General features: G+C 58.9%; 60 protein-coding genes (1 of these 60 cut by a window edge). 13 read left to right on the forward strand and 47 right to left on the reverse strand.

The window, feature by feature from the left end; genetic code table 11:
• Positions 1–506: 506 nt before the first annotated feature.
• On the forward strand, positions 507–1,421 hold the full coding sequence (gene metA / locus EJL02_RS10320; RefSeq protein ID WP_125116332.1) for a homoserine O-acetyltransferase MetA: 915 nt from the start codon (positions 507–509) through the stop codon (positions 1,419–1,421).
• Positions 1,422–1,460: 39 nt separating this feature from the next.
• Here metA and EJL02_RS10325 read toward each other — a convergent pair whose 3' ends face one another.
• The 12 genes from EJL02_RS10325 to EJL02_RS10380 all read right to left on the reverse strand — a co-directional run bounded on the left by EJL02_RS10325 (position 1,461) and on the right by EJL02_RS10380 (position 13,894).
• On the reverse strand, positions 1,461–2,099 hold the full coding sequence (locus tag EJL02_RS10325) for a redox-sensing transcriptional repressor Rex (RefSeq protein WP_125116333.1): 639 nt from the start codon (positions 2,097–2,099) through the stop codon (positions 1,461–1,463).
• Positions 2,100–2,133: 34 nt separating this feature from the next.
• On the reverse strand, positions 2,134–3,291 hold the full coding sequence (locus EJL02_RS10330) for an isocitrate/isopropylmalate family dehydrogenase (protein ID WP_125116334.1): 1,158 nt from the start codon (positions 3,289–3,291) through the stop codon (positions 2,134–2,136).
• Positions 3,292–3,395: 104 nt separating this feature from the next.
• Positions 3,396–5,318, reverse strand: coding sequence for an aconitate hydratase (locus EJL02_RS10335; RefSeq protein WP_125116335.1), 1,923 nt, complete (start codon positions 5,316–5,318; stop codon positions 3,396–3,398).
• Positions 5,319–5,532: 214 nt separating this feature from the next.
• Positions 5,533–6,558, reverse strand: a complete 1,026-nt coding sequence (gene tsaD, locus EJL02_RS10340; protein WP_125116336.1) for a tRNA (adenosine(37)-N6)-threonylcarbamoyltransferase complex transferase subunit TsaD — start codon at positions 6,556–6,558, stop codon at positions 5,533–5,535.
• Positions 6,559–6,575: 17 nt separating this feature from the next.
• Positions 6,576–6,785: a hypothetical protein gene (locus EJL02_RS10345; protein WP_125116337.1), complete on the reverse strand. Its 210-nt coding sequence runs from the start codon at positions 6,783–6,785 to the stop codon at positions 6,576–6,578.
• Complete coding sequence (locus EJL02_RS10350) at positions 6,782–7,249, reverse strand: GNAT family N-acetyltransferase (protein WP_125116338.1); 468 nt, start codon at positions 7,247–7,249, stop codon at positions 6,782–6,784. Before EJL02_RS10350 ends, EJL02_RS10345 begins: the two co-directional genes overlap by 4 nt.
• 5 nt (positions 7,250–7,254) lie before the next feature.
• Positions 7,255–7,689: a ribosomal protein S18-alanine N-acetyltransferase gene (gene rimI, locus EJL02_RS10355; protein WP_125116339.1), complete on the reverse strand. Its 435-nt coding sequence runs from the start codon at positions 7,687–7,689 to the stop codon at positions 7,255–7,257.
• Positions 7,686–8,117, reverse strand: coding sequence for a low molecular weight protein arginine phosphatase (locus EJL02_RS10360; RefSeq protein ID WP_164510386.1), 432 nt, complete (start codon positions 8,115–8,117; stop codon positions 7,686–7,688). Before EJL02_RS10360 ends, rimI begins: the two co-directional genes overlap by 4 nt.
• Before the next feature lie 32 nt (positions 8,118–8,149).
• A complete protein-coding gene (gene polA, locus EJL02_RS10365) occupies positions 8,150–10,783 on the reverse strand; it encodes a DNA polymerase I (protein WP_125116341.1) in 2,634 nt (877 codons plus the stop codon).
• 119 nt (positions 10,784–10,902) lie between these two features.
• The gene (gene spo0A, locus EJL02_RS10370) at positions 10,903–11,664 is read right to left on the reverse strand and encodes a sporulation transcription factor Spo0A (RefSeq protein ID WP_125116342.1); all 762 of its coding nucleotides are present in this window, start codon (positions 11,662–11,664) and stop codon (positions 10,903–10,905) included.
• 155 nt (positions 11,665–11,819) lie between these two features.
• The gene (gene spoIVB, locus EJL02_RS10375) at positions 11,820–12,833 is read right to left on the reverse strand and encodes a SpoIVB peptidase (protein ID WP_164510387.1); all 1,014 of its coding nucleotides are present in this window, start codon (positions 12,831–12,833) and stop codon (positions 11,820–11,822) included.
• A 200-nt stretch (positions 12,834–13,033) separates the two neighbouring features.
• Positions 13,034–13,894 carry a LysR family transcriptional regulator gene (locus EJL02_RS10380; protein ID WP_125116344.1) on the reverse strand — a complete coding sequence of 287 codons (861 nt, stop codon included), beginning with the start codon at positions 13,892–13,894 and terminating at the stop codon, positions 13,034–13,036.
• 108 nt (positions 13,895–14,002) lie between these two features.
• Here EJL02_RS10380 and EJL02_RS10385 point away from each other — a divergent pair, with 108 nt between their 5' ends.
• Positions 14,003–15,034, forward strand: a complete 1,032-nt coding sequence (locus EJL02_RS10385; protein ID WP_125116345.1) for a YeiH family protein — start codon at positions 14,003–14,005, stop codon at positions 15,032–15,034.
• A 75-nt stretch (positions 15,035–15,109) separates the two neighbouring features.
• Here EJL02_RS10385 and EJL02_RS10390 read toward each other — a convergent pair whose 3' ends face one another.
• The 9 genes from EJL02_RS10390 to glyA all read right to left on the reverse strand — a co-directional run bounded on the left by EJL02_RS10390 (position 15,110) and on the right by glyA (position 23,212).
• Positions 15,110–16,093 (reverse strand): P1 family peptidase, encoded by a 984-nt coding sequence (locus tag EJL02_RS10390; protein ID WP_125116346.1) that lies wholly within the window; start codon positions 16,091–16,093, stop codon positions 15,110–15,112.
• A gap of 62 nt (positions 16,094–16,155) precedes the next feature.
• A complete protein-coding gene (locus tag EJL02_RS10395) occupies positions 16,156–16,815 on the reverse strand; it encodes an ECF transporter S component (RefSeq protein WP_125116347.1) in 660 nt (219 codons plus the stop codon).
• A 68-nt stretch (positions 16,816–16,883) separates the two neighbouring features.
• Positions 16,884–17,654, reverse strand: coding sequence for a type III pantothenate kinase (locus EJL02_RS10400; RefSeq protein WP_125116348.1), 771 nt, complete (start codon positions 17,652–17,654; stop codon positions 16,884–16,886).
• A 66-nt stretch (positions 17,655–17,720) separates the two neighbouring features.
• Positions 17,721–18,074 carry a putative ABC transporter permease gene (locus EJL02_RS10405; protein WP_125116349.1) on the reverse strand — a complete coding sequence of 118 codons (354 nt, stop codon included), beginning with the start codon at positions 18,072–18,074 and terminating at the stop codon, positions 17,721–17,723.
• Positions 18,075–18,114: 40 nt separating this feature from the next.
• Complete coding sequence (locus tag EJL02_RS10410) at positions 18,115–18,567, reverse strand: nucleoside 2-deoxyribosyltransferase (protein ID WP_125116350.1); 453 nt, start codon at positions 18,565–18,567, stop codon at positions 18,115–18,117.
• Between the two features lie 21 nt (positions 18,568–18,588).
• The gene (locus EJL02_RS10415; RefSeq protein ID WP_164510388.1) at positions 18,589–19,137 is read right to left on the reverse strand and encodes a putative ABC transporter permease; all 549 of its coding nucleotides are present in this window, start codon (positions 19,135–19,137) and stop codon (positions 18,589–18,591) included.
• Positions 19,138–19,254: 117 nt separating this feature from the next.
• Positions 19,255–20,391, reverse strand: coding sequence for an acyltransferase (locus EJL02_RS10420; protein WP_125116352.1), 1,137 nt, complete (start codon positions 20,389–20,391; stop codon positions 19,255–19,257).
• Positions 20,392–20,423: 32 nt separating this feature from the next.
• Positions 20,424–21,755 (reverse strand): glucose-6-phosphate isomerase, encoded by a 1,332-nt coding sequence (locus EJL02_RS10425; protein WP_125116353.1) that lies wholly within the window; start codon positions 21,753–21,755, stop codon positions 20,424–20,426.
• 212 nt (positions 21,756–21,967) lie between these two features.
• A complete protein-coding gene (gene glyA, locus EJL02_RS10430) occupies positions 21,968–23,212 on the reverse strand; it encodes a serine hydroxymethyltransferase (RefSeq protein WP_125116354.1) in 1,245 nt (414 codons plus the stop codon).
• 203 nt (positions 23,213–23,415) lie between these two features.
• Here glyA and nth point away from each other — a divergent pair, with 203 nt between their 5' ends.
• Positions 23,416–24,054, forward strand: a complete 639-nt coding sequence (gene nth, locus EJL02_RS10435) for an endonuclease III (protein ID WP_125116355.1) — start codon at positions 23,416–23,418, stop codon at positions 24,052–24,054.
• A 62-nt stretch (positions 24,055–24,116) separates the two neighbouring features.
• Here nth and EJL02_RS10440 read toward each other — a convergent pair whose 3' ends face one another.
• Positions 24,117–24,959 (reverse strand): type III pantothenate kinase, encoded by an 843-nt coding sequence (locus tag EJL02_RS10440; protein ID WP_125116356.1) that lies wholly within the window; start codon positions 24,957–24,959, stop codon positions 24,117–24,119.
• Between the two features lie 21 nt (positions 24,960–24,980).
• Positions 24,981–25,496 (reverse strand): metallophosphoesterase, encoded by a 516-nt coding sequence (locus EJL02_RS10445; protein WP_125116357.1) that lies wholly within the window; start codon positions 25,494–25,496, stop codon positions 24,981–24,983.
• Between the two features lie 132 nt (positions 25,497–25,628).
• On the opposite strand from EJL02_RS10445, the gene EJL02_RS10450 reads away from it, so the two are divergent.
• From EJL02_RS10450 to EJL02_RS10460, 3 genes are read left to right on the forward strand one after another with little or no spacing between them, the layout of a single operon-like run.
• A complete protein-coding gene (locus EJL02_RS10450; protein WP_125116358.1) occupies positions 25,629–25,898 on the forward strand; it encodes a hypothetical protein in 270 nt (89 codons plus the stop codon).
• 12 nt (positions 25,899–25,910) lie between these two features.
• Entirely contained in the window at positions 25,911–26,297 is a 387-nt protein-coding gene (locus EJL02_RS10455; RefSeq protein WP_125116359.1) for a hypothetical protein, read from the forward strand.
• 21 nt (positions 26,298–26,318) lie between these two features.
• Positions 26,319–26,582, forward strand: a complete 264-nt coding sequence (locus tag EJL02_RS10460) for a hypothetical protein (protein ID WP_125116360.1) — start codon at positions 26,319–26,321, stop codon at positions 26,580–26,582.
• A gap of 31 nt (positions 26,583–26,613) precedes the next feature.
• Here EJL02_RS10460 and rsmA read toward each other — a convergent pair whose 3' ends face one another.
• The 22 genes from rsmA to ychF form a co-directional block, all read right to left on the reverse strand.
• The gene (gene rsmA / locus EJL02_RS10465) at positions 26,614–27,495 is read right to left on the reverse strand and encodes a 16S rRNA (adenine(1518)-N(6)/adenine(1519)-N(6))-dimethyltransferase RsmA (RefSeq protein ID WP_125116361.1); all 882 of its coding nucleotides are present in this window, start codon (positions 27,493–27,495) and stop codon (positions 26,614–26,616) included.
• A 105-nt stretch (positions 27,496–27,600) separates the two neighbouring features.
• On the reverse strand, positions 27,601–28,128 hold the full coding sequence (gene hpf / locus EJL02_RS10470) for a ribosome hibernation-promoting factor, HPF/YfiA family (protein WP_125116362.1): 528 nt from the start codon (positions 28,126–28,128) through the stop codon (positions 27,601–27,603).
• A 170-nt stretch (positions 28,129–28,298) separates the two neighbouring features.
• On the reverse strand, positions 28,299–29,141 hold the full coding sequence (locus EJL02_RS10475) for a fumarate hydratase (RefSeq protein WP_125116363.1): 843 nt from the start codon (positions 29,139–29,141) through the stop codon (positions 28,299–28,301).
• Positions 29,138–30,310 carry an amidohydrolase gene (locus EJL02_RS10480; RefSeq protein ID WP_206426966.1) on the reverse strand — a complete coding sequence of 391 codons (1,173 nt, stop codon included), beginning with the start codon at positions 30,308–30,310 and terminating at the stop codon, positions 29,138–29,140. The genes EJL02_RS10475 and EJL02_RS10480 overlap by 4 nt, the downstream gene beginning before the upstream one ends.
• 208 nt (positions 30,311–30,518) lie before the next feature.
• Positions 30,519–30,974: a S1 RNA-binding domain-containing protein gene (locus EJL02_RS10485; RefSeq protein ID WP_125116364.1), complete on the reverse strand. Its 456-nt coding sequence runs from the start codon at positions 30,972–30,974 to the stop codon at positions 30,519–30,521.
• A gap of 34 nt (positions 30,975–31,008) precedes the next feature.
• Positions 31,009–31,290: an FtsB family cell division protein gene (locus tag EJL02_RS10490; RefSeq protein WP_125116365.1), complete on the reverse strand. Its 282-nt coding sequence runs from the start codon at positions 31,288–31,290 to the stop codon at positions 31,009–31,011.
• Between the two features lie 45 nt (positions 31,291–31,335).
• Positions 31,336–31,794: a spore cortex biosynthesis protein YabQ gene (gene yabQ, locus EJL02_RS10495; RefSeq protein ID WP_125116366.1), complete on the reverse strand. Its 459-nt coding sequence runs from the start codon at positions 31,792–31,794 to the stop codon at positions 31,336–31,338.
• Between the two features lie 6 nt (positions 31,795–31,800).
• Complete coding sequence (gene yabP, locus EJL02_RS10500) at positions 31,801–32,085, reverse strand: sporulation protein YabP (protein ID WP_125116367.1); 285 nt, start codon at positions 32,083–32,085, stop codon at positions 31,801–31,803.
• Between the two features lie 74 nt (positions 32,086–32,159).
• Positions 32,160–32,402, reverse strand: coding sequence for an RNA-binding S4 domain-containing protein (locus EJL02_RS10505; protein ID WP_125116368.1), 243 nt, complete (start codon positions 32,400–32,402; stop codon positions 32,160–32,162).
• A gap of 1 nt (position 32,403) precedes the next feature.
• A complete protein-coding gene (locus EJL02_RS10510; RefSeq protein ID WP_125116369.1) occupies positions 32,404–32,682 on the reverse strand; it encodes an HU family DNA-binding protein in 279 nt (92 codons plus the stop codon).
• Between the two features lie 14 nt (positions 32,683–32,696).
• Complete coding sequence (gene mazG / locus EJL02_RS10515; RefSeq protein ID WP_125116370.1) at positions 32,697–33,488, reverse strand: nucleoside triphosphate pyrophosphohydrolase; 792 nt, start codon at positions 33,486–33,488, stop codon at positions 32,697–32,699.
• A gap of 16 nt (positions 33,489–33,504) precedes the next feature.
• Positions 33,505–35,130, reverse strand: coding sequence for a putative polysaccharide biosynthesis protein (locus EJL02_RS10520; protein WP_125116371.1), 1,626 nt, complete (start codon positions 35,128–35,130; stop codon positions 33,505–33,507).
• Positions 35,131–35,192: 62 nt separating this feature from the next.
• The gene (locus EJL02_RS10525) at positions 35,193–35,585 is read right to left on the reverse strand and encodes a hypothetical protein (RefSeq protein ID WP_125116372.1); all 393 of its coding nucleotides are present in this window, start codon (positions 35,583–35,585) and stop codon (positions 35,193–35,195) included.
• A gap of 90 nt (positions 35,586–35,675) precedes the next feature.
• Positions 35,676–36,599, reverse strand: a complete 924-nt coding sequence (locus EJL02_RS10530; RefSeq protein WP_125116373.1) for a uridine kinase family protein — start codon at positions 36,597–36,599, stop codon at positions 35,676–35,678.
• 14 nt (positions 36,600–36,613) lie between these two features.
• Positions 36,614–38,086, reverse strand: coding sequence for a coproporphyrinogen dehydrogenase HemZ (hemZ, locus tag EJL02_RS10535; protein WP_125116374.1), 1,473 nt, complete (start codon positions 38,084–38,086; stop codon positions 36,614–36,616).
• Positions 38,083–38,718: an MBL fold metallo-hydrolase gene (locus EJL02_RS10540; protein WP_125116375.1), complete on the reverse strand. Its 636-nt coding sequence runs from the start codon at positions 38,716–38,718 to the stop codon at positions 38,083–38,085. The genes hemZ and EJL02_RS10540 overlap by 4 nt, the downstream gene beginning before the upstream one ends.
• Positions 38,719–38,738: 20 nt before the next feature.
• Positions 38,739–39,188, reverse strand: coding sequence for a D-aminoacyl-tRNA deacylase (gene dtd, locus EJL02_RS10545; RefSeq protein ID WP_125116376.1), 450 nt, complete (start codon positions 39,186–39,188; stop codon positions 38,739–38,741).
• 41 nt (positions 39,189–39,229) lie between these two features.
• Positions 39,230–39,424, reverse strand: coding sequence for a DUF4177 domain-containing protein (locus tag EJL02_RS10550; protein WP_125116377.1), 195 nt, complete (start codon positions 39,422–39,424; stop codon positions 39,230–39,232).
• A gap of 64 nt (positions 39,425–39,488) precedes the next feature.
• Complete coding sequence (metG, locus tag EJL02_RS10555) at positions 39,489–41,441, reverse strand: methionine--tRNA ligase (protein ID WP_279221213.1); 1,953 nt, start codon at positions 41,439–41,441, stop codon at positions 39,489–39,491.
• Positions 41,442–41,871: 430 nt separating this feature from the next.
• Positions 41,872–42,858 carry a DUF975 family protein gene (locus EJL02_RS10560; protein WP_125116379.1) on the reverse strand — a complete coding sequence of 329 codons (987 nt, stop codon included), beginning with the start codon at positions 42,856–42,858 and terminating at the stop codon, positions 41,872–41,874.
• Positions 42,859–42,890: 32 nt separating this feature from the next.
• Positions 42,891–44,546: a VanW family protein gene (locus tag EJL02_RS10565; RefSeq protein WP_125116380.1), complete on the reverse strand. Its 1,656-nt coding sequence runs from the start codon at positions 44,544–44,546 to the stop codon at positions 42,891–42,893.
• A gap of 283 nt (positions 44,547–44,829) precedes the next feature.
• Positions 44,830–45,933: a redox-regulated ATPase YchF gene (gene ychF / locus EJL02_RS10570; protein WP_206426967.1), complete on the reverse strand. Its 1,104-nt coding sequence runs from the start codon at positions 45,931–45,933 to the stop codon at positions 44,830–44,832.
• A 169-nt stretch (positions 45,934–46,102) separates the two neighbouring features.
• Here ychF and EJL02_RS10575 point away from each other — a divergent pair, with 169 nt between their 5' ends.
• Entirely contained in the window at positions 46,103–47,005 is a 903-nt protein-coding gene (locus EJL02_RS10575) for a hypothetical protein (protein ID WP_125116382.1), read from the forward strand.
• A gap of 135 nt (positions 47,006–47,140) precedes the next feature.
• A complete protein-coding gene (locus EJL02_RS10580) occupies positions 47,141–48,439 on the forward strand; it encodes a M23 family metallopeptidase (protein ID WP_125116383.1) in 1,299 nt (432 codons plus the stop codon).
• Positions 48,440–48,494: 55 nt separating this feature from the next.
• Here EJL02_RS10580 and EJL02_RS10585 read toward each other — a convergent pair whose 3' ends face one another.
• Positions 48,495–49,049: an ECF transporter S component gene (locus EJL02_RS10585; protein WP_125116384.1), complete on the reverse strand. Its 555-nt coding sequence runs from the start codon at positions 49,047–49,049 to the stop codon at positions 48,495–48,497.
• A gap of 164 nt (positions 49,050–49,213) precedes the next feature.
• The gene (locus tag EJL02_RS10590; RefSeq protein ID WP_125116385.1) at positions 49,214–50,554 is read right to left on the reverse strand and encodes a butyryl-CoA:acetate CoA-transferase; all 1,341 of its coding nucleotides are present in this window, start codon (positions 50,552–50,554) and stop codon (positions 49,214–49,216) included.
• Positions 50,555–50,762: 208 nt separating this feature from the next.
• On the opposite strand from EJL02_RS10590, the gene EJL02_RS10595 reads away from it, so the two are divergent.
• From EJL02_RS10595 to EJL02_RS10615, 5 genes are all read left to right on the forward strand, one after another.
• Positions 50,763–51,602, forward strand: coding sequence for a transporter substrate-binding domain-containing protein (locus EJL02_RS10595; protein WP_125116386.1), 840 nt, complete (start codon positions 50,763–50,765; stop codon positions 51,600–51,602).
• A 96-nt stretch (positions 51,603–51,698) separates the two neighbouring features.
• Positions 51,699–52,388 carry an amino acid ABC transporter permease gene (locus EJL02_RS10600; protein WP_125116387.1) on the forward strand — a complete coding sequence of 230 codons (690 nt, stop codon included), beginning with the start codon at positions 51,699–51,701 and terminating at the stop codon, positions 52,386–52,388.
• A gap of 12 nt (positions 52,389–52,400) precedes the next feature.
• Positions 52,401–53,189, forward strand: a complete 789-nt coding sequence (locus EJL02_RS10605; protein ID WP_125116388.1) for an amino acid ABC transporter ATP-binding protein — start codon at positions 52,401–52,403, stop codon at positions 53,187–53,189.
• 282 nt (positions 53,190–53,471) lie between these two features.
• Positions 53,472–54,653 (forward strand): 4-hydroxybutyrate dehydrogenase, encoded by a 1,182-nt coding sequence (locus tag EJL02_RS10610; protein ID WP_243114458.1) that lies wholly within the window; start codon positions 53,472–53,474, stop codon positions 54,651–54,653.
• Positions 54,654–54,786: 133 nt separating this feature from the next.
• Positions 54,787–56,170, forward strand: partial view of a 4-hydroxyphenylacetate 3-hydroxylase family protein gene (locus EJL02_RS10615; RefSeq protein WP_442858013.1) — the 5' portion only. Its footprint extends 62 nt past the window's final position; the window shows 1,384 of its 1,446 coding nt (coding positions 1–1,384); its start codon is at positions 54,787–54,789; its stop codon lies off the right edge, out of view.

The raw sequence follows: 56,170 nt of genomic DNA on the forward strand, positions 1-56,170 counted from the left end.
TTTTTACTGGAGTTCCGACTTCCAGCGATTTACCAAGAGTAAAAAACTCTTAGAATTTCAGGTTCGCACTACACTTGATATAAAACCAAGTTAAGCTTTCTCGTTGTTTAATTTACAAGGTACAATCTGCTGAAACAGAGAATTTTCAGAACTTTTCGAAGCTCTTTACCGTTCTCGGTGACAGCTTATTTAGTATATCAGATTCGAAGCAGTTTGTCAAGAAGTTTTTTCTTTTCTTTTCAAGCTTTTTCGACCCGCGCCGCCTCTTCTCAGAAGCAGCTTGATTAGTATATCAAACTCAGATGCATTTGTCAATAGGTTTTTTCAACTTTTTGATCCGTATCCGGTTTGACCATCTCTTTACGAGACTTATTCAGTATACCGCTCTTTTACCCTTTTGTCAACCGTTTTTTACCGTATCTATGTTTTTCTGACTTGTGGTTCCTTTTCCTTTCTGCTATAATAAAGTATTATAACGCTATTTTACATAAAAAGGAGGGGTCGGCTTGCCAATCAAGATAGCCGACAGTCTGCCTGCGCGCGCTGTGCTGGAAAGCGAAAACATATTCGTCATGACTGAGCACCGCGCGACCACACAGGATATACGACCGCTTCGCATCGCTTTGCTCAATCTGATGCCGCTTAAAATCGTAACGGAGACGCAGATTTTACGCTGCCTTTCCAACACCCCGATCCAGATTGAAGTGGATCTCATTCAAACTAAAACCTATCACTCCAAGAATACCCCCGAAGACCATCTGCTGACTTTCTACAAGACCTTCGACGATATCCGCGACCAAAAGTACGACGGCTTTATTATCACCGGCGCACCGGTAGAAAACATGCCGTTTGAAGAAGTGGAATATTGGGATGAGCTGGTTGAGATCATGGACTGGACCAAAACCCATGTTCACTCCACCCTGCACATCTGCTGGGGTGCGCAAGCTGGTCTATACCACCATTATGGCATCCCCAAATATCCGCTGCCGAAAAAGATGTCCGGCATCTTCCGGCATCATGTGCTGTTCCCCAAGGAGCCGCTTCTGCGCGGTTTTGACGATGTTTTCTGCGCGCCGCATTCGCGCCATACCGAAGTCCGCGCCGAGGACATCCGCAGGGATGACCGGCTGCGTCTGTTGGCTGAATCCAACGAAGCAGGTGTATACATCGTAGAAGCCATGAACGGGCGTCAGATCTTCGTGCTCGGCCACGGAGAATACGATTCGGATACGCTCAAGAAAGAATATGAACGCGATCTGGCGAAGGGCCTGAATCCGGATGTCCCCGTCCATTATTTTCACAACGACGATCCGGACGACGAGATCCTCGTCACTTGGAAGGCACATGCCCATCTGTTTTATACCAACTGGGTCAACTACTATGTATACCAGACCACGCCCTACTATCTGGACAAAATGTAACACGCAAAAAAAGAAACGGTCGAAAGACCGTTTCTTTTTTTATTCCTCTGTCGTGCTGACCAGATGGCACAGCGTCATCAAACTGTCAGACAAATGGACGTTCTCCACCGGTACGCCCAAGCCGCCCAGATGCAAATCCTCGCCCGTAAAATTCCACAGGCCTCGGATACCCTGATCGACCAGCTCCCGTGCAATTTCCGGCGCATGGCTGCGCGGAATGGTCAGCACCGCCACATCCGGCTTGTGCGCCGCAATGAACGACGGCAAATCATCGCTGCTGCGCACCGGATAACCGCCGAACTCTTTGCCCTTCAGTTCCGGATTGGCGTCAAACGCGCACAGCAGACGGAATCCGCTTGCAGCAAAGTCAAAGTTATTGAGCAGCGCGCGGCCCAAGTTGCCCGCGCCCAGCAGGATCGCCGTACGGCCCGCACGCAGACCGAGGATCGAGCCCAATTCCTCCATCAGTTTGTCGATATTATATCCATACCCCTGCTGGCCGAAACCGCCGAAACAGTTAAAGTCCTGTCGGATCTGCGAAGCCGTCAATCCCATGCGCTCCGCCAGTGAACGCGAAGAGATGCGCTGCACGCCTTCAGCCTTCAGTTCGCAGATATTCCGGTAATAGCGCGGCAGACGCTGAATGACCGCTTTGGAAACCTCTTGCTTTCGTTCCACAGGCTCTCTCCTTCTTCCTGATTAAGATAAACGATTACAGGCCGGCAATCGTATCCAGCACATAATCGGTAAATTCCTGCGCGGTAGCGCCGGTATCGCGGCCGGTGACGACCACTTTCTTTTCCTCGAACATGCAGATGTCAAGCGCGCGGTCGAGTTTTTTCGCCAGTTCGATCTCGCCGATATGCTCGAGCAGCATGACGGAAGCACGCAGCACGCTCGACGGATCGGCGTACTTGGCGCGGCCTTCCTGCACCATACGCGGCGCAGAGCCGTGGATCGCTTCGAACATCGCGTAGCGCTTGCCGATGTTGGCCGAGCCCGCGGTGCCGACGCCGCCCTGAATCTCAGCCGCCTCGTCGGTGATGATATCACCGTACAGGTTGGGCAGTACGACCACCTTGAAGTCGCGGCGACGCTTGTCGTCGAGCAGCTTCGCGGTCATGATATCGATGTACCAGTCGTCAAACTCAACTTCCGGGTATTCCTTCGCCACCTTCTGGCAGGTGTCGAGGAACTTGCCGTCAGTCGTCTTGATGATGTTCGCCTTAGTTACGCAGGAAACGCGGTTCTTGCCGGTCTTGCGCGCATAATCAAACGCCAGACGGGCGATACGCTCGCAGCCCTGCGAAGTGGCAACGGTAAAGTCGATGAACAGGTCGTCGTCAATCTGCACACCCTGCGAACCGACCGCGTAGCCGCCTTCGGTGTTCTCACGATAGAAGGTCCAGTCGATGCCGAGTTCAGGCACCTTGACCGGGCGCACGTTGGCAAACAGGTCGAGCGCCTTGCGCATCGCCACGTTCGCAGACTCCACGTTCGGCCACGGATCGCCCTTGCGCGGGGTCGTGGTCGGCCCCTTGAGGATGACATGGCACTGCTTGAGCTGCTCCATGACGTCGGGCGGGATCGCGCAGCCGAGCTCGGCGCGGCGCTCGATGGTCAGGCCGTCGATGACGCGGAACTCCACCTTGCCCGCCTTGACCTTGTCGGCCAACAGCACTTCGAGCGCATGCTGGGCCATACCGGTAATCATCGGACCAATGCCGTCGCCGCCGCACACGCCGATAATCAGCTTGTCGAGTTTAGAATAATCAATAAAGTCGTCCTGCGCCTTCATATCCGCAATGCGCTTGCGCTGGCTCTCGACGACTGCTTCAAACTTTTCCAGAATGGACTGATCGATAGACATGGGAACGTCCTCCTATTGAATTGATATTATTTTAACAAAACTTCTATGTTCTGTCAAGAAAAGCAGGTCAGAGAGAGCCTCCGGCTCCCTCTGACACAAGCAGTTTATTTTACATTCTGACGGGCGTAATTGAGCGTGCCGCCGGCCAGCAGCGCGCCGCGCTGACGGTCGGATACGTCGCAATCCGCCTTGAACGTCTTGCCGCCGCACACCACGGTGACCTGCTGGCCGTTCTTGATCTCTTCCAGCACATTCGGCAGAGAGATCTCGTCGAGCAGGTTGATCGCGTCATAATCCGCCGGATCGGCAAAGGTCAGCGGCAGAATACCGGAATTGACCAGGTTTGCCTTGTGGATACGTGCAAACGACTTGCACAGCACAGCCTTGACGCCCAGATACAGCGGGACAAGCGCCGCGTGCTCACGCGACGAGCCCTGACCATAGTTCGCGCCGCCGACGATGATGCCGCCGCCCTGCTCCTTGCAGCGCGCCGGGAACTCCGGATCGACGTTGATGAAGCAGTAGTTGGAGTAGTACGGCACATTCGAACGGTACGGCAGCAGCTTGGCGCCGGCGGGCAGGATGTGGTCGGTCGTGATGTTGTCCTCGGTCTTGAGAACGACCTTTCCGGTGTAGCTCGCTTCGAGCGCCTTGCCAAGCGGGAACGGCTTGATGTTCGGGCCGCGTACGACCTCGACCTCTTCCGGATGCTCCGCGGGCTTGACGATCATGTTGTCATTGATAACAAAGTGCTCGGGCATCTCGATTTCGGGCATCTCGCCCAGCGTACGCGGATCGGTCAGCACGCCCGCGAGCGCGGAAGCCGCGGCAACTTCGGGCGACACCAGATAAATCTGCGCGTCCTGCGTGCCGGAACGGCCTTCAAAGTTGCGGTTAAAGGTGCGCAGGGATACACCCGCAGACTCCGGCGACTGGCCCATGCCGATGCAGGGACCGCAGGCACATTCCAGAATGCGCGCGCCCGCCGAAATGATATCTGCCAGCGCGCCGTTCTGCGCGAGCATGTTGAACACCTGCTTGGAACCCGGGCTGATGGTCAGCGAAACGTCCGGATGCACAGTCTTGCCCTTGAGAATGGACGCAACCTTCATCATATCGTAGTAAGAAGAGTTGGTGCACGAACCGATGCAGCACTGGTTGATCTTGATGTTGCCGATCTCGGACACCTTTTTGACGTTGTCCGGCATGTGCGGCATTGCAGCCAGCGGCTCAAGCGCGGACAGGTCAACCGTATATTCCTCGTCGTAAGTCGCGTCCGGGTCGGAGGACAGCTCGACCCATACGTCGCCGCGGCCCTGCGCCTCGAGGAACTTTTTCGTCTCCTCGTCGGACGGGAAGATCGAAGTCGTCGCGCCCAGCTCTGCGCCCATGTTGGTGATGGTCGCGCGCTCAGGGACGGACAGGGTCTTTACGCCCTCGCCCGCGTACTCGACAATCTTGCCGACGCCGCCCTTGACGGTCATCTGGCGCAGCACCTCAAGGATGACGTCCTTGGCCGAAACCCACGGCGACAGCTTGCCCGTCAGGGTCACGCGCACCATCTTGGGCATCGGGATGTAATACGCGCCGCCACCCATCGCTACTGCAACGTCCAGACCGCCCGCGCCGAACGCCAGCATGCCGATGCCGCCGCCGGTCGGGGTGTGGCTGTCCGAGCCAATCAGGGTCTTGCCCGGCGCGCCGAAGCGCTCCAGATGCACCTGATGGCAGATGCCGTTGCCCGCCTTGGAATAGTAGATGCCGTGCTTTTTCGCGACCGAGCCGATATATTTGTGGTCGTCCGCATTTTCAAAGCCGGATTGCAGGGTATTATGATCGATATAGGCAACCGACCGCTCGGTCTTGACCTGATCGACGCCCATGGCCTCAAACTGCAGATAGGCCATCGTGCCGGTGGCATCCTGCGTCAGCGTCTGGTCGATCTTGAGGCCGATTTCCTGCCCCTGTACCATTTCACCGTCCACCAGATGCGCCTTCAGGATCTTTTGCGCAATTGTCATACCCATTTTGTGTTTCCTTCGCTCCTTTATGTCCCACACGCGGCGCCTTTTCGTGCGCACCGCGCCCCGCCCCATGCAAGGCGGGTGGTTACGGCTTCCACAGCCTTCTCCACGGCGCGCAAAACGCACCGTGCCCAAAAACAAAACAGAAGTGGCTTTTGCAGCGCAAAAACCACTTCTATTCTACATCATTTCCGTTCTTTTGAAAAGGCCTTTTCGCCTATCGCTTTTCACAAATATTCTCGCCGATCTCCGCAGTCGCGAATGCATTTTGCAGGGTCGTGCCTGTATTACCTGCAAGATACTCAAAATAGGCCTGGCTGCCGATCATCGCCGCGTTATCGCCACACAGACTCAGCGGCGGCAGATACAGCTGCGTATGCGTGCGCTTTGCCATGTCGGAAAGCGCGGCCCGCAGGAAGGAATTGGCTGCCACGCCGCCCGCGCACACCACGCGCCGCGCATGTGTCTGATGGACGGCCTGCTCGAGCCGCGGCACGAGCGTGCGCACCACCGCCTCACAGAACGAAGCGGCAAGGTCGTTTTTGTCGATCTCCTCGCCCTTCTGCTCGGCGTTGTGCGCCAGATTGATGACCGCCGTCTTGAGGCCGGAAAAGGAAAAGTCGAGCGGCGCATCCTTGATATGCGAATCCGGCAGCTTATACCGCGTCGGATCGCCCTCCTGCGCCATTTTGTCGATCTTGGGGCCGCCCGGATAGCCGACGCCCAAAACGCGCGCGACCTTATCAAACGCCTCGCCCGCCGCGTCGTCCCGCGTGCCGCCGAGGATCTCAAACTGCGTGTAATCGCGCACGATGACGATCTCGCTGTGCCCGCCCGACGCGATTAGCGTCAAAAACGGCGGTTTGAGTTCAGGATAGGCGAGATAGGTCGCCGCGATGTGTCCCCGGATGTGATGCACCGGGATAAACGGCTTGTCCAGTGCAAAGGCAAGCGACTTTCCGAAATTCGCGCCGACGAGCAGCGCGCCGATCAACCCCGGTGCACAGGTCGCTGCGACCGCGTCCACCGCGTGCTTGTCCATCTTCGCGTCCGCGAGCGCACACTCGGTCACGCGCACAACCGCTTCCATGTGCCGGCGCGAGGCGATCTCCGGCACCACGCCGCCATACAGCGCGTGCGTCGCGATCTGCGTATCCACCACGCTGGATAAAATTTTCCGTCCGTCCTCGATCACGGCTGCCGCCGTCTCGTCGCAGGAGGACTCGATAGCCAAAATTCTCATGCGTTGATACCCACCCGTTAAAAAGAATATGTCATAAAAATCAGCACCCGAATCACCGCCGCCACCGGCAGCAGCAGCGCGCCGCTCAAGCTGACCTGCATGCGGACCACCTGTGCCTTCGGGTCGCCGCCGCCCTGTACCGCGCGCAGCGCATCGCACAGCGCATGGGCGAACACGCAGGCGCACATCACCGTTCCGATCAGGCAAAGCGCCAAAAACACGATCATGTCCGACTCTCCTCCACCGCCAGCATTTTCTCGAAGCAGCGGCAGTTTTCCGCGCCCGCCGGGCTGCCGTAATACGCGATTTCCTGATACCCCAGCTTGTGATACAGCGCCGCGGAATCGTCGGTCGTGCGCGCAGTTTCGAGAATCGCGCGCGTGTAGCCGTGCGCTGCGACGTCCTGCTCAAGTGCGCGGATCAGTGCGCTGGCAACGCCCTGCCGTCGGCAATCCGGCGCGACAAAAATCCGCTTGATCTCGGCGGTCTGGTCGTCAATTTTCTTCCATGCACCGCAGCCAGCGGCTTTTCCGCCCTGATACGCTGCCATGCGGGCGTTCAGCAGATGCGGGTCGTTGTATTTGGCATACCGCCGATGTACCTCGCCCACGACCTGGAAATAATACTCGTCCAGCTGCTGCACCAGCGCCAGAAAGTCCGCGTTGTCCGCGTCCACAAACCGGATCTCCATGTGCTTCACTCCTTTAGAAACAGCGTCATCAGCACCGCGTCCTCGGTCGGCGCGGTATAAAAATTTTTGCGCACGCCGACGCGCCCAAAGCCCGCGCCTTCATACAGCGCAAGGGCAGGCGCATTGGACGCACGCGCCTCCAGCGTGACAAAAGCCAAGTCCTGCACCCGCGCGCGGGACACCAATTCTGCAATCAGCGCGCGGCCGATCCCCTGCCGCCGGCAATCCGGCGACACCGCGACATTGGTGATGTACCCTTCGTCCAGCACGGTCTGGCAGCCGACATAGCCGACCGCCTGTCCGTCCCGCTCGGCAACCAGAAAAAGCCCTTTGCCCAGCTCTTCGCGCAGCATGCTTTCGCTCCACGGCGCGTGAAAACACGCTTTTTCGATCTCCGCCAGCGCCGCCAAATGGCGCTCCGCCATCGGCACGACCGTCATGCGCCCAGTCTCCCAATGATGCTGCGCACGCCCTGATCGATCTCGGCCGCCGCGCGGCGATAGGTTTCCAGATCGCCGCCGAACGGGTCGGAAACGTCCGCAGGCAGCAGGGTGAACACCTTGTCCGCGCAGTCCGGGTACAACTCGCACAGGCGGTCATACAGCGCGCCGGTCATACAGACCAGATAGCGCGCGTTTTTGGCCATTTCAGGCGTCAGCATCCGCGAGCGGTGCGCCGAGATATCCGCGCCCAGCTCCCCTGCCGCCGCCACCGCGTTTTCGGAAGCCGGCAGGCCGTCCTGCGTGAACAAACCCGCCGACGCGGCCGCAAGGCCGGTCTGTTCCTCGCCGTCATGCGCGCGGAACAAGCCTTCCGCCATCGGAGAACGGCAGGTGTTGCCCGTGCAAATAAAAATGATACTATCCATAGAAAAACACTCCCAGTACGGTTCCATGCAAATTATTTTGTGTCATACCAGCTGTGTCCCGCCTTGGCTTCCGCCACCAGCGGCGCATCCATCGGGAACGCCGCTTCCATCTCCTCGCGCAGCAGCCGCATCGCGGTTTCCTGCTCGTTTTTGGGCGCCTCGAGGATCAGCTCGTCGTGCACCTGCAAAATCAGGCGGCTTTCCAGCCCTTCGCGCAGCAGGCGGTCGCGCACGCGCACCATCGCGATCTTGATGATGTCCGCCGCGGTGCCCTGAATGGGTGTATTCATCGCAACGCGCTCGCCGAACGAGCGGATATTGAAGTTGCGGCTCTTGAGTTCGGGCAGCGCACGACGGCGCCCGAACAAGGTCGTCACATAGCCATTTTCCTTCGCGCTTTCCTTGATGTCGTCCATATATTTGGCAACACCCGGATAGGTGGCAAGATAGGTACGGATAAACTCGCCCGCCTCCTTGCGCGTTACGCCGATATCCTGCGCAAGCGAAAAATCCGAAATGCCGTATACAATGCCGAAGTTCACCGCCTTGCACGAGGAGCGCATCTGCGGCGTGACCTCCTCCAGCGGCACATGGTAGACCTTGGCCGCGGTCGCGGCGTGAATGTCCTGCCCCGAACGGAAGGCTTCGATCATATGTGCGTCCTGCGAGATATGCGCGAGCACGCGCAGCTCGATCTGCGAATAGTCCGCGTCGATCAGCACATGGTCGTCATCCGGCGCGACAAACATACGGCGCAGCTCGCGACCCAGCTCGGTGCGCACCGGGATATTCTGCAAATTCGGATCGGTCGAGGACAGGCGGCCGGTCGCGGTGACCGTCTGCTGGAAGTGCGTATGGATACGGCCGTCCTTGGGGCTGATAACCTTCAGAAGCCCCTCGACATAGGTGCTCTTGAGCTTGCTCAGCTGGCGGTATTCCAGAATACGCGGCACGATCGGATGATCCTCCGCGATGCGCTCGAGCACCTCGGCGCTGGTGGAATAGCCGGTTTTGGTCTTTTTCGGCGCGGACAGATGCAGTTTTTCAAACAACACCTCGCCCAGCTGCTTGGGGCTGTTGATGTTGAACTCGCCGTCCGCATCGTGATAGATCTGCTGGGTCAGCTCGCGGATGCGCGCATCCAGCTTGTCGCCGAAGGCACGCAGCGCTTCCGGCTCGACCGCGCAGCCGAGCACTTCCATCTCGGCCAGCACGCGCAGGAGCGGCAGCTCGATCTCGTAATACAGCTTGCGCATGCCCAGCTGCTCGATCTGCTCGGCGGTTTCGGTATAGATCGCGCGGATGGCTGCGGCGTGCTGTGCGCAGGCCGCAGCGGTCGCGTCCTGCCCGCCGAGCGGAGAAACCGCCGCCGGATCGTCCAGATCGAGGGCGGGCAGCTCGGTGTTGCAGTACGCCAGCGCCACACGCGGCAGGTCATAGCCCGACTGTGTCGGATCGATGACGTACGCCGCGATGCAGGTGTCAAAGCGGATGCCATCGGGCGAAATCCCGCGCGCAAGCAGCGCCGCTGCGACCGGCTTGGCGTCGTGCAGTACAAGCTCGATCGAGCCGTCGAACAGGCGGCGCAGCAGGTCGTCCCACTCGTTTTCGGCGAAATCGTCCGCAAACAGCACGGATGCCGTTTCGCCGTCGAGCAGGCAAACCGCGCGCAGCGTTTCGGAAAGCACGGCAAACACGCGGTCGGACGCGGTCAGCGCGTCGAGGAGCGCAAAGGCTTCCGCCGCCTGCGTCACGCGCTGCACCTGCGTTTCGGGCAGGCGCGGCGCGGCCTGCTCGCCGCTTAAGTTCAGCCGCTTGATGTAGTTTTTGAATTCCAACCGCGTCAGCATGTCGTACAGCGCCTGCGCATCCATTTTGGCTTCGGGCAGGTTTTCCACATCCAGCTCGAGCGGCGCGTTCCGGTCGATCGTCGCCAACCAGTAGCTGTCCCTGGCCGACTGCTCGCCCGCTTCCAGCTTGGTGCGCGCGCCTTTTTTGATGCGCGGGTCGTCCAGATGCTGGTATACGCCGTCCAGCGAGCCAAAGTCGTGCAGCAGCTGCATCGCGGTCTTTTCCCCGATGCCCGGCACGCCCGGAATGTTGTCCGACGAGTCGCCCATCAGCGCCTTGAGATCGACCAGGTAAATCGGATCAAACCCGTATTTTTCACGGAATTTTTCCGTATCATAGCTTTCGTAGGTGGTCTGCCCCATCTTGGTCGTCACCAGCCGCACGGTCGTGCCGCCGCCGACCAGCTGCAAGCTGTCGCGGTCGCCCGTGACGACGACGCATTGGTCGCCATGCTCGTTTGCGCGGCGGCTGATCGTGCCGATCAGGTCGTCGGCCTCGTAGCCCGCCAGTTCGCAGCGCACCAGCCCCATTGCGTCCAGCACGTCCTTGACGACCGGCAGCTGCGCTGCCAGCTCGTCCGGCATGCCCTTGCGCGTGGCTTTATAGGAATCGAATTTCAGATGACGGAAGGTTTTCTCCCGCACGTCAAAGCAGACGACGGTGCGGTCGGGTTTTTCGTCGTCCTGCAATTTGAACAGGGTGGCAAGGAAACCGTAAACCGCGTTGGTCGGCAAGCCCTCGTGGTTGGAGAGCTGCCGCACGCCGTAAAACGCGCGGTTCAAAATGCTGTTGCCGTCAATGACCATGATTTTCATCAAAACAATCCTCATTTTTCTGCAAATTTCTGCTTGAGATTATTATATCCTATTGTCAGACATATTTCCAGACAAAATAAGGGACGGAGCATCCCGCCCCGTCCCCTGTTCGATTGTGTTTACGCCCCGAACCGCATTTGCAGCCGCAGCCGGTCGGCAATCATGGAAATAAACTCCGAGTTGGTCGGTTTGCCCTTGACGCCCGACACCGTATAGCCGAAATAGCTTTGCAGCGTTTCGATATCGCCGCGATCCCATGCGACCTCGATCGCGTGGCGGATCGCCCGCTCGACGCGCGAAGAGGTCGTTTTGAATTTCTTCGCAATCGACGGATACAATACTTTGGTAATCGCGCTCACCGCGTCCATATCATTGACCGCCATCATGATCGCCTCACGCAGATACTGATAGCCCTTGATATGCGCCGGTACGCCGACCTGATGGATGACCTCAGTCACGCGCACCTCGAGCGCTTTCCCTTCCCCCGACGGGGTTTCCTCCTGCTTTCCTGCGCGCCACAGGCGGATGCGTTCGCATACGCGCTCGGCCTCCATCGGCTTGCGCAGAAACATATCCACGCCCAGCGCCGTGCATTCCGCCCCGGCCTGAGGACTGGCAAACGCAGAAAGCACCACTACCGCAGGTTTGTGCTGTCCCTGCGACCGCAGGCGATCGAGCACCATGATACCGTCCATCACCGGCAGCACCAGATCGATGATGAGCAGATCAGGTTTGAGTTCCTGCACAGCCGCAAGGGCTTTTCCGCCGTCTTCCGCAATGCCGGCCAGTTCCATATCATCGGCTTGTTCCAGCGCCGCTGCCATGCGCGCGCAGAATTCGCTGTCGTCGTCCGCGATCAATACCCGGATTTTCTGTTCCATGTTGTCAATACCAGCTTTCCGAAAATTTGTCGTCTCTCTTTCTTGTCATTAATTTACCATATACTTCCAAATTATTCAAGGAAAATCTCGAATCTCTGAACTTTTTTCGCTCGACACAATTCGACAAATTTCGACAAACCGCGCCATCATCCGCCTTAATTTTCCATTTCCTCAATCATCCGTTCGATGCCGATGGCATAGCCGCAGGTCGGGTCATTGACCAGAACGTGCGTCACCGCACCAATCAGCTTGCCGTTTTGCAGCACCGGACTGCCGCTCATGCCCTGCACAATGCCGCCGGTTTTCTCGATCAGTTCCGGATCGGTCACGCGCAGCATCATGCCGCGGCCATACTCGTCATCCTCCGGATAAATTTTTTCCACCTGCACAGAATACCTTTCGACCGTGTCCCCTTCGACGTTGGTCAGGATTTCCGCCTCGCCCACCTGAATCTCATCGGCCGATGCCACCGGCACGGATTCCAGCGATTCATAGACCGAACTGTCGGTCAGTGTGCCGAAAATACCGCTCTCGGTGTTCTCATCCACCGTACCGATCGTGCCGTCCGTGGAAAACTCGCCTTGCAGCGCGCCCGGCTCGCCGGCTTCACCGCGCTGCACCGACCCGACCGAGGACTCGATCAGGCTGCCGTCTTTGAGCGGGATGAGCACGCCGGTTTCACTGTCGCAGATGCCGTGGCCGAGCGAACCGTACGCGCCGGTTTCCGGATCGACATAGGTCAGCGTGCCGATGCCCGCCATGCCGTCGCGCGCGAGCACGCCGATGCGGTACACACCGTCCTCATCCGCGCACGGCGTCACGGTCACCGTGCGTGTGCTGCCATCGTTTTCGAGCGTCAGCTCCACCGGTTGCCCGCCGGAAAGCGCGATCTGTTTTTGCAGATCATCGTTGGCGCTGACTTCCGCTCCGTTGACCCCGACGATCAGGTCGCCTTCCTGCACACCCGCATCCCGCGCCGGACAGACCGCGCCGTCCGCCGTCTGCACGTCATCCAGCCGCACGATCAGCACGCCATCCGCGCTCATCTGAATGCCGACCGTATGGCCGATCGGGATGAGGGAGGAGATCTCCGCCGCCTGCGCGGAAACCAGCATCGCAAGGGTCAAAATCAGGGAAACTGCGATTTTTTTTGCATGTCTTTGCTGCATTTTTTCCCCTCCGCGTTTACTATGCCACGCGATGCCCGCAAAAACGCCTGTGACCCTTTGCTTTTCGCGCAGCATTTTTGGCTGCATGAAAAGACTTTGGGATGGAAAGTTTTTCTTACGCACAAAAACGGCGGTTTCTCCGCAGCTTGTGGGAGAAAACCGCCGTTTTTTACAATATTTACAACATGATTTGCCGTGCGCTATTCCATCCAGTCCGTCCACGCGTCCGCAAACTGATTATCCTTGAGACAAACAAAATGAAACGCACCGCTGAGCGGTTCCCCTTCGAGCGTGAACTGCGCGAGCGTTCCCGCCGCAAGCTCGCGCTCGACCACCGCAGCATACAAAAAGGAAACGCCGACGCCGTCCCGGACCAGCGTCTTGATCATCGCGAAGTCGCTGATGCAGGCCAGACTGGGAAAACTGCGCAGCGTGCGGCTGCGGCGGCGCAGCGCCTGTTCAAACACCGCGCGCGTGCCCGATCCCGCCTCGCGCACCAGCAGGCGCTCGCGCACCAGCTCGTCAAAGGGCACCGCGCGCCCGGCAAAACGGTGCGTCGGTGCGCAGACCCCCAGAAATGCCTCCTGCCGGTACATTTTCGCAGCATATTTTTCCTGATCGAAAAAACCTTCGACCAGCGCAAAATCCAGCCGTCCGCCTTCCAATTCGCGCAGCAAAATCTGGGTGTTTTCCACCAGCAGGGAAAAACGGGCGGTGGGATGCGCCTGCAAAAATCGCTGCACCTGCGGAGCGATCACATATTCCCCGATGGTCTTGGTCGCGCCCACCCGCAGCGACACCGCCTCGGGCGCGGCCATGCGCTGCTCGACCTGATCGCAGTTATATGCCAGCGAACGCGCCAGCTCGCGCAGGCGCAATCCGGCATCGGTCAGACGCAGCGTCTTGCCTTCATAGGAAAACAGCCGACAGCCGTAATGATCTTCCAGAAAGTGTACATGATGGGTCACGGCCGGCTGTGTGATGCACAGCTGCTCCGCCGCACGGGTATAGTTCATGGTTTCACATAACACCAGAAAGGTATGCAGTCTTGTGTCCAGCATAAAATCACCTATAAGTACAATTTATGGAAGTATTAGTATTCTTCATTTTATTTTATCGTGAAGCTGTATTATAATCAAGAAAAAAAGAGAAAAAAGAAGGAAAACGACATGCAATTCATCAAACAAAACGGTCCCGGTCTGCTGCTCTGCCTGATCATCGCGCTTCCCTGCTGGTATCTCGGTCATCTGTTCCCCGTGATCGGCGGGCCGGTGTTCGCCATCCTTGCCGGTATGGTGATCACGCTGCTCTGGAAAAACCAGACGCGCTTTGCGGGCGGCATCACCTTCACCTCCAAGAAGATCCTGCAATACGCGGTCATCCTGCTCGGTTTCGGCCTGAACCTGTCTGAAATTGCCAAGGTTGGCGCGCTGTCGCTGCCCATCATCTGCTCGACCATCGCCACCTCGCTGATCATTTCCTTTGTCCTGTACCGCTGCATGAAGATCCCGGCCAATATTTCCACGCTGGTCGGTGTCGGCTCGTCCATCTGCGGCGGCTCTGCGATTGCGGCCACCGCACCGGTCATCGGCGCGGATGACGAAGAGATCGCGCAGGCGATTTCGGTCATCTTCCTGTTCAATGTGCTGGCCGCGCTGATTTTCCCCTCGTTCGGCGGCGCGATCGGCCTGACCAACGACGGCTTCGGCCTGTTCGCCGGCACAGCGATCAATGATACCTCTTCGGTCACGGCCGCCGCTTCCACTTGGGATACTCTGCATGGTACGCAGGGCGCGGTGCTGGCCTATGCCACCATCGTCAAACTGACCCGCACGCTGGCCATCATCCCGATCACGCTCGTGCTCGCCTTCTGGCAGGTACGGCAGGCCAAGCGCAGCAACGAGACGCGCCGCGGCAGCTTCTCCCTCCGCAAGATTTTCCCCTTCTTCATCCTGTTCTTTGTGCTCGCCTCGATCATCACTACGGTTGCCACGATGAACGGCGTGGATGCCGCGGTATTCGATCCCTTCAAATCGCTTTCCAAGTTCTTCATCATCATGGCCATGGCGGCCATCGGCCTGCACACCAACATTATCAAACTGATCCGCACCGGCGGCAAGCCGATCCTGATGGGCTTCTGCTGCTGGATCGGCATCACCGGCGTCAGCCTCGGCATGCAGCACCTGATGGGTCTGCTCTGAGCAGCAAAACGCCAAAACAAAACGGCGGCCCGTCCGAACCCAGTCGGACAGGCCGCCGCTTTTTCTTTTTTTCGCTCAAACCGTGCCCAGCGTCTGCGCACAGGGCAGGCCGAAGCCGTCGCGTGCGGCGCGCACGCCGCAGCCGATCGCTTTCGCCATGACGTAGGACGCGAGCGTCGCGACCGCGTTGAGGTCGGCCTTTTCGTGACCGACCGAGCACGCATAGATCGAATCGCCGTCCGCCGTGGTATGTACCGGCCGGATCGCGCGCGCAAAGCCGTTGTGCGCCATGGATGCCACGCGCGTCAGCTCCGCCTTGCTGAATGCCGCATTGGTCACAATCGCGCCGATCGTTGTGTTGGTCGCCGTTTTGTTCGCCGAAAACGGGTTGCGCGCGGTTTCAATACCCGCATACATCTGCTCCTCGGTCGAGCGCAGACCGTGTCCGTTCTCGGCACGCAGGCCGGCGATCTGACGGCCGGTGTCCACGTCGAAGATATCGCCCAAGGCGTTGACCACCACGATCGCGCCCACGCGGATCTCCCCCGCCTGCACCGCATACGCGCCGATGCCGCTCTTCATGGCATACGGCGCGCCGCAGAACTTGCCGACCGTTGCGCCCATGCCGCCGCCGACGCAGCCCAGCGCCAGCTCGGTGCGCGAAGCGTTCTCGCATGCGCGGTAAGCCATCGCGCCGTCCGGCCGCACGGATTTATCACCGATCGCCAGATCAAAAATGCACGACTGCGCGACCAGCGGCACGGGCGTGATGCCCGTATCAAAGCCAATACCTCGCTCCTCCAGAAAGCGCATCACGCCGCCCGCCGCGTCCAGCCCGAACGCCGATCCGCCCGAAAGCACAAGCGCGTGCAGTCCGGCCGCGTCCGCCACCGGCGCCAGCAGCGGCGTTTCGCGGCTAGCCGGACCGCCGCCGCGGATATCCACCCCCGCGGGCGCACACTCGTCAAACAGAAGCACGGTCACGCCCGTACCGGCTTTTTCGTCCTGCGCCTGGCCGACCTGAAACCCGCCGACCTGCATAAAATCAATCTGCTGCATATTGTTCCTCCTTTGAAAAAAAAGCTGCGGGATACGCAGCTTTTTTCGTTCTATGTGTTGGATCAGACCGTACCGTGCTGTGTTGCTTTCGCGCCGCGGCGACCGAAAATGCTGATCAGCACCTTGCCGACCGCCAGCGTCAGCACCGCAGCGATCAGTGCCTCCGGCACACCGTTGATCGCCACTACGCCCATAATGACCTTAAGCAGCAGGTCAAAGCTCTGGCCGCCCGCCGCCGCGTACTGCTCACCGAACAGCAGGTAAATCAGGCCCATTACGCCGATCGTGTTGACCATGGAGCCCACAAAACCCGCAACCGGCAGCGCCAGCGCCTGCTTGTCATGCGAAATGCGCATCACCAGCTGGAACACCAGACCCGCGATCACACCGATCAGCACGCGCGGCACGATCGCCACGATCAGGCTGGTCCAGTTGCCCGAAAACTCCGGGCTGAAGCTGTAAAACGGGGTGAACACGAACGAGGTCAGGTTCGGGGTGATCGTCGCACGGATGACGCTTGTGATGCCGAACTCCGCACCCAGCACGGCGCCCGCCTTGGGCCCCAGCAGGCACGCACCGAGAATGACCGGGATGTGCATGGTCGTTGCATTCATAAAGCCGAGCGGTATGTAGCCCAGCGGCGTGAACGCCAGCACCAGTTCCAGCGCCACCAGCAGCGCCATCTGCGCCAGCAGCTTTACGTCCGTCTTTTTCTGATTCATATTCTGTTTTCCTCCTGCTCCCGTCCCGCCCTTTTCGTCGGGTACAGGGCTTATTTGGTCAATACGCTTCAGGAGCGATTGCGCTTCCAGATCAGGTGCAGCCCGTCCAGCAGCAGATTCCTGTCGTACTCACACGCAGCGCGCAGATACGGCAGCACCAGCGGTGCACTGTCGCCCGTGACGATCATATGCGGCGTCTGTCCGAGCGCTTCCGCGAAACGCTCAACCATACCGTCCACCATCGCCGCTGCACCGAAAACCGCGCCCACGCGCATCGCGTCCACCGTGTTGCGCGCCAGAACGCCCTCGTTTTTGGCCTCCAGCGCCACAGAAGGCAGCTGTGCCGCCTGCTGACGCAGGGCTTCCACGCTCAAGCGCACGCCCGCGGTGATCGCAGAGCCGACCAACGCGCCCGCCTGATCGAGCACGGTAAACGTCGTCGCCGTGCCCAGGCACACCACCACACAGGGCAGCTTGCCCTTGGCGCGCGCGGCCACAGCGGCCGCCACGCGGTCGGAGCCGACCTGCCGCGGCTGTTCCGAGCGGATGTTCAGACCGGTTTTCACCCCGCTGGACACCTCGATCACGTCGGTCACACCCAGCAGGCGCAGCGCATTTTCCAGCACGGACACCATGCCCGGCACCACCGAGCTGAGCACCGCACCGCGGATGCATCCGGACGGCACGCCATACAGGTCAAAAACCTGCCGCAGCTTGCAGGCATAATCATCTCCGGTCTGCTTGGGTTCGGTCGCGATGGAAGCGGCAAAAACCTGCGCGTCTTCTTCATAACCGCCCAGCAAAACGTGGCTGTTTCCTGCATTGACTGCGATCAGCATGGCGTTTCTCCTTTCCGGCGTATTGCCACCGATATTATACGCCCGCGGCGCCCGCTTGGCAAGCACTTATTTGGGCAGCATGACCGGTGCGGCGAGCAGCGTCCAGAGTGCCGCATATTTGGGACAGATCTGCCCCTGAATATTCCCTTTTTCCCGCGAATAATCCCACACATCCATATGATAGACGCGGTTGACCGTGCAGCCGACCACATATTCCGCCGCTGTGATGCACGCCGCGCCGCACAGGCAGCGCGCAAGCGGCTTCTCCCCGCGCACACGGCCTCGCAGCCGGTGCAGCCCGACCAGCACCGCGCCGCCCGTCAGCGCCATCGTCCAGTGCGTATAGCCGCGCCAAAGGATTTCAATGAGCGAATATCCGCCCGCACCCAACAAAAAAAGTCCCGCTGTTTGTCCTTTCATCACAAATCACCGGAACTTATTCTGTCTGTTTTGCCGTTTTTTATGCCTGCTCTGCACGGCAAACCGCGAGCGCCGCCGCAAAATCACCCTCGACGATCCGCGCGCTGCACGACAGCATCAGATTGAGCGGCAAGCCGAAATCCTCGACCGAAAAACCGTTTTCGTCCCGCTCGCCCAGCTTTTCGCGCAGGCTGCGCGCATCCGATACATAGCCATATACGGTTTTGCCCTTGGCAAACGCATAACCGACCTCAAAGCAGGTGCCGCTGTCCGGCTCCGCCCCGCGGAAGGCGTTGAGGTTGGCGATCACGATATCCGCGCTGTCGATCAAACCGCAGTTGCCGGCAAAAATCGCCTGTGCGGTATCCGCCTCGTTGTCAAACGGATACAGGCCGATAAAACCCTTTTCCGCGCACATCATTTTCATTTTGGCGCCGCGCTGTACCGCGTCCGGCGCAAACACATCAAAACCTGCAAGATAAATCTTTTTCATTTTGTTCTCCCTTCTGACCTCTCAACGCAGCAGGCGGATCACCCAGTCCTGTACGAACAGCACAAACAACACCCAGAACACCGGTTTGCGCCGGTCGCCCAGCCGCGCCACACCTTTTTCCACCAGCGGCTGCAAGATGTACAGGATAATCATGCCGCCCACGCCAAAACGCAGGCTCGCCGACAGGCAGATGCGCCCCTGCCACTGGATGCTGTACCGCGTATAGTCCCACAGCCAGCCGCCGGTCGTCCATTCAAGCAGATAGCTGGTGATCAACTCGACCACGGTCGTCAGCAAAACGATCGCAGCAAACACCACAACGGGTGTCACGCTGACCTTTCCGATGCGCAATGGCTTACGCGACAGCGGCCGCAGGCAGGCAATAATCAGCAGCGCCCCAAAGCCGTACACCGGCAGATACGGCCCGAACAGAAAACCGCGGTTGGAAAACCCCCAGCGGTATACCACAACTTCCAGGAACACCTCATAGATCCAGCCGATGACCGCATATATCCAAAAATACAAAAACCATGTTTGAAAGCACGCCGCAGCCTTTTCTTTCCCTTTCATTGGCGTTTCTCCTTTCCCCCACAAAAGAACCCTATCCATCGGTATGAGCAGTATACCATACTTTGCCGCCGAGGGAAAGTATGGCACAAAAAAAGCGGCCGCAGCGCGACCGCTTTTTTATTTTACAGACGCCGGATGCCCAAAGATGCGCTTGCCGCAGCGCCGCAATGCGGCCGCAGCGCTGTCCACGCCCCACGCAATCAGCACCGCCCCCACGAGTGTGCACACTGTCAGCACCGCGTAAAACACATACCGGTTGATCTCCGGCTGCGCCTGCAGCAGCTCAAGCGAGCACGAGGTCAGCACCAGCACATGCGCCAGATACGCCTGATAGGAATGCCGCCCGACAAAGCCGCATAACTTGCAGATCGGCCGCACCTGTGCCAGCCATTCCGCCAGACCGTACAGGAACAAAATGGCCGCCAGCGTCATCACTGCGTAAACCGGGGACAAAAAGCTGACGCAGGAGAAATTGACCGCGCCGGTATTCTGTACCGCGCGCACGCTCAGATAGGCGGCATACCCGGCCGAACCGACGAACAGCAGACCGGTCAGCACGAGCAGGCGGCGCGCCCAAGCCGTGAACACGGCTGTAAACAAGCCGCACAACGCGCCCATCGCAAAATAGCCCAGCCACGGCACAAAAATCCGGGTGCGCCATGTGACGAGCAGCTGCTGTGCAATCCTGCCCGTCGGATGCCACGCCAACAGCACCAGCCACACCGCAAACAAACCAACTAGTACCAGCGCAGCCCGCTGTCGTGTGCCGCATCGGCGGCGCAGCGCATCCCGCACCAGAAAGAACAGCGGCATCACCAGCACAAACTGGAAGATCATCGGCACATACCAAAGGTGGTAGTCCGCGTCTCCGTACAGCACACTGCGCACCACCGTGCGCAGCGTGACCGGTTTTTCCGTATAGAGGAGATACACCACCGACCAAAGGACATATGGCAGCGCCAGCTGCCGCAGCCGCTTACCCAGATAAGGCAGATACCGCGGCCGGTCGGTATGTACATAAAACAACGCCGCGCCAAACAAAAAGACAAACATCGGTACGGCAAAACGAATTGGCTCAAACAAAACGGCAATCACCAGTTTTTCGTTCAAGCCAATTTCCGGTCGGCGCGCATAGGCGCCCAATATGTGTTGCGCCGCCACCGCCGCGAAAGCGGCGGTGCGGAGCACATCCCATGACGGCACATGCGGTTTCCGCTTGGCAGCGGGGGCCGTGCCGTCCATTTTTTGTGTCATAAACGTAACAGTCCTTTGCGGGTCGTCCCGGTTTACAGGCGCGCTTCCAGTTCCTTGCGGCGATCCTCATAGCCCGGCTTGCCGAGCAGCGCGAACATGTTCTTTTTGTACGCCTCCACGCCCGGCTGGTTGAACGGGTTGACGCCGAGCAGATAGCCCGAAATGCCGCAGGCCTTCTCGAAGAAGTAAACCAGATAGCCGAAGTGCCATGCATCGGTCTTGTCGATCTCGATGATGATGTTGGGCGTGCCGCCGTCCATATGCGCGATCAGCGTGCCCTGATACGCCTTGGAGTTGACAAACTGCACGCTCTTACCCGCCAGATAGTTCAGGCCGTCGATATCCTCGGCGGTTTCTTCGATATAGCTCTCCGAACGCGGCTGCTTAACCCAGACAACGGTTTCAAACATATTGCGGGTGCCGTCCTGAATGAACTGACCGATTGAGTGCAGGTCGGTCGAGAAGTTGGCCGAAGTAGCAAACAGGCCCTTGTGGTCCTTGCCTTCGGACTCGTCAAACAGCTGCTTGAACCACTCGCCGAGCATGACGAGCGCGGGCTCATAGTTGACCAGGATCTCCATAGCCTTTCCCTTCTGGTGCAGAATAGTGCGCAGCGCCGCATACTTGGCGCAGTCATGGTCCGTGCCTTCCGCGTACGCCTTGCGCGCTTCCGCCGCGCCTGCCATCGCCGCGTCGATATCCACACCGGCCGCCGCCATCGGCAGCAGGCCGACTGCGGTCAGCACGGAGAAGCGGCCGCCGACGTCGTCCGGTACGACAAAGGTCTCGTAGCCCTCGTCATCCGCGAGCTTTTTGAGCGCGCCGCGCGATTTGTCGGTCGTGGCAAAGATGCGGTCCTTCGCGCCTTCCTTGCCGTACTTTTCTTCGATCAGCTTTTTGAAAATGCGAAACGCGATGGCCGGCTCGGTCGTCGTGCCCGACTTGGAAATGACATTGATGCAGAAGTCACGGTCGCCGATGATCTTAATCACGTCATTGAGGTAGGACGACGAGATATTGCTGCCGACGAAGTATACTTCCGGAATGCCTTCCGGACGCACGCCGTTATACATCTGACCGCCCACGAACTCGATCGCGGCGCGGGCACCCAGATACGAACCGCCAATGCCGATGACGACCAGCACGTCGCAGGTCTGCTGAATCTTCTTGGCCGCCTGCTTGATGCGGGCGAATTCTTCCTTATCATACGCCTCCGGCAGGTCCACCCAGCCGAGGTAATCGTTGCCCGCACCGCTCTTGCCGTGCAGGGTGTCCTGCGCCGCCTTGACCAGCGGCGCCATGCAGGCCAGCTCTTGTTCCGCTACAAAGCCCTTCAATCCTGTCAGTTTCAATTCCATCGACATTACTGCATTTCCCCTTCATTCATATTGTGAAAAGCCACTTCATTGACTTACAGCAATTCTTTTATTAGTATACCATATCTGTGGCAAAGCGCAAGGATTTTGTTGACTTTCTACAAAACTTTTACTTTCACGACACGCAAATACGGCATTATTGCCCACCGCATTTCTATGCAATCTATAAAAAAGCCGCTCCCAAAGGGAGCGGCTGTGTTTTAGCGGTAAATCGGGAAATTCGAGCAGATATCACACACATTGTGACGGATTTCGTCCGCCTTGTTGTCGAAATCGGTCGCTGCCTGCCAGATGAACTCGGCGATGTGCAGCATTTCGGGTTCACCAAAGCCACGCGAGGTGACCGCCGGCGTGCCGACACGCTGGCCGGAAGTGACAAACGGGCTCTCCGGATCGTTCGGGATCGCGTTCTTGTTAGCGGTGATATAAACCTCGTCCAGACGACGCTGCAGTTCCTTGCCGGTGATGCCGGTCTTGCGCAGATCGATCAGCATGAGGTGGTTGTCCGTGCCGCCGGAAACCAGATCAAAGCCCTGATCGAGCAGTGCCTTCGCCAGCACGCGCGCATTGGTGATGACCTGCTGCTGGTACGCCTTGAACTCGGGCTTGAGCGCCTCGCCGAAGCAGACAGCCTTGGCTGCAATCACATGCTCGAGCGGGCCGCCCTGCGTGCCCGGGAAGATCGCCTTGTTGAACTTCTTGCCCAGCTCTTCGTTGTTGGACAGGATCACGCCGCCGCGGGGGCCGCGCAGCGTCTTGTGCGTGGTGGTGGTGACCACATCCGCATAGGGCAGCGGGCTCATGTGCAGGCCGGCCGCAACCAGACCCGCGATATGCGCCATATCCACAAACAGGTACGCGCCGACTTCGTGCGCGATCTCTGCAAACTTGGCAAAATCAATGGCGCGCGGATACGCAGATGCGCCGGCGATGATCATCTTGGGCTTTTCCTTCTTGGCCAGATCACGCACCGCGTCATAGTCGATATAGCCGTTGTCGTCCACACCGTAAGATACGATATGGTACAGCAGGCCGGACTGGTTGACCGGCGAGCCATGCGTCAGGTGACCGCCGTTGTCCAGGCTCATGCCCAGCACGGTGTCGCCCGGCTTGCACAGCGCCTGATAAACCGCCATGTTGGCCTGCGCACCCGAATGGGGCTGCACATTGGCATACTTCGCGCCAAATACTTCACACACACGTTTGATGGCCAGGTTTTCTACCTCATCGACACATTCGCAGCCGCCGTAGTAGCGCTTGCCCGGATAACCTTCTGCATATTTATTGGTCAGCACAGAACCCATTGCCGCCAAAACTGCTTCACTGACGATGTTTTCCGAAGCGATCAGCTCAATATTGCGGGCCTGACGGTCATACTCCGCCTGAATCATGCGGCCCAGCTCGGGATCATACGCCTTTACAAATTCCATTGCCTCGCGTACCATATTTCAACCTCCATCACACATGTGCTTTAGACTTCTATTTTATTAAACCACATTTTACCCTTTGATGCTATTGGCAAACAGATAGATTTTGCCCCTGCTTGCCTGCACATTATGTTGAAATTGTTAAATCTGGTATGACAGCTTGCTTTCTGCTCCAAATATGGTATCATAGTATCATATACGCTGTCAGGAGAGGATATTCCATGACCAAACAAGAACGCGCCCGCGCGGTCACTGAACTGCTGCGCGAAGTTTATCCCGAGGCGGTATGCGCGCTGCATTATACACATGACTATGAACTTTTGTTCGCCACGCGTTTGTCCGCGCAATGCACGGATGCGCGCGTCAACATCGTGACCGAAACGCTGTTCAAGCAATTCCCCACGCTGGAAAGTTTCGCTCAAGCGCCCGAGGAAGAGATCGCGGAAGCGATCAAGACCTGCGGCCTGTTCCGCACCAAGGCGCGCGACCTCAAGGCCTGCGCGATCATGCTGCTCGACCAGTACGGCGGCAAGGTGCCGGACACGATGGAAGAACTCCTGAAGCTTCCCGGCGTCGGCCGCAAAACGGCAAACCTCATCCTCGGGGACATTTTCGGCAAACCCGCGATCGTCACCGATACACACTGTATCCGTCTGTCCAACCGGCTTGGCTTTGTCAAAAACGAAAAGGACCCCGTCAAGGTGGAAAACGCGCTGCGCAAACTGATCGACCCGGCGGAGTCCTCGGATTTCTGCCACCGGCTGGTGCTGTTCGGCCGCGAACACTGCACCGCGCGCAATCCCAAATGTCAGGACTGCCCACTCGGCGCGGTTTGTCCGTCTTATCCGATCACAAAATAAACTGCTGTTACATACAAAACCGCCGCAGGCATGCCTGCGGCGGTTTTTTCATCCCTGTGTTGTTATTTTGCGTCCCAGCCGTTTTCCTCGGTCGCTTCGAGCAGACAGGTCTCGCTGTTCAGCCCGCGTCCCTCAAACACCGGACGGTTGTTTTCATAAATCAACCGCAGTCCCTCGAGCGTCAGGTTGGGATCGACCTCGTCGATCAGGTCGCAATATTCCGCCATCATGCGGCCCATGCCGCCCGTGGCGATCACGCGTGCGTTGCCGCCGAGTTCCTTGCGGATATCCGTGATGATGCCGCTCAGCGCGCCGACATAGCCGCGCACCGCGCCCGACTGCATGGACTGCACAGTGGTTTTGCCGATGGCGTGTTCCGGCCGCTCGATATCCACGCGCGGCAGCTTGGATGCCTTGAGAAACAGCGCCTCCATCGCAACCTTGATGCCCGGGAAGATCGCACCGCCCTGATACGCGCCGTTCTCGTCGATCGCATCAAACGTAGTGGCCGTGCCGATATCCACAATGACCAACGGCTTGCCATACTTGCGCACCGCGGACACCGCGTTGACCAGACGGTCCGTGCCGACCTCACGCGGATTGGCATAGCAATTTTCAATACCGATATCCACATCGCGTCCCGCGATGACCGGCCGCACCCGCAGATATTTGCGGATCGCATTGATCAGCGTATACATCACCGGCGGCACGACCGACGCGATGATCACCGCGCGCGTCTCGTTGCGGTCAATGCCGTGAAAATGGTAATACTGCGAAATCTGCATGCCCAGCTCATCCGAAGTGCGCTCCGCATTGGTCGAAATGCGGAACGAGCCGCGCAGTTTTTCCCCCTCATATAATCCGAACACCATGTTGGTGTTGCCTACATCGATTGCCAAAAGCATATCTATTCCCCTTAGTTTGTCTTATGAACTGATTTTCTCCTGCCGCAGCAGTCCGCCGTCCTCATCGAGCAGTTTGAGCTGCCGTGCCTGTCCGTTTTCCACCGTCAGGCGGCCGTAACTCGGCGGGCCGCCCCGCGGCAGGCTAATGCTGCCCGGATTGCAGACCAGCACGCCGTGCTCACGCTCCAGATACATGCGGTGCGTATGCCCAAAAAAGGCAAAGCCGCAGCCCTCCTCACGCGCACAGCGGGCAACCATATCGCCTTCGCGGGAATAGACCTGCTCGCGATGACCGTGCGTCAAAAAGATGCGCACGCCCCCGGCCGAAACCACCGCATGCTCCGGCACGTCGCGGTCGAAATAATCGTTGTTGCCGCGCACCGCGCAAACCGTCAGGTTAGGAAACACGGTTTGCATTTCGCGCGCATCGTCCGTATGGTCGCCCAAATGCAGCACCATATCGGGCGCTTCGCGCTCGATGGCGCAGGCCATACTCACGTTATAGCCATGCGAATCGGCAAAGATCAGGATTTTCACGTCTACGTCCCCCTTTCGGCGACACAGCAGTATTTTACAACGCGGGCGCGCGCTTGTAAACCCTCTCCCTCACATTTTTCCCTTTCGCCGCATATACTGGCAACAAACGATGCATGGAAAGGGATGGGAATCATGCCCAATCAAGATGAAATTCTCCGCCGTCTCGCCGAGCAGGCCGGCAAAGGCGATGCCCTCGCGCAGCTGCAAGCCGCGCTGCGCACACCGAACGGTCAGAAAGCCGCACGGATCATCTCCGACCGCCACGCGGCCGATCTGGAACGCGCGGCACAGGCCGCCCAGCGCGGCGACATGGGAGAAGCCGCCCGTCTGGCGCGGCAGCTGATGCAGACCGAGGAAGGCGCAAGCCTTGCCGCCCAGCTCAAGAAAATTTTCGGCAAGTAAGGAGGGGCCTGCATGGATAACGATATGCTGTCCTCCCTGCTCAGCGACCCCGAAGCGCTGCAAAACGCGATGAAAACCGTCTCCGGCATGCTGGGCGGCGCGGACACGTCTGCGTCCCCTGCCGCAAGCGACTACGACCCCACCACCGAATGGATGGAGCGCGCGCTGCCCGTATTCGGCGCGATCGTGCAGAGCGGACAGAGTGCGGTCAAACAGGAAAAGCGCGCCCTGCTGGGCGCGCTCAAGCCGTTCGTCACCGATGAAGTCGCCGGTCAGTTCGATCATGCCATGCGTTTGGTCAGCATGGCGCGCATGGCGCGCGCAGCGCTCGGCCAGTTCGGCCAACTGAGCCGCGCGGACAGGGAAACGCCGTCCGACGGCGGCACGCGTGCGCTCTGATGCGAAAGGAGGGCAACCGTTTTGTATAACCGCTATCTGACCGACGCCGCCGCCAGCGCACCGCTACATAACGAAAAGGTTCCGCCACCGCCGCAAAGCAGTCCAACCATTTCCGCGCTGGCGGAACTGTCCCGCGGGCTGTCCGGCCGGCTGCAAAACATCCGGCTGGACGCGGACACCATTATCGCGCTGGTCATCGTCTGGTTCCTGCTCTCGGACGACGGCGGCGAGGTAGACTGGGAGCAGCTCATCCTAATCGGGGTGCTGCTCGTGCTGGGGATCTGACATATGGGTCAGATCCCTTTTTTCGCAGCTGTTACTCCGCCGCCTGCTGTGCTTTCAGCCGTTCCGCCGCGGCGTCCGTCAGTTTGGCATATTCCGCAAGGCTCAGCCGCTCGCCGCGCACACGCGGGTCAAGCCCGACCGACTCGATCAGCGCCGTGATGCCGTCCTTGCCCAGCGCGCCGCCCAGCACCGGGCCAAGCGCGTTGACCAGCGTCTTGCGGCGCATATTGAACGCCGCACGCACGAGCGCAAAGAACAGCTTTTCGTCCTGCGTCTCGACCGCGGGCTGCGGCAGCGGGGTCAGCTGCAAAACCGCGGAATCCACCTTGGGCCGCGGCACAAAGCAATCCGCCGGCACATCGAACAGGATCTCCGCTGCGGCATGATACTGCACATAGATGGAAAACGCCGAGTAAGCTGCCGTGCCGGGCGCGGCGCAGATGCGCTCAGCGACCTCCTTCTGCACCATGACCGTGATCTTGTCAAACGCGCGGCTTTCGAGCAGCGCGGTGATCGCGGGCGTGGTGATATAATACGGCAGATTGGCGCACGCGACCGCGTGCCCGTCCCCGAACTTTTCCTGACACAGCGCGGCAAGGTCGATCGACAGCACGTCGCCCTGCACGACCTCGTAGTTGTCAAATTCCGCGAGCGTCTCGTCCAATACGGGCAGCAGCGCGCGGTCGAGTTCGACCGCAACCACCTGCCCCGCCAGCCGGCACAGTTCGGCCGTCAGGCAGCCCATGCCCGGGCCGACTTCGACGACGTTACCCGCCTCCGCCGCGCCGCTCATCGCGGCAATGCGCTGCGGCACCGAACTGTCAGTCAAAAAATTTTGGCCAAGCGATTTGGAAAAATGGAACCCGTGCTTGGCCAAAACCGTACGGATCACATCAATATCACAAAGATTCATCGTTTTCTTCCCTCAGAAAAGGCCGGCGGGAAAACGCCGCCGGCCTTTGTGTTGCACATCCCAAATACCTGTCCGGAAAAATCCGGCAGGATTTCTATCAATTGATTATTCTTCGCCTTCGATCAGGCCGTATCCGCCTGCCGCACGCTTGTAAACGACCGCATGGATGTTGTCGTCATCCGCGTTGCGGAAGAAGTAGAACTGATGATCGAGCAGGTTCATCTGCAAGATCGCCTCGTCCACGCTCATGGGCTTGACGTCAAACTTCTTGCGGCGCACGACGTCGAAATCGTCCTCCGCCAGCGCTGCCTGCTGCTCGGCCATCTTATCAAACGCGCCTTCGCGCAAACGCTTCTCCAGACGGGTCTTGTGCTTGCGGATCTGGCGCTCGATGCTGCTGATTGCGCCGTCCACGGATGCAAACATATCAGTCGTGGTTTCCTCCGCGCGCACGACCAGACCGGTCTGGCGCACCGTGATTTCCACGGTCTGTTTGCCGCGCAGTTCGCTGAAGGTCAGCGTGGTGTCGGAATCCTGATGGAAATACCGATCCAGCTTTTCGACCTTGCGCAGCGCGTATTGCCGCAGATCGTCGTCAATTTTCATTTTTCTCTCGACGATGGTAAACTTCATAACATCATCTCCTAACGGGCCGGAGGCCCAAGATACTTGTCGCCGCAGGCTGTTTTATACAGCAGCGGCATAGTGGGATTTGCTATCTTCAGTATACCACGTCTTCGGGCAAAATGTCCAATCTATTTTGCACAAGTTCACAAATTGTTCAGCATCTTGCCAAGACCGATTCAGATTTCCCCTTCAGCATGGCGCGTGACATGGCAGGAGATATTGACCACGCACGGCAGGCCCGCAATATGCGTGCCGAACGGCTCGATCGCACAGGACAGCGCGGTCACCGTGCCGCCCAGACCCTGCGGGCCGACGCCCGAAGCATTGACCTTGTCGAGAATGGCCTGCTCCATCTCCGCGTACAGCGGGTCGGCGCTGTGCTCGCCCACCGGGCGCAGCAGCGCGCGCTTGGCGAGGTAGGCCGCCTTGTCGCTCGTGCCGCCCAAGCCCACGCCGATGACGATCGGCGGGCAGGGATTGGAGCCCGCGTGGATGCAGGCGTCCGCAATAAAGTCCACGATCTGCTCGCGCGTTGCGGCGGGGGTGAACATCTTCATCGCGGTCATGTTTTCCGAGCCAAAGCCCTTGGGCGCGACCGTGATGCGCACCTTGTCGCCCGGCACGATCGAAGTGTAGAGGATGCAGGGCGTATTGTCGTTTGTGTTTTCGCGGCGCAGCGGATCGCCTACGACCGACAGACGCAGATAGCCGTCAATGTAGCCGCGGCGCACGCCTTCGGTGACCGCGTCCTCAAACGCGCCGCCGGTCAGGTGCACATCCTGTCCCACCTCGGCAAATACGATCGCCATGCCCGTGTCCTGGCAGACCGGCACATCGTTTGCACGCGCCAGATCACAGTTTGCGATCATCTCGCCGAAAATCTCCTTGCCCAGCGGCGACTGCTCGGCCTTCTGACCGTCCACAAATGCCTGCCGCAGGTCGGCGGGCAGATAATAGTTTGCGTCAATGCAAAGCTGACGCACGAGTTTTGTCACTTCCGAAACGTCGATCTCTCTCATGTTGTCCTCCTGTATTCCAGTGCGCCGTTTACCCAAACAGCCTGCACCTGTGTTGTAAACTCCAGCGGATCGCCGCTCCACAGCACGCAGTCCGCGTCCATACCGGCCTGCAAGCTGCCGATGCGGTTCGCCATGCCCGCGATCCGCGCCGGCACCGACGTGACCGCGCGCAGCGCGTCGGTTTTGTCCATCCCTGCGCGCACGGCAAGCATCAGCGCCATCGGCAGCAGCCGCAGCGGGATTTCCGGGTGATCGACCGTGATCGCAGTTGGGATGCCCGCGCGAGCCAAAATGCCCGGCGCTTCGTCAGTCAGGTTGCGCAGCTCGGGTTTGGAACGGTCGGTCATATACGGCCCGCTCACCACCGGCACGCCCTCTTCCGCCAGCAGGTCGGCCACCAGATGCGCTTCCGTGCCGTGAATGATGACCGGCTTGATGCCAAATTCCTTTGCGATGCGCAGCGCGGTGAAAATATCGTCCGCGCGGTGTGCATGGAAATGCGCTTCGATCTTGCCCCAAAGCAGCGGCAGCAGCGCTTCCAGCTTGGCGTCGTAGTCCGGCCCGTCCTCATCCGGATCGCTTTCCGCGCGTTCCCGCCGCGACAGATACTCCTTGGCCTTGTAAAGCTGCTCCCGGATGAGCGCGGCGGTTGCCATACGGGTGACCGGTGCTTCGTCCTTATCGTGATAGACCGACTTGGGGTTTTCGCCCAGCGCAAATTTGATTGCGAGCGGCGCCTTGAGCACCATATCGTCCACGCGGCGGCCCGCGGTTTTGATCAGCGCGATCTGCCCGCCGATCGGGTTGGCGCTGCCCGGGCTGACCGCGGTTGCAGTCACGCCGGCCTCGATGGCCTCGCGGAAACCGCGGTCCATCGGATTGATGCCGTCGATCGCGCGCAGATGCGGCGTGACGGGGTCGGTGTCCTCGTTGCCGTCCGCGCCCTCAAAGCCCAGCCCGTCCTCATACAGGCCGAGGTGCGAGTGAATGTCGATCAGGCCGGGGGTCAGGATCCCGCCCGCGCCGTCGAAAACCTGTTCGCAGTCCGGCGGGGTCTGCGTGCCCGTGGCGGTGATTTTCCCGTCCTCCAGCAGCACCCAGCCGAAAAACCGCGTGTCCGCCTCGTCCATCGTCCAGACGGTTACATTTTTGATCAGGATTTTATTCATGCAAAACCTCTTTGAAAAAAGCATTGACATAATTGGTAAAATATGGTATATTAACCATGGCAGTTGAAAAGCTGCCATGCACCGTTCATATCTTTATCCCCACAATCCTACTTTTGGCGCTCTTTCGCAAGGAAGAGCGCGTTTTTTGCGCCTTTTTGCAGAAATTGTCGAATAAAAACAAAACCGAGGTCACCCTCGGTTTTTGTGTTTATCTGCGCCGGCGCGAACCGTTTTTACGGTCGGCCGCATGGCGCACGTCGGCCTGACGGCTCTCGCTGTCCGACATGAACGCCTTCAGTTTATCCTCAAAGCTCATCGTTGCGGGATCCTTCGGCTGCTGTGCAGCACGGCCGCGCGGTGCGGCGGAGCGCTGCTGGAAACGCGGCTGACGGGGCGCATAACCGCCCGTCCGTTCCGACCGATGCTCCTGCGGCTGGGCCTTCTTGATGGAAAGGTTGATGCGGCCGGCCTGATCGATATTGATGATCTTGACCTTGACCATCTGCCCTTCCTGCAGAAAATCCTTGATATCGTTGACAAAGCTTGACGCAACCTCAGAGATATGCACCATGCCCGACTTGCCCTCCGGCAACGCAACGAACGCGCCGAACTTGGTAATGCCCGTTACCTTACCTTCTACAATCGTTCCCACTGCCAAATCCATATAAGCTTTTTTGCCTCCGTTACTCTTTTCCCTTTTACCGGCTGGAGGTGTCCACAAAAACACGTTCCCCGGGTTCCGCATAGCTCAGTTCGGTGCGTGCCAGCTCGCTGATATCCTCCTCGGTAATGCCGTTTTGCATTTCCTGCCGCAGCTGTTCGTTGGCTTCCTGATATTCCTGCACCTGCTGGGTCAGGGAGTCAAGCTCAGCCCGCTTATCCGCGATCTGCGACTGCAGTCGGACGATCGTGACCACTGCGTAAAGCAAAAACGCCAGCATCGCTATTTTTACCACAACCGGCATTTTCCGCTTCGACACGTTTCTCACCTCGTACTGTCTGTCCGCGTCAAACTGACTTGAGTTTTATTTTATACCTTTCCCGCGAAAAATGGAAGAGGGTTTTGCAAACTTTTTTGCAAAAAATGCAATTCTGCCCGCAAGAGAGCACTGCCGCAGGCGCTGTGCCATGCTTTGTCCCGCGCGGCACAGCAGCGCAACGCCCTGCGCGATGCCGCGCAGCACCCCTTCCAAAACCGCAAGCACCAAACCGCTGAGCAGCCCAAAATACAGGGCCGCGCCGCCCGCCGCGCCGGCAAGCACGAAATAACGGTCCTGCCCGGCAGCCAGCAGCAGGTTGAACTCAAACAACGCGGCAAGCAGGACCAGCCAGAATGCCAGATCGCACACCGCCGTGGCCGCCCATCCGAACCCAAACAGCCGCCGCGGGGCGCGCAGCAGGTCATACACCACGCCGATGCCTGCGCCCAGAAGCACGCTTTGCAGGAACAGGCGCAGCTGCTCCTGATTGGAAAAGAACTCCATCCCGCTTCACCCGCCAAACAACCGCTTGAACCAGCTGCCGCGCGGCTGCACGCTGTCGTCGTATTCGATCAGGCCGATTTCGCCTTCCACGATCAGCTCCCCGGCCTCCAGCTGCAGCCGCTCCACATGCAGCCCCTGCCCGCGCACGACCACCATGCCGCGCACGGTCTCCAGCAGCACCTGTTCCTCGTCAAAGCTCTGCACGTCCACAACGCCGGAAACCGACAGCTTCTCCCGCCCCTCCAGAATGATGTTATGCGGCATTTCCCTGTTGCGATCTTCGGATGCCATCAGCCATTCCCTCCCTGCAAAAAAACATCCCGCTCCCTTCATCCTATGAAGGGGCGGGATGTTTTAGCACTCGGTCAGGAGATTTCGCGGTACATAGCGGCGGCGTCCGCCTTGAGCGCATGCTCTGCAATGGCAAGCACTTCCACCTTCATGGTGCGCTGGCCAAAGGCAATTTCAATGATATCGCCTGTTTTCACCTGATACGACGCCTTTGCCGGCTTTCCGTTGACCGTGATACGCGCGGCGTCGCACGCATCGTTTGCCACGGTGCGGCGCTTGATCAGGCGCGAAACCTTGAGGTATTTATCCAGTCTCACGTTATTCTGCGTCCACCTTATCCTTGAGGGTTTTGCTGGGCTTGAACACCGGCATGGTTGCCGCCGCGATCGGGATTTCCTCACCCGTGCGCGGATTATGGCCCGTACGCGCCGCGCGCTGCTTGGTTTCAAACGAACCAAAGCCGCTGATCTGCACCTTATCGCCGGATGCCAGCGCATCGCCGATCGCCGTAAATACCGCATCGATCGTCTTTTCCGTATCCTTTTTGGAAAGGCCGGTTTTGTCCGCAACGAGCGTGACAAATTCGCTTTTCTTCATGCGTAGTTCCTCCGTTATTCCTGTTCCTTTGATTTATTCCAAAGCGCATCCAGTTCTGCCAGCGACAAATCGGACAACGCCTTGTTCTCCCCGCGCGCCTGCCGCTCCATCGAAGCAAAGCGGCTGATAAACTTGTTGCACGTCTTTTCGAGCGCGCGCTCCGGATCGATCTTCAAATGCCGCGCGACATTGACCACCGCAAACAGCAGATCGCCCAGCTCTTCCTCGGCGTCGCCGTTGCCGTCCATCGCCTGACGCAGCTCTTCGGTCTCCTCGCCGACCTTTTCAAACGCGCCCTGCGCATTTTCCCAGTCAAAGCCGACCTTCGCAGCCTTTTTCTGCAGCTTTTCCGCACGGATCAGGCTGGGCAGGCTGCGCGCCACGCTGTCAAGCGCGGAGGTATCGGTCTCCTGATGCTTTTCCACCCGCTTGAGCGCATCCCAGTTTTGCAGGATCTCCTCAGACGAGCTGACTTCCACCGAGCCGAAAATGTGCGGATGCCGGAAAATCAGCTTTTTGCACACACCGTCCGCCACGTCGCCAATGTCGAACACGCCTTTTTCCTTTTCCATCTGCGTGTGGAACACGACCTGCAGCAGCACGTCGCCCAGCTCTTCCTTCAGGTGCTCGGTGTCCTGCTCGTCGATCGCCTCGCAGACCTCATAGGTCTCCTCAATGAAATTGCGGCGGATGGACTGGTGGTCCTGTTCCCGATCCCACATGCAGCCGTCCGGCGCGCGCAGAATCTCCATGATCCGCAGCAGATCGTCAAAATTATACTTCTCTTTTTGCTGAAAATCAACCATTTTTCGCACTTCCTGCTCACTTTAAGTGTAATATATTTGCTAATTTCTCGCCCTTTGGCAAGAGCAGCACATCCTCGCGTTCCACGGCGTGCAGCAGCAGCAATAACACAACATAAACCACCACCGCCACCGCGATCGAAGCGAGCGTGACCAACTTATCCAGCACCGTACCGGGCGCCGCATCCAGCACCCGCAGCAGCACGGTATGGCACAGATAGGTCGCCGCGCCCATGCCCACCGTCGCCGCAAACGGCCGTCCCGCCGTTTTGCCCAGCGGCGGCAGCGCGTGCGACAGCCGTCCGATATGGAACAGGTTGATCAGGGCGATCAGCCAATAGCACACCGCTGTGCTGATCGGTGCGCCCGCAATATTGAGTTCCGGCATGCCGATCAGGACATAATCGCCGAAAATCTTCACCAGCGCGCCGAGGAACATCGAAATCAGGGGCAGATCAATCCGTCCAAACGCCTGCAACACCGCATTGGTGATCGCCACCAGCGCCACGGCCGGCACGGCAAAGCCCAGAATCGCCATCAGCTGCCCGCCGAGCACCGTGCCCTCGGAATAGAACATCCGCAGGATCGGCCCGGACAGCAGCAAAAAGCCCGCGCCTGCCGGCAAGGTTATGATCATGGTCAGCCGCATCGCGGTCGCCATGGTCTTGGATACCTTGGTAAAGTTCTGCGCCGCCCGCGCACTCGCGATCGTCGGCAGGACGCTGACGGCCAGCGCCGTAATCAGCGTCTGCGGCAGATTGAAAAAGTTGACCGCGTTGCCGGTGTAAATGCCGTAAGCGGTCGTGGCCGCCTCGGCCGTCATGCCGACCGCAGGGCTTTGCAGCCGCGCGGAGATCAGCGCCACGTCGATCAGGTCGGTCAGGCTCATGACCGCCGAGCTGATCGTGATCGGAATGGAAAGCGACAGCAGGGTTTTGGCCAGCTCCCGCGTCGGCCGCACCGCGTCGCTCAGCAGATGCACCGGTTCGGACCGCCGGCGCGTGATGCCCGCCTGCACGAGCATATAGCCCGCCGCGACGACCTCGCCCAGCGTAACGCCCAGCACGGTCAGCGCCGCGACCATCGGGTCGTCCAGCCCCAGCTGCTTGGCGTAATAGGCAAGGCCCAGACCGGCAAACAGCTTGCCCATCGCCTCGATCACCTGGGAGACCGCCGTTGGCACCATGTTGGCCCGGCCCTGATAATATCCGCGGAACACGGACAGGATGGCAACCATTGCAACGCTCGGCGCGATTGCCATGACCGCCAGCCGCGCATCCGGGTTTTTGATCCAGCCCGCGAACGTATCCGCGCCGAAGAACAGCACCACGGTCGCCAACACGCCTACCGGGACAAAAATGCCCGCCGCGACGCGCACGATCCGGCGCACCTCGCGCTCCCGCCCGCAGGCGGTCGCCTCGGCCACCATTTTGGACAGCGCCGCCGGCAGGCCGACCGTCGAAATAACCAGCATCGCCGTATAGATCCGGTAAGCTGCGCTGAACAGGCCGAACGCCGGCGAGCTCTCGCCGCCGATCATGTTCTGCAGCGGGATCTGGAAAAATGCGCCGATGACTTTGACCACCAGGCTTGCAATCATCAGAATGACCGCGCCCTGAATAAAATTCTGTTTTTTTCGCTGCAAACGTTACACGCCCTTTGCTTTTTCTTATATTACCGTATGGCAGGGCGCTCCGAAATATGCGCTCACAGCGCGCCGCCGCAGCCCGAGCAATATGCGTCCTCCCGGCTGCACGTCTTGCCGCAGTGCGGGCAGACCACGATGGTCTTCATGCCTGCCAATTCCTCGCGCAAAGCCGTGATTTTCTCCTGCTTTGCGTCTACCGCGGCGATCTTTTCATCCATTTCGTCATTGGAAACCTCGACACCGCGGTGCAGGTCGTACACCATTCTGCCGATTTCCTTATAGAGCACCTCGCACTCGGTGTTGAGATCGAAAATTTGCAGATTCAGGCGGGTCGCGCTGGCCAGCTCATTTGCCTTTTTGCCGGCGACGTCCGCCGCGCGGCCGGCCGCCTTGCCGGTCTTTTCCGCCATCACTTTGATCTTGTCCAGAAACGATTGTACCTTTGCATCCATCGTCCATCGCTCCTTCCGGGCGGCCAAAGACCGCCATATTTGGTTTATTATACTTCACACCCTGCCAAAAAGCAAGGTTTTGTGCCGGTTTCAGCCGATAAACTCGTGCAGAACGGAGTCTTCCGGCAGGAAATCCGCATAGTCGATCGGCGCCACCTGTCCCAGCACCTCGCCGAGCGGCTTGAGATCCGCAGATGCAAGCTCCTGCTTGTATTGCCGCAGCCGCGGCGTCAGATGCTGCATCAGGATGCACAGCTCATACGGCAAAAACGTGTCCACCGTCAGGTTTGCCTGCCCGCGATGCGGCGCGATATACAGCCGCTCGCCGCGCCGCACCGAATTCCACTGGTGCAGTGTTTCCTCCACCGGCGAATTGCGGAACAGGCTGTCGCGCATGGCGCGGCGCAGGAACCGCAGCATATACGGCTCGAGCCGCGGCCCCTCCTGCGGCACGACCGCGCTGGCCACCGACAGATACACGCCGGTCGCCGCGTGCGCCAGATCGCCCATGATGACCGGGTTGAACGAGTGGATGCCCTCGATGAGCACAACCTCGTCCGGGTCCAGCCGCAGGGTACGCGCGCCGGGAATCGAAGTGCGCGTTTCAAAATCGAACCGCGGCAGCTCGATCTCCTCCCCTGCCACCAGCTGCGCCAGATGCTGGCTGAGTAACGGCAGGTTCATGCACTCCGGGCTTTCCAGATCGGGCACGCCGTTTTCCGGGTCGGGCGGAATTTCATAGGTGCCGACCGTGCGGTAATAATCATCCATCGAGATCATCTCCGCATGGATGCCATGCGCTTCCAGTGCGCGCGCGAGGCGGTCATTGGTCGTGGTCTTGCCCGACGAAGACGGCCCGTTGAGCAACACGATCGGTTTCTGCGCGCTGTTTTCCGCGACTTCCTCCGCCACGGCGAGCACCTGCGCATGATACTTTTCCTCACATTCCTGGATGAATGCCATCGCATCATACCGCGCGCGATGATTGATATATTTGAGCGTATATTCCGCCATACCCCTGTCCCTCCTTACTGCTTGGGAAATAGTAGTTTTCGCTTGCCGTTTGCCAGCCGGTCCGCGGCGCGGATGTACTCAAGCGGATACTTGGGGTTGTTCGCCCGCTCGATCCAGCCGGTCGCGCGCTCAACGCGCTTGGACACGCCGCCCGCACCCAGCGACAAAATGGTCTGAAGTTCCTCCATCATGGTCACATTGTAAAAGCACTCGGTATCCGGCTTGCACCAGCCGACGTTTTCAAAGCCGCCGGCGGTGAACTTCTGCCGGTACAGATAGTATGGCCCGTAGCCCGCGTTTTGCAGCGCGTGCGCCGCGCCGTCCAGCATGCGGAAAACCGTGTCGTGCTGCGCCGCGGCCGCCGCCTTATCGGTCAGGTCGGCGCCGCGCTTGATCGCCAGCGTATGCACGGTGATATTCTCGGGCGCAAGACCGATCAGCGTGTCGATCGTGCGGGCGAAGCTGTCCGCCGTGTCGCCGGTCAGGCCCGCGATGACATCCATGTTGATCGCGTCAAAGCCCGCCTGCCGCGCCTCGTCATAGGCGCGCAGCACGTCCCCGGCGCTGTGCCGCCGTCCGATGGCGGCAAGCACCGCGTCCTCCATCGACTGCGGGTTGATGCTCACACGCCCCACGCCTGCCGCGCGCAGCGCTGCGAGCTTTTGGGGCGTAATCGTATCCGGCCGGCCCGCTTCCACAGTATATTCACGAAGATGGGAAAAATCAAAGTTTTTTTCGAGCGCCGACAGCAGGCGCGCGAGCTGATTTTCGTCCAGCGTGGTCGGCGTGCCGCCGCCGATGTACACACTCTGCACGCGTTTGCCCGCCTCGCGCACGAGCGCGGCGGTCTGTTCGATCTCGCCGCACAGGGTATCCAGATACGGCTCGATCAGATGGCCGGACTGCGCGGTCGTCGAGGAGACGAACGAGCAGTAGTAGCAGCGCGACGGGCAGAACGGGATGCCGACATAGAGTGAAATGTCGTCCGGCCCGATCTCCTTGTCCAGCTCCATCGCGGTCGCCGCCGCGCGGATGGTCAGAGCCGTGCGCGCAGGCGACACATGAAAATGCTCGCGCAGGTGCACGGCAGCCTCGCCGCGGCTCATGCCGCGCTCGATCAGGCCGCGCGCAAGCTTGGCCGGACGTACGCCGGTCAGGCTGCCCCACACGGGCGGCTCGGGCAGCGCGGGCACGACCGCGTCATACACGGTCGTTTTGACCAGCTCGGTGATCGTGCGCTTGTAATCCAGCGGCGCGAGGCTCTCGACCGCCGCACGGCTCTCGCTTTCGCGCACCGTGCCGTCCAAGCGGACCACCGCCCTAGCCTGTGCCTGTCCGTCCGCTTCGGTCAGGATACTGCGGCACCAGTCGTCCGTCTCTCCCGCACCGATGGCATCCGCATGCGTCAGCGTGACCGTCGGCAGCAGATGGAACAGCATTTCCTCCACTGCATGCTTGAGCGCATGCCCTTCCATGGTATAAATCATCGTTTGCCAACCGCCTGCAGCATATACGGGTTGGCCACACGCTCCTCGGCCAGCGTAGAAGTCCCCTCGTGTCCGGGCAGCACCTTATAATCGCCGTCCAGCTGGTACAGCCGCCCCAGCGAATGCAGCATCTGACCGAAGTCGCCGCCCTCAAGGTCGCAGCGTCCGCACTCGTGGCGGAACAACGTGTCGCCCGTGAACAGACAGTCCCCGATCTGGATGACCGACGAGCCGGGCGTATGGCCCGGGGTGTTCATGTAGGTTGCGGTCATGCCGCCGAACGTGACCTGCGTGCCCTCGGTCGCCACGATATCCGGCGTATCCTCGATATAGCCGCGCGCCAGCGCGCGGAACGGATGCATATTCTCACGCTTGAGCAGCCACAGGTCGCCCTCCGGCACGACATACTGCGCGCCCGTCTTTTCCAGCACCTCATGCGCGGCGAGGATATGGTCAAAATGCGCGTGCGTCAGCAGCACATATTTGACCGTCAGTTTTTCCTCCGCGACGGCGTGCAGGATCGAGGACGCGTTGTCGCCCGGATCGATGACCGCGGCCTCGCGGCTGGTTTCGTCATATACGATATAGCAGTTGGTGCCGACCACGCCGACGCAAAGCTGCATGATTTTCATAATTCAGGTTCTCCTTTCCGTCACCGCATCTGGGCGGTGTCCATCCACAATGTGACCGGCCCGTCGTTGAGCAGATCGACCTTCATATCCGCGCCGAACTCGCCGGTCTCCACCGGCAGGCCGCTCTCGCGGCAGCGCGCGATAAACGCTTCGTACAGCGGGATGGCGGTCTCCGGCCGCGCCGCCGCAGTGAAGCTCGGGCGGTTGCCTTTTTTGCAGTCGCCGTACAGCGTAAACTGCGATACGATCAGGATGCCGCCGCCGACATCCGACAGCGACCGGTTCATCTTATCGTTTTCATCCGTGAACACCCGCAGTTTGACCGTTTTATCCGCCAGATAAACCGCGTCGTCCACCGTATCTCCATCCGTAATGCCGAGCAGGACGAGAAAGCCCTGCCCGATCTGTCCGTGCACCGCGCCGTCGATCGTGACCGACGCATGCGACACACGCTGAATCAGTGCCCGCATTTGTTTTCCTCATTTCCGGCGCAGATGTCGCGCCTTAAGATTTATTTTTCATCCTCGACCGGTTTTTCAAACACCAGATCGGCGGTTTTGATATCCATGCCGAACACCGTTTTGGTCAGCGGAACCCAGCCGACATACCGCCAGCCGTCCGCCGCCTGCTCGTCAATAATGCCGCGGTGCCGCGCGCTGCTGTTGGAATGACCGAACTTGACCGGAACATACTTGTACTGCATCATAGCCGCGCCCTCCTTATCCCAAAAAGGGGCTGCGTCAGACCGCAGCCCCCTTCGCTCTTTCATTTTAGCACAGCTTCGAGCCGGCTTCAATCTTGTCATCCAGCATGATGAGATTGAGCTTGCCGTCCTTTTCGGCGGACAGCAGCATGCCGCACGACTCCTGCCCCATCATCTTGCGCGGCGGCAGGTTGGTGACGGCGACGACCGTCTTGCCGACAAGGTCTTCCGCCTTGTAGTACTTCGCAATGCCCGAAAGGATTTGGCGCGGCGTGCCCGAGCCATCGTCCAGCTGGAATTTCAGCAGCTTTTCGCTCTTCTTGACGTTCTCGCACGCGAGCACCTTGCACACGGTCATATCGACCTTGCAGAAGTCGTCAAACGGAATATCGGGCAGGAAGGTGACGGCCGGCTTTTCCGCCTGCTGTTTTGCCTTCTTTTCCTCCTCGATCTCGGCCAGCTTCTTCGGGATATCGATGCGCTCGAACAGGATGGACGCCTCGCCCACCGGTGCGCCCGGGGTCATGCCGTCAAAGGAAGCAAGGCTCTCGATGCCCTTGTCCTCGGTGCCCAGCTGCGCAAAGATCCTGTCCGCAGTGTCGGGCAGGTACGGACGCAGCATGGTTGCCGCAAAGCGGATGGACTCCAGCAGATTATACAGCACGGTGCCCAAGCGGCCCTTCTTGGCCTCGTCCTTGGCCAGCGCCCACGGCATGGTCTCGTCGATATACTTGTTCGAGCGGCGCAGCAGCGTGAACACTTCGTCGATCGCGTCCGCAACGTGCAGGTCGGACATGCGCTTTTCGACTGCGGCCGGCAGGCCAAGCGCAACAGCCTTGAGCTCGTCGTCCACCGGCTCGGTGTCCGCCGGGGCGGGCACAATGCCGCCGAAATACTTCTTGGTCATCGCGATCGTACGGTTGACCAGGTTGCCCAGTACATTTGCCAGTTCGGAGTTGATGCGCTCGCAGATCAGCTCATAAGAGATTACGCCGTCGTTGGCAAACGGCATCTCATGCAGCACATAGTAACGCACCGCGTCCACGCCGAACAGGCGCACCAGATCGTCCGCATAGATCACGTTGCCGAGCGACTTGCTCATCTTGCCCTCGCCCACAAGCAGCCACGGATGGCCGAATACCTGCTTGGGCAGCGGCTCGCCGAGCGCCATCAGGAAGATCGGCCAGTAGATCGTGTGGAAGCGGATGATGTCCTTGCCGATCAGGTGTACATCCGCCGGCCAGAAGCGCTTGTAGTGCTCGTCGTGGTTGCCGTCCGGATCGTAACCGCAGAAGGTGATATAGTTGGTCAGCGCATCCAGCCAGACGTAAACGACATGGCCGGGATCAAAGTCAACCGGAATGCCCCACGAGAACGAGGTGCGCGACACGCACAGGTCCTGCAGGCCGGGCTTCAAGAAGTTGTTGATCATTTCGTTCTTGCGGCTCTCGGGCTGGATGAACTCGGGGTGCTCCTCGATGTGCTTCATCAGGCGGTCGGCGTACTTGCTCATGCGGAAGAAGTACGCTTCCTCCTCCGCGTCCTCAACCGGGCGGCCGCAGTCCGGGCAGCAGCCGTCTTTGAGCTGGCTCTCGGTCCAGAAGGACTCGCAGGGCTTGCAGTACTTGCCCTTGTAGCTGCCCTTGTAAATATCGCCCTGGTCGTACAGCTTTTTGAAGATCTTCTGCACCTTTTTCTCGTGCATCGGGTCGGTCGTGCGCACAAACTTGTCGTAGGTGGTGTTCATCAGATCCCAGATCGCTTTAACCTCGCCTGCAACCTTGTCCACATGCTCCTGCGGAGTGATGCCGGCGGCCTCTGCCTTTTCCTGAATCTTCTGGCCATGCTCGTCCGTGCCGGTCTGGAAGTAAACATCATAGCCGGTCATGCGCTTATAGCGCGCGATGGCATCGGCCAGCACGATCTCATAGGTGTTGCCGATGTGCGGCTTTGCCGAGGTGTAGGCAATGGCCGTCGAGATATAATAGGGTTTCTTGTCCATCTTTTTCTTCTCCTTTATCCATAGGTTTGCGGAATTTCGTCCGATTTCATACGCATTGGCACAAAGAAATAAAAAAGCCCTCCTCCCCGAATGGAATCCATCCAAGGACGAGAGCGAACCGCTTCCGTGTTACCACCTTGCTTCACGCGTCCCTCGCGGCGGCGCGCCTTAGCGGGTACTGCCATACCCCCGATCCGATAACGGGAATCCCCCGCCGCAGCCTATGGCGGACCTGCCGCCGGTCGGTGCGGTGCTCCGAGGCCATTTTCCGCTGCGCCCTCCGCGTCCCGCTCGCACCGTCCGGGACTCGCTTGGCCGTACCTCGCCGCGTACTTTCCTCTTCATCGCCGTGTTGCCGATATAACGGTTTCATTATAGCATTGCCCTCCAACGCTGTCAAGCGCGCAAAACGGCGGGAAAACCCGCCGTTTGGATCGCAAACAAAGTATTACAGAGGCGCGCCGCCATCGCCATCCTGTCCGGACCAGGAATGGTCAAACGGCGTATCCTGCGGCTCTGCCGGAGGCGCGGACAGGTATTCATATACCCCGAAAAAGGACGTCATCTCATAAGCGTTCAAGAACGCCCCCAGCACGATCAGCACGCAGATTGCCGCAATGCTGGTCGCGACCAGAACGGCAATGCCGATACCGCCTTTGACGACGAGCAATCCGGCCACACCCAGGCCGATGCACAGATATGTCACGCCAAACAGCAGGATGTACCAACCGATAAAGCTGAACACAAAGACAAACAGCTTGCCGAACTGCCCCTTGAACGCAACGGACGCTTCGCGTGTTGCTTCCCACACGCTGCGCGTTTCATCGTCGCTCAGCAGAACCCAGCCGGCGGAATAGGTCATCACCTTGATCTCGATCGGAATGAGCGCAATGACGAACAGCACATACAGGATTACCACCGGCACCTGTACCTCTGTGCTGCCGCGCATGGCGGCGCTGAACACCACGACAGACACCAGCACCGAATACACGATGATCGGCCCGATCATCCACAGAAAGCTGCGGAATGCCAGACAAAACTCCATCTTGATGCCCGCCCAGATCGAACGAAGCGAGGTGAACGGCGTCAGCAGCGTGCCCACGCCCGGCTCTTCGCCGCGCTGCAAGCCGACATAGAACCGCATCAACCCCAGGGACAGCGGGCCGCCGATGACCAGCATCAGGAACAGCACCAGCCAGACCGAGTTCATGCCCGACGACAACGTCATCGCCAGGCGATAAGAATCAGCATTGCCCGACATTATCATGGAAAACACCCTGCCGAACATCACCCAATACAGCATCAGCGCGAGCAGCACAAACGGCAGGCTGTACAGAAACTGAATGCCGATGCAGCGGCCCAAATTGTCCATGACCCGCTCTTTGCAGGTCCGCTTGATCTCCTTGCGCGTCTGCGCGGTGAACAGTTGTCTCATTTGTCATCCTCCTGTCGGGAGCCTTGTCGGTATTATGAATTTTCGTCCGTGGCCGCCGTCGTTGTCTGGCCGGCTGCGGACTGCGTGGTGGTCGAAGTCGTGGTCTTGGAGGAAGCCGGCTGCTTGGTGCCGACATATACCACTTTATCGCGTTTGACATAAGTGGAGCTGTTGGCCAGCACCTCGGTCGTTTTGCCGTTTTCCGTAATCACCTTATAGGTGCGGGTGGAATAGCCGGTGATCGGCGTGGTATCCACACGGGTCTGCCCCACCATCATGGTATCGTCCTTTTTCTCGATGGTCTGCGGCGTATAGGTTTCCAGCACTTCCGTGCGGGTTTTCACGGTTTTATCGCTGGTCTTGGTGCCGATGATCGTCATGATCATCTTGCCGCCCGTCTGCTCCGCCAGAATCTTGACCGGATAATCCGTATTGTTCTTAAACCGGAAATCCAGCGTGCCGTAGTCCACGGTCGCGTCCTCGCCCAGCGGCGTATAGGCCACGGTGAAGGAGTGGTTGTGCCGCTCGGTCACTTCCAGATCGGCGCGCAGCACCGCCATATACAGGGTCGAGGAAGGCTGGCACACGCCGCCGCCGAATTCCTCAATGACCTGACCGCCCGAATACGCGCCCGCGGGCTTGTATCCGCGCGCCTCGGTGCGCTCGCCGACCACGCCGTTATAGGAAAACTCATCGCCGGGGTTGAGGATGGTGCCGTTGATGGCAGCCGCCGCGAGACGGACGTTATTGGTGCGCGCCGTATTACTTTCGTCCAGCGAGGTGGAGGTCTGCGCGAGCGTATCCTTGAACAGCTTGGTCTTCAGATCCTCCGCCGTCACCTTGGCCTGCGTCGTGGTGATCGGGATGCTGTAACTCTCTTTCGAACCGTCCCCGATGATGCTTCTGGCCTCTTCCACATCAAACTGCACGCCGATCTCGTCCGGGATGATGGTCTTGCCGTCTTCCTTGCTGACCGTCGCGTTGACCGGGTCGCCGATCACCTCTTCGGCGATCTTGTCGATGTCGATGGCCGGCGCATCGGTCAGCTCAGTCGAAACCTCATACGGCGCAAAATCCATCAGCCGGATCTTTTCTTCGAGCAGCGAGCGCACCGCGTCCGTGTCAAACTGGACGCCCGGCTTGCCCGCGTGGATCGTCATGGTGTCCGTGCCGATCTCCCACGACGGTTCGACCGGCTCGGTCAGCGCTTCGGAAACGATCTCTTCCAGCGCCTTGGTCAGGCCGTCGTCATCGACCTGCGCGGCGATCTGCGCCTCATTTTTGCCGAGGGCGGCTTTGATCACATCCCACATGCGGACAAACGGGTTGCCCGTGCGGCCGACTGCGTAAGCATTCTCCACCGACTGCTCCTCGTCCACACTTTCCAGCACATCCCGCACCGGGATATCATATGTCGTTTCATAAATGGTCAGCGACAGCTTCGCATCCTGATAGAGCGGCTTGCTCTTGTCCCCGATCGTATCTGCCGCAGCGCTGCGGCTCATCGAACCGACCGGAATCGAGCCGACCGTGACGCCGGGAAAAATATTGGGATAAAGGTAAGTGAAGCCGCACAGGGCGATCAGCAGCGCTGCCAGCAGTCCGACAAGGATCTTGACCGCCAGCGGGACATGTTTTTTCTTTTTTCCGGTCTGGGGAGCCGCTGCGCGCGCGGTGTGTTTGGCCACATGCGTTCCTTCCTTTCGTTTGTTTGCCCGGATACCCAACTTGATCTGCCTCTTTTCCGCTACTTATATATGCAGATGCGCAAAACATCATACAATTGGCTGAAAAATCAAAAATCAGCATATCCATTGTCATTCGACAGGATTCGCCGTACCTATTATATACTGCAATAGTGGGAGAAGCAATAACAATTCGGTAAAATAACAGCATGCCCATTTTGCCCTGCAAACAACAGAAAGCACCGCAAAAGCGGTGCTTTCCTTTCACTTTTCCCAGGTATTTTGATCAAACATTGAAACGGAACAGGACAACGTCCCCGTCCTGCATAACATAGTCCTTGCCCTCCGAGCGGACCAGACCCTTTTCACGGGCCGCGGCAAGCGAACCCAGTTCGATCAGGTCCTTATACTGAATGACCTCGGCCCGGATGAAGCCGCGCTCAAAGTCCGAATGGATCTTGCCGGCCGCCTGAGGCGCCTTGGTGCCCTTGGCGATCGTCCATGCGCGCACTTCCTGCTCGCCCGCGGTCAGATAGCTCATCAGGCCGAGCAGATCATAGCACACCTTGATCAGACGATCCAGACCGGATTCGTGCAGACCAAGCTCGGACAGGAACATCTCCTTCTCCTCCGGCTCCATGCCCGCGATATCCTCTTCCAGCTTGGCGCAGATCGGCAGCACCATCGCGCCTTCCTCGTCCGCGATCTTCTGCACCGCTGCCAGACGTTCGTTCTCGGTCTTGTCGCCGGTAAAGCCCGCCTCGTCCATGTTGGCGGCGTAAATCACCTTTTTCGCGGAAAGCAGGTCGCTTTCGCCGATCACACGCTGCACATCCTCGTCGTCGGCAAAGCCCTCGAACGTGCGGGCGGTCTTGCCGTCCTCCAGATGCGCCTTGAGCTTTTCCAGAATATCCACATCCAGCAGCAGCTTCTTGTCCGCCTTGGCCGCCTTGCGCGTGCGCTCCAGACGGCGCTCCAAATGCTCGATATCCGCCAGGATCAGCTCAAGGTTGATCGTTTCGATATCGCGCGCGGGATCGACCGAGCCTTCCACATGCACGATGTTCTCGTTTTCAAAGCAGCGCACCACATGCACGATCGCGTCTACCTCGCGGATGTGGGACAGGAATTTATTGCCCAGGCCCTCGCCCTTGCTTGCGCCGCGCACCAGACCCGCGATATCGACAAATTCCACCACCGCAGGCGTAGTCTTTTTCGCATGGTACAGGTCGGTCAGCGGCTGCAGGCGCTCATCCGGCACGGCAACCATGCCCACGTTTGGGTCGATGGTGCAGAAAGGATAGTTCGCGCTTTCCGCGCCGGCCTGCGTGATCGCATTAAACAAAGTGGACTTGCCTACGTTCGGAAGTCCGACGATGCCGAGTTTCATGATTGACATTCCTCCACGTTTTCCGGGAAAGATACTCCCATTTTTGACATAAAAATAGTATACCGCTTTTGCTGGCATTTTGCAATCGTTTGCGGTATACTATGGATAACGTTTTGTACAGGCATACCGCGGTATTGCCTGAAAAGCCGTCTGTGGAAGGGGAACCGTTATGCCGTCTTTTGCCACCCATCACATTTTTGCCGCCACTGTGCAGCGCGTCACCGGGGATTCCGTGGCGCATATTGCGGACGCCTGCCCCGCCGCCTACCGCTGGGGCGCGCAGGGTCCCGACCCGCTTGCCTATTATCACGCGCCCTTTCCCGGCCCGGTGCGCCGCCTGTCCCATCGAATCTATACCGAAGCGCCCGCGCCGCTGTTTGAAGCGCTTTGCGAAGCCGCCGTGCAGGAACACAACACCGCAGCGCTCGCCTACGTCTTCGGCTTCTGCACGCATTATGCGCTCAGCCGTGTGACATGGTCGTTCATTGAGGCGCAGGCCGACCGGCTCGCGCTCTATGTGCCCGGATACTCGACCGAAGCCCGCCGGAAGCTGGTCGAAAGCGACATCGACGGTATCATGATCGCGGGTTATATCGCAGCCGAACCCGCAGGCTACGAAGCCTTCCGCCTGCTCGACCCGAACGCCGCGGAATGCACGGTGCTCGCGCGCGTCCTCTCGCGCGCGGCGCGCGACGCCTACGGCATGCGCATTTCGCCTGCTGCGGTCTACCGTTCGCTGCACGATATGCGCCGCGTTCTGCATCTGGTGCACAGCGGCAGCCATATCCGCGGCCGCCTGCTGCATCTGGAACGCCTGATGGGCAAGACCGGACTGGCCTCCGCGCTCATGCGTCCGGAAGAGCCGCTCGCCGCCGACTGCGCCAATCAGGAACACCGTCCCTGGACCGCCAACGGCGAGGAACGCACGGAGTCCTTCTGCGATCTGTTCGACGCAGCCGTGCCGCTCGCCGTCTCGCTGCAGCGCGCCGTACTCGACCGGTATTATCAGCAAAAACCGCTCGATCCGCGCTTTTTCCCCACAGATTTTACCGGCAGCGTGAAAAAATTATAAACTTTTGAAATCTAACGACAGGTTTCGCATGACTTCGCCCTCCTTGTTGCGTAAGCTATCCTTTGTTACCAAACTGTAACCTTTGGATTGCGAAAGGAGGGAATATGGAGAAGGCTTTTTCTCCATACTACCGTCATGCGAAACCTGTTATCTTTTCTTTTCGGCCTGTTTTCCGGCCTGCTGTACGGGCTGGTCCGCGCCATACTGCTGCTGGACCGCCTGATCGGTCTGGTCTATGACCTGCCGCTGTGGCCCGCGCTCGGCCGCGCCGTGCGCGCTGCCGGACAGCGGCGCACCGTCTGCGCGTTTGCCGTATTCGTGCCGCTGTTCTTTGTGCCCGGCGCGCTGCTGACCCAAACCGGCACCATGGTTTATGCCAACGACCGCCCGCTCGGTCTGGTGGAAAATCCGGACACGCTGTCCGCCGCGGTTTCGGAAATCGAGCAGAGCGCTTCCACCCTGTCGGACGGAGCGTATACCCTGCCCGTTTCGATCGAAACCAGCACGCTGCGCGCATCCGAATCCCAGTTCCTGACCGAAGACGAGCTCAAAAGCGACCTAATCGAGGCCAGCGGCGAGCTTGACACCCTGGCGGTCATCTCGGTCAACGGCGAACAGGCTGGCGTCTGCCGCACGGCGGAGGACGCCCAGGCGCTGCTTGACCGCGTCAAAGCCCAATACACCACGGCGGCCGACGAAAACACGGACTTTCTGCAAACCGTGCGCGTGGACGAAGTCGTGGCGGAGACCGATCTGGTATCCGACCTGTCCACACTTTATGCGCAGCTGTCCCCGCAGCTGGACGTGACGTCCACCCGCGCGGTGACCTACACCGAGTCCATCCCCTACGAGACCATCACCCGGGAAAACGACGAACTCGACCAGACCTACTGCGCCACCATTCAGGAGGGCAGTGAAGGCGAAGCGGTCGTGACCGCCGAGATCCAGACCGTGGACGGACAGGAGCACGGGCGCACGATTGTGGAACGCACCGTACTGAGCAACGCTACCGACGAGATCATCGAGGTCGGCACGCGCAATGTCGGCATCGGCACGGGTGAGTTTATGGTGCCGCTCAGCAGCTACACCTTCACCTCGGGCTTCAAATGGCGCTGGGGCAAGCTGCACAGCGGCGTCGATCTGGCGGTCGATGAGGGCACGCCGGTCTACGCCGCGGACAACGGCAAGGTGATCGTGGCCGAAGACTCAGGCAACGGCTACGGCAATTATATCATCCTCGATCATCAGAACGGCTACAAGACGCTGTATGGCCACAACTCCGAGCTGCTGGTTTCGGTCGGCGACATTGTCGCCAAAGGCGACAAGATCGCGCTTTCCGGCAACACCGGCAACTCCACCGGCCCGCACCTGCATTTTGAGATCCATGTCGGAGACGAAAAAGTCGATCCGCAGCAATACGTTGCTCTCGCCTGACCCAAACAAAAAAACGAGCCGCTTTGAACGGCTCGTTTTTTCGATTCTTCTGAAGTTAGGTGCGGATACGCTGCCCCATTTCCGCGCTGGCGTGGCTGAGCACCGGCAGCAGCACCGCGCACACGATCACGCCTGCCAGGCCCTGCACTGCATTGAACGGAACACCGGCCAGCACTGCGGCAGACGCAGCGCCCAATGCGCTGCCCGCGAGCAATTCCATGCCGACTTCATACACAAAATACCCCGCAACCATGACAACCTCGGCCGGAATGCCGCACAGCGCCACGCGCAGCGGCGTGGACATTTTTTCCCGCTTTACCATATGATGATACAGCCAGCCGCCGACCAGCGCGGTCAGCGCCTTGATGGCGAACGTTCCCGGCACCCACGCCATATAGCCGCCGAACAAGTCGGCCAGCATCGAACCGATGCCCGCGGCAACCGCACCCAAGCCCGGCCCGAGCAGAATGCCGCAGACGAGCACCATGCCGTCGCCCAAGTGGATATACCCCAGAGTCGGCGTGGGGATGCGGATGACCATGGTGGCGACGGTGGTCAAGGCCGCCAGCAGCGCGGCTGTGATGATGGTTTTGGTTCTATTGGTTGCCATATCGGAACGCCTTCTTTCGTTTTGCTTGCTTTCATGTTCCCCATTATAATGCAGCAGTGGCATTTCAAAAAGCGTCAGTTTTTGTATTTTTAACAATGCCAGATGGCTGGGCAAAAAGCGGCCGCCCGAAAGGGCGGCCGCTCTGCTGTTTGAGAAAACGACACTCAGCGCTTGTTGGAACGCTTCCAGATGTGCATCTTTTCCGCATCAGCGATCAGCTGCTCGCGGAAGTCCGGGTGCGCGATCGAAATCAAGTCTTCGGCACGCTGCCATGCGGACTTGCCCTTGAGGTTGACCATGCCGTACTCGGTGACCACATAATGGGTGGTCGTGCGCGGATCGGTCACGGTCGAGCCGTTTGCCAGCGTCGGACGGATACGAGACGCCACGGTGCCGTCCTTCTGCTTAAAGGTCGAGGACAGGCAGATGAAGCTCTTGCCGCCCTTGGACAGGTACGCGCCCATGACAAAATCCAGCTGGCCGCCCGTGCCCGAGATCTGCTTGGTGCCGGCGGACTCGGCGTTAACCTGACCGTACAGATCGATATCCACCGCGTTGTTGATCGAAATAAAGTTGTCAATACCCGCGATTACATGCACATCGTTGGTGTAATCGACCGGCATGGATGCACACTCCGGGTTGTTGTCCAGATAGTCGTACAGCTTCTTGGTGCCGGCGGCGAACGCATAGGCCTGACGGCCGCGGTCGATGTTCTTGTTGCGGCCCGTGATCTTGCCGGCCTTGGCGATGTCCACAAAGGCGTCGACGTACATTTCGGTGTGTACGCCCAGATCCTTCAGGTCGGACTCCGCGATCATCGCGCCGATGGTGTTCGGCATGCCGCCGATACCCAGCTGCAGGCACGCGCCGTTCGGGATCTCGGGCACGATCAGCTCGGCCACCTTGCGATCCACGTCGGTTGCGGGGGCAGAGCCCATCTCCGGCATCGGAGCGTTATTGCCTTCGACGATCATATCCACCTCGGAAACATGGATGCAATCCTCCATGCCGCCCAGACAGCGCGGCATGTTTTCATTGACTTCAACGATAATCTTATCCGCTACGTCGCAGACCGCGCGCAGATGCGACGCCTGCGGGCCAAAGCTGAAAAAGCCGTGGCTGTCCATGGGCGCTACCTGCAGCATGGCAACATCCAGATGGCCGATGCTCTCACGATAGTAGCGCGGCAGCTCGGAATAGCGGATCGGCGCATAGAAACCTGCACCGGTCGCGACGAACTTGCGCTCCACGCCCGACATGTGCCAGGAGTTCCATGTCATATGCGCTGCAGGGTCCTCAATCTTATAAATCTCCGGTACGCGCATCAAAACGCCGCCGCGGAAATTGACGTCCGTCAGCTCGGGCAGGCGCTTTGCCATCGCCTGATCGAGTGCGTCCGGCGTGCCGACGCACCAGCCGTAATCTACCCAATCACCCGACTTAACGACCTTGACGGCTTCATCCGCGGTCGTCAGTTTACTCTGATAAAGTGCTGTGTAATCCATTTTGCCACAACCTCCGTATTGTCTATTCTTTAACAATCTCAATCTATTATACTATATTCGCAAATACAGGTCAAGCAGGGGTTTGTATTACGCCAAAACATTCCCATGACCATCCCAAAACTTTTCCTTGATTTTCTGAAATAAAGTGGTACAATGGTAAATGACTTTCACGGCACACTATATTAAAGTGAATTTAGGAGGGTCCTTTATGAAAACCAAAAAGCTTCTGGCGCTGCTGCTTGCCGGCGCAATGAGTGCTTCCCTGCTGACCGGCTGCGGCGGCGGCAATACCGAAAGCACAACCACCACGGATGACACCGGCGACACCAGCGCGGAAACCACCAGTGATCTGGCCTATGTACAGGATAAGGGCACGCTGGTCGTCGGCATCACGGAATTTGAGCCGATGGACTATCAGAATGCCGACGGCGAATGGATCGGCTTTGATGCGGACATGGCCAAGGCGTTTGCCGAAAGCCTGGGCGTTGAAGCGGAGTTCCAGGTTATCGACTGGGACAACAAGGTCATGGAGCTGGACGGCAAGACCATCGACGTGGTCTGGAACGGCATGACGCTGACCGATGAGGTCACCAGCGCGATGGACTGCACCAACGCATACTGCAACAACGCGCAGGTCGTTATCGTCCCCAAGGATGTTGCCGACCAGTATCAGGACGTTGACAGCGTAAAGGGCTTGTCCTTTGCGGTTGAGTCCGGTTCTGCCGGCATGGAGCAGGTACAGGCGCTCGGCGCAAACTACACCGAAGTTGCCGATCAGGCCACCGCTCTGATGGAAGTTGCTTCCGGCACGTCGGATGCCGCTGTGATCGATTCCCTGATGGCAGCTGCCATGGTCGGCGAAGGCACCAGCTATGCCGACCTGACCTACACCGTCGGCCTCAACAGCGAGGAATACGGCGTTGGCTTCCGCAAGGGCTCGGATCTGGTGGAGAAACTCAACGATTTCTTCAAGACCAGCTATGATGACGGCACGATGATGAAGATCGCCGAAACCTACGGCGTACAGGCTGCCATCATCGAGCAGTAATCGATTCTAGTTGCAACAGAGCTTAAAAACAGAGGGCGTTCTATCGCTCTCTGTTTTTGTGCTGTCATTACTATCTTGCTTTGACTGGAGAATTTCATGGAACAGTTCTTTACACAATTCCCCACCGTACTGGGCGCACTGAATGAGGGCTTTTTGCAGACGCTCCGCCTATTTATCATCACGCTGGTCGGTGCACTGCCGCTGGGCCTGATCATTTCATTCGGTTCAATGAGCCGCTTCACGCCCCTGCGCGCGCTGACCCGGCTGGTCGTCTGGGTCATCCGCGGCACGCCGCTGATGCTGCAGCTGCTCATCATCTTTTACATCCCCGGTTATGTCCTGCCCAACGGCAGCCCCTGGCCGGGCGGCGAAAGCGGCCGCTTCATGGCTTCCGCCATCGCCTTCATCATCAACTACTCCTGCTATTTTTCCGAAATCTACCGCGGCGGTATCCAGAGCGTCCCGATCGGCCAGCAGGAAGCCGGCCAGGTCCTCGGCATGACCAAAAGCCAAATCTTCTTCAAGGTTACCCTGCTGCAGATGATCAAGCGCATTGTGCCGCCGATGTCCAACGAAATTATCACGCTGGTCAAGGACACTTCGCTTGCCCGCATCATCTCCCTGCAGGAAATCATCTGGGCCGGCTATGCCTTCCTGAAGGGTTCTCACGGCTATTCCGGTCTGGTTTGGCCGCTGTTTTTCACCGGTGTATACTATCTGATCTTTAACGGTTTGCTCACCCTGTTCTTCGGCTGGCTGGAACGCAAACTGGACTATTTCCGCTAAGGAGGTGCCGAAATGCCCATTCTGGAAGTACAACATATCAACAAGAGCTTCGGCTCCACCAAGGTGCTGAACGACATCAGCTTTTCGCTCGAGCGCGGCAAAGCGCTGGCCATCATTGGCTCGTCTGGTTCGGGTAAAACCACCCTGCTGCGCTGCCTGAACTTTCTGGAAACTCCGAATGCGGGCCGCATCGTCGTCAACGGCGAAACCCTGTTCGACGCAGAGGACCACGCCTCCAAGAGCGACGAGGAAATCCGCAAGCGCCGCCTGCACTTCGGCATGGTATTCCAGTCGTTCAACCTGTTCCCGCAGTACACCGCGCTGGAAAACGTCATGCTGGCAAGCCTGCTGCTCGCCAAGGAGCGGCCGGACTATAAGCAGAACAAGCGCGAAATCCAAGAGGAAATCGAACGCCATGCAATCGAACTGCTCACGCAGATGAGCCTGGAAGGCCGCATGAGCCACTATCCGCACCAGCTTTCCGGCGGCCAGCAGCAGCGCGTGGCGATCGCGCGTGCGCTTGCCCTGCATCCGGACATCCTGTGCTTTGACGAACCGACCTCTGCACTCGACCCCGAGCTGACCGGCGAGGTGCTCAAGGTCATCCGCTCGCTGGCCGACCAGCACACCACGATGATCATCGTCACGCACGAAATGGCCTTCGCCCGCGACGTTGCCGACCACGTCCTGTTCATGGACGGCGGCGTGATCGTGGAGCAAGGCACGCCGACCGAGTTGTTTGAGAATACACAAAACGAACGAACAAAGGCCTTTTTGAGCCGTTTTTCACAAAACAACTAAAGAAAGTCAGGTGCTGTAAAAACTTTTCAGCACTTTCCACCAAGTTCCCATTTACAAACCCTCTTAAATACGATAAAATAATCCCGTATTAAAAAATGCGGGATTTTTTATTGTCTTTTTGTACAGGAACACTTGGTTATTTTTTGATGATTTTTTTGTTTGTTTGTGTTGAAGTTGTGGCATGAATTTGCTACAATAAAGGCACAGGACAAATCTGCCCTGCCAAAGATGTAAAAGCCCGCACGGCCTTTTATAAATTTTAAGAATGGAGATGTATCAACTATGGCTATGGATGCTTTCAGCGCCTCCCTGATGCAGGACAAGAGAGAGATCATCATCGCCCCGACTATTTACAAGTTTGCAAACTTCAGCGACTTTGCTGCTGAGTTCAAGCTGGGCGAGCGCGATGTCGTCCTGACCAACGAATTCATTTACAAGCCCTTCATGGAAGAGCTTGGCCTGAAGAGCAACTTTGTTTTCCAGGAGAAGTTTGGTGCAGGCGAGCCTTCCGAGGCTATGATCGAAACCATGTACGAAGCCATTCCGTATGATTCCTATGACCGCGTTATCGCTGTTGGCGGCGGCGCCATCATGGACCTTTGCAAGCTGCTCGGCTGCAAGCGCCCGTCTTCTGTACATGAACTGTACTTCAAGCGCGAGCCCGTTGTACATGAGAAGGAAGTTATCGCAATCCCGACCACTTGCGGCACCGGTTCCGAGGTTACCAACATCTCGGTTGCCATCGTCAAGGACGAGAAGGACGGCAAGCTGACCGGCGGCGAGACCAAGCTCGGCCTGGTTTCCGACGACATCATCCCGAACAAGGTTTGCCTGGTTCCGGATCTGCTCAAGACCCTGCCCTACAAGCCGTTCGCTGCTTCCGCGATCGACGCTCTGATCCACGCAACCGAGTCTTTCCTGTCCCCGCACCGCAAGACCGTTACCTCTGAGATGTACTCGGTCAAGGCTGCTGAGATGATCCTGGAAGGCTTCCGCCGCATCGCGCTGGAAGGCCCGGACGCTCGCATGGATTACCTGGGCGAGTTCGTTACCGCTTCCCTGTTTGCCGGCATTGCGTTCCTGAAGGCTGGCTGCGCAACCGTACACGGCATGTCCTTCCCGCTCGGCGGCACCTACCATGTCCCGCACGGCGAATCCAACTATGCTCTGTTCGGCAAGATCCTTGAGCTGTACGACGAGTACGAGCCGAACGGCGAGCTGGGCAAGTACAAGGAACTCGTTGCCCGCTGCCTGGGCTGCACCAAGGACGACGCCCTGCGCACCCTGAACGTAACCCTCGAGAAGGTTCTCCCGCTCAAGCCGCTGCATGAATACGGCTTCAAGGAAGAGGACATCAAGAGCTTCCCGATCTCGGTAGAGGCGAACCAGCAGCGTCTGATCACCAACTCCTACCGTCCGTGGAGCATCGAACTGAGCGAGCGCGTATACCGCGAGTGCTTCTGATTTCTGTAAGCGTTTCGCCTGAACAGGGCGGGGAACCCCGCGTTCCCCGCCCTGTTTTTTCTTAAAAGGTTATTTTGCCGTCTGCCGGCAAATTCCTCAGAAAGTTTGAAAAGAGAAAGGATACTTGATCGCTATGATGACCAAAGACCAGTACATTGAGTCCCTGCGCAAGCTCAAGCTCAACCTGTATATGTTCGGTGAAAAGGTGGAGAATCCGGTAGATAACCCGATCATCCGCCCCTCGCTCAACTCCTTTGCCGCTACCTATGAGCTGGCTGAAGATCCCCAGTACGAAGATCTGATGACCGCAACCAGCCACATCACCGGCAAGAAGGTCAACCGTTTCACCCATATGCATCAGTCTACCGACGACCTGATCAAGAAGGTCAAGATGCAGCGCCTGCTCGGCCAGAAGACCGCTGCCTGCTTCCAGCGCTGCGTCGGTATGGACGCCATGAACGCCGTATACTCCTCTACCTATGAGATCGACGAGGCCTGCGGCACCAAGTATCATGAAAACTTCGTCAAGTTCCTCACCCGCGTACAGGACGAGGACCTCGCGGTTGACGGCGCAATGACCGACGTCAAGGGCGACCGTTCTCTGGCTCCCTCCAAGCAGGCCGATCCCGACCTGTTCCTGCACGTTGTAGAGCGCACCGCAGACGGCGTATACGTCACCGGCGCAAAGGCACACCAGACCGGCTTTGTAAACAGCCACGAAGTGCTGGTTATGCCGACCATCTCCATGCGTGAAGGCGACGAGGACTACGCAATCTCCTTTGCGATCCCGACCGACTCCGAAGGCATCACCCTGATCTACGGCCGTCAGTCCTGCGACACCCGCAAGACCGAGGAGTACAACGACATCGACGTCGGCAACAAGGTTTACGGCGGCCATGAAGTTCTGGTTATCTTCGACCATGTGTTCGTTCCGAACGACCGCATCTTCCTCAACGGTGAAGTCAAGTTTGCCGGCATGATCGTAGAGCGCTTCGCGGGCTACCATCGCCAGAGCTACGGCGGCTGCAAGGTCGGCGTAGGCGATGTGCTGATCGGCGCGACCGCACTGGCTACCGACATGGCGGGCTGCTCCAAGGCTTCCCACGTCAAGGATAAGCTGATCGAAATGACCCACCTGAACGAGACGCTGTACTGCTGCGGCATCGCGTGCTCTTCCCAGGGCACCAAGACCAAGAGCGGCAACTATCTGATCGACCTGCTGCTCGCCAACGTCTGCAAGCAGAACGTCACCCGCTTCCCGTATGAGATCGCTCGTCTGGCACAGGATCTGGCCGGCGGCCTGATGGTCACCCAGCCCTCCGAGGCAGACTACCGCAACCCGGCCCTCAAGCCCTACATCGAGAAGTACCTCAAGGGCGTCGCTTCCGTGCCGACCGAGGACCGCATGCGCGTACTGCGTTTGATCGAGAATATGACGATGGGCACTGCTGCTGTCGGCTATCTGCCGGAGTCCATGCACGGCGCAGGTTCGCCCCAGGCTCAGCGCATCATGATTG

The sequence above is a fragment of the Agathobaculum sp. Marseille-P7918 genome, from assembly GCF_900625105.1.
Lineage (GTDB): Bacteria > Bacillota > Clostridia > Oscillospirales > Butyricicoccaceae > Agathobaculum.

Bases quoted from the DNA above. Each gene is read 5' to 3' on its own strand.
- EJL02_RS10330 (WP_125116334.1), bottom strand. From the start codon at position 3,291: ATGTCTATCGATCAGTCCATTCTGGAAAAGTTTGAAGCAGTCGTCGAG.
- EJL02_RS10335 (WP_125116335.1), bottom strand. From the start codon at position 5,318: ATGGGTATGACAATTGCGCAAAAGATCCTGAAGGCGCATCTGGTGGAC.
- tsaD (WP_125116336.1), bottom strand. From the start codon at position 6,558: ATGAGAATTTTGGCTATCGAGTCCTCCTGCGACGAGACGGCGGCAGCC.
- EJL02_RS10345 (WP_125116337.1), bottom strand. From the start codon at position 6,785: ATGATCGTGTTTTTGGCGCTTTGCCTGATCGGAACGGTGATGTGCGCC.
- EJL02_RS10350 (WP_125116338.1), bottom strand. From the start codon at position 7,249: ATGGAGATCCGGTTTGTGGACGCGGACAACGCGGACTTTCTGGCGCTG.
- rimI (WP_125116339.1), bottom strand. From the start codon at position 7,689: ATGACGGTCGTGCCGATGGCGGAGCGCCATTTGGCGGCGCTGGCGGAG.
- EJL02_RS10360 (WP_164510386.1), bottom strand. From the start codon at position 8,117: ATGGATAGTATCATTTTTATTTGCACGGGCAACACCTGCCGTTCTCCG.
- polA (WP_125116341.1), bottom strand. From the start codon at position 10,783: ATGAAAATCATGGTCATTGACGGCAACAGCATTTTGAACCGCGCGTTT.
- spo0A (WP_125116342.1), bottom strand. From the start codon at position 11,664: ATGGAACAGAAAATCCGGGTATTGATCGCGGACGACGACAGCGAATTC.
- spoIVB (WP_164510387.1), bottom strand. From the start codon at position 12,833: ATGCAGCAAAGACATGCAAAAAAAATCGCAGTTTCCCTGATTTTGACC.
- EJL02_RS10380 (WP_125116344.1), bottom strand. From the start codon at position 13,894: ATGCTGGACACAAGACTGCATACCTTTCTGGTGTTATGTGAAACCATG.
- EJL02_RS10385 (WP_125116345.1), top strand. From the start codon at position 14,003: ATGCAATTCATCAAACAAAACGGTCCCGGTCTGCTGCTCTGCCTGATC.
- EJL02_RS10390 (WP_125116346.1), bottom strand. From the start codon at position 16,093: ATGCAGCAGATTGATTTTATGCAGGTCGGCGGGTTTCAGGTCGGCCAG.
- EJL02_RS10395 (WP_125116347.1), bottom strand. From the start codon at position 16,815: ATGAATCAGAAAAAGACGGACGTAAAGCTGCTGGCGCAGATGGCGCTG.
- EJL02_RS10400 (WP_125116348.1), bottom strand. From the start codon at position 17,654: ATGCTGATCGCAGTCAATGCAGGAAACAGCCACGTTTTGCTGGGCGGT.
- EJL02_RS10405 (WP_125116349.1), bottom strand. From the start codon at position 18,074: ATGAAAGGACAAACAGCGGGACTTTTTTTGTTGGGTGCGGGCGGATAT.
- EJL02_RS10410 (WP_125116350.1), bottom strand. From the start codon at position 18,567: ATGAAAAAGATTTATCTTGCAGGTTTTGATGTGTTTGCGCCGGACGCG.
- EJL02_RS10415 (WP_164510388.1), bottom strand. From the start codon at position 19,137: ATGAAAGGGAAAGAAAAGGCTGCGGCGTGCTTTCAAACATGGTTTTTG.
- EJL02_RS10420 (WP_125116352.1), bottom strand. From the start codon at position 20,391: ATGACACAAAAAATGGACGGCACGGCCCCCGCTGCCAAGCGGAAACCG.
- EJL02_RS10425 (WP_125116353.1), bottom strand. From the start codon at position 21,755: ATGTCGATGGAATTGAAACTGACAGGATTGAAGGGCTTTGTAGCGGAA.
- glyA (WP_125116354.1), bottom strand. From the start codon at position 23,212: ATGGTACGCGAGGCAATGGAATTTGTAAAGGCGTATGATCCCGAGCTG.
- nth (WP_125116355.1), top strand. From the start codon at position 23,416: ATGACCAAACAAGAACGCGCCCGCGCGGTCACTGAACTGCTGCGCGAA.
- EJL02_RS10440 (WP_125116356.1), bottom strand. From the start codon at position 24,959: ATGCTTTTGGCAATCGATGTAGGCAACACCAACATGGTGTTCGGATTA.
- EJL02_RS10450 (WP_125116358.1), top strand. From the start codon at position 25,629: ATGCCCAATCAAGATGAAATTCTCCGCCGTCTCGCCGAGCAGGCCGGC.
- EJL02_RS10455 (WP_125116359.1), top strand. From the start codon at position 25,911: ATGGATAACGATATGCTGTCCTCCCTGCTCAGCGACCCCGAAGCGCTG.
- rsmA (WP_125116361.1), bottom strand. From the start codon at position 27,495: ATGAATCTTTGTGATATTGATGTGATCCGTACGGTTTTGGCCAAGCAC.
- hpf (WP_125116362.1), bottom strand. From the start codon at position 28,128: ATGAAGTTTACCATCGTCGAGAGAAAAATGAAAATTGACGACGATCTG.
- EJL02_RS10475 (WP_125116363.1), bottom strand. From the start codon at position 29,141: ATGAGAGAGATCGACGTTTCGGAAGTGACAAAACTCGTGCGTCAGCTT.
- EJL02_RS10480 (WP_206426966.1), bottom strand. From the start codon at position 30,310: ATGAATAAAATCCTGATCAAAAATGTAACCGTCTGGACGATGGACGAG.
- EJL02_RS10485 (WP_125116364.1), bottom strand. From the start codon at position 30,974: ATGGATTTGGCAGTGGGAACGATTGTAGAAGGTAAGGTAACGGGCATT.
- yabQ (WP_125116366.1), bottom strand. From the start codon at position 31,794: ATGGAGTTCTTTTCCAATCAGGAGCAGCTGCGCCTGTTCCTGCAAAGC.
- yabP (WP_125116367.1), bottom strand. From the start codon at position 32,085: ATGGCATCCGAAGATCGCAACAGGGAAATGCCGCATAACATCATTCTG.
- EJL02_RS10510 (WP_125116369.1), bottom strand. From the start codon at position 32,682: ATGAAGAAAAGCGAATTTGTCACGCTCGTTGCGGACAAAACCGGCCTT.
- mazG (WP_125116370.1), bottom strand. From the start codon at position 33,488: ATGGTTGATTTTCAGCAAAAAGAGAAGTATAATTTTGACGATCTGCTG.
- EJL02_RS10525 (WP_125116372.1), bottom strand. From the start codon at position 35,585: ATGGATGCAAAGGTACAATCGTTTCTGGACAAGATCAAAGTGATGGCG.
- EJL02_RS10530 (WP_125116373.1), bottom strand. From the start codon at position 36,599: ATGGCGGAATATACGCTCAAATATATCAATCATCGCGCGCGGTATGAT.
- hemZ (WP_125116374.1), bottom strand. From the start codon at position 38,086: ATGATTTATACCATGGAAGGGCATGCGCTCAAGCATGCAGTGGAGGAA.
- EJL02_RS10540 (WP_125116375.1), bottom strand. From the start codon at position 38,718: ATGAAAATCATGCAGCTTTGCGTCGGCGTGGTCGGCACCAACTGCTAT.
- dtd (WP_125116376.1), bottom strand. From the start codon at position 39,188: ATGCGGGCACTGATTCAGCGTGTGTCGCATGCGTCGGTCACGATCGAC.
- EJL02_RS10550 (WP_125116377.1), bottom strand. From the start codon at position 39,424: ATGATGCAGTACAAGTATGTTCCGGTCAAGTTCGGTCATTCCAACAGC.
- EJL02_RS10560 (WP_125116379.1), bottom strand. From the start codon at position 42,858: ATGAGACAACTGTTCACCGCGCAGACGCGCAAGGAGATCAAGCGGACC.
- ychF (WP_206426967.1), bottom strand. From the start codon at position 45,933: ATGAAACTCGGCATCGTCGGACTTCCGAACGTAGGCAAGTCCACTTTG.
- EJL02_RS10575 (WP_125116382.1), top strand. From the start codon at position 46,103: ATGCCGTCTTTTGCCACCCATCACATTTTTGCCGCCACTGTGCAGCGC.
- EJL02_RS10580 (WP_125116383.1), top strand. From the start codon at position 47,141: ATGCGAAACCTGTTATCTTTTCTTTTCGGCCTGTTTTCCGGCCTGCTG.
- EJL02_RS10585 (WP_125116384.1), bottom strand. From the start codon at position 49,049: ATGGCAACCAATAGAACCAAAACCATCATCACAGCCGCGCTGCTGGCG.
- EJL02_RS10590 (WP_125116385.1), bottom strand. From the start codon at position 50,554: ATGGATTACACAGCACTTTATCAGAGTAAACTGACGACCGCGGATGAA.
- EJL02_RS10595 (WP_125116386.1), top strand. From the start codon at position 50,763: ATGAAAACCAAAAAGCTTCTGGCGCTGCTGCTTGCCGGCGCAATGAGT.
- EJL02_RS10600 (WP_125116387.1), top strand. From the start codon at position 51,699: ATGGAACAGTTCTTTACACAATTCCCCACCGTACTGGGCGCACTGAAT.
- EJL02_RS10605 (WP_125116388.1), top strand. From the start codon at position 52,401: ATGCCCATTCTGGAAGTACAACATATCAACAAGAGCTTCGGCTCCACC.
- EJL02_RS10610 (WP_243114458.1), top strand. From the start codon at position 53,472: ATGGCTATGGATGCTTTCAGCGCCTCCCTGATGCAGGACAAGAGAGAG.